Annotated in this window: 51 protein-coding genes (1 of these 51 cut by a window edge); 24 read left to right on the top strand and 27 right to left on the bottom strand. The window is 67.9% G+C overall.

The annotated features are described in order from the left end of the window. The first annotated feature begins 123 nt into the window (after nucleotides 1-123). From gcvA to PWS46_RS21380, 3 genes are all read left to right on the top strand, one after another. Entirely contained in the window at nucleotides 124-1020 is an 897-nt protein-coding gene (gene gcvA, locus PWS46_RS21390; protein ID WP_434623366.1) for a transcriptional regulator GcvA, read from the top strand. Nucleotides 1021-1083: 63 nt separating this feature from the next. Next, a complete protein-coding gene (locus PWS46_RS21385; RefSeq protein ID WP_434623365.1) occupies nucleotides 1084-1380 on the top strand; it encodes a toxin-antitoxin system TumE family protein in 297 nt (98 codons plus the stop codon). Continuing rightward, nucleotides 1367-1729 (top strand): hypothetical protein, encoded by a 363-nt coding sequence (locus PWS46_RS21380; RefSeq protein ID WP_434623364.1) that lies wholly within the window; start codon nucleotides 1367-1369, stop codon nucleotides 1727-1729. Before PWS46_RS21385 ends, PWS46_RS21380 begins: the two co-directional genes overlap by 14 nt. 6 nt (nucleotides 1730-1735) lie before the next feature. Here the strand turns inward: PWS46_RS21380 and PWS46_RS21375 are convergent, their stop codons facing one another. The 8 genes from PWS46_RS21375 to PWS46_RS21340 all read right to left on the bottom strand — a co-directional run bounded on the left by PWS46_RS21375 (nucleotide 1736) and on the right by PWS46_RS21340 (nucleotide 11425). Beyond that, nucleotides 1736-3475 carry an ABC transporter ATP-binding protein/permease gene (locus PWS46_RS21375; RefSeq protein WP_434623363.1) on the bottom strand — a complete coding sequence of 580 codons (1740 nt, stop codon included), beginning with the start codon at nucleotides 3473-3475 and terminating at the stop codon, nucleotides 1736-1738. 159 nt (nucleotides 3476-3634) lie between these two features. Continuing rightward, the gene (locus tag PWS46_RS21370; RefSeq protein WP_434623362.1) at nucleotides 3635-5023 is read right to left on the bottom strand and encodes an amidase; all 1389 of its coding nucleotides are present in this window, start codon (nucleotides 5021-5023) and stop codon (nucleotides 3635-3637) included. 94 nt (nucleotides 5024-5117) lie between these two features. Next, on the bottom strand, nucleotides 5118-5891 hold the full coding sequence (locus tag PWS46_RS21365) for an HNH endonuclease family protein (RefSeq protein WP_434623361.1): 774 nt from the start codon (nucleotides 5889-5891) through the stop codon (nucleotides 5118-5120). A 57-nt stretch (nucleotides 5892-5948) separates the two neighbouring features. Beyond that, nucleotides 5949-6893, bottom strand: coding sequence for an SDR family NAD(P)-dependent oxidoreductase (locus PWS46_RS21360; RefSeq protein ID WP_434623360.1), 945 nt, complete (start codon nucleotides 6891-6893; stop codon nucleotides 5949-5951). A gap of 483 nt (nucleotides 6894-7376) precedes the next feature. After that, a complete protein-coding gene (locus PWS46_RS21355) occupies nucleotides 7377-8564 on the bottom strand; it encodes a phosphoserine transaminase (RefSeq protein WP_434623359.1) in 1188 nt (395 codons plus the stop codon). A gap of 132 nt (nucleotides 8565-8696) precedes the next feature. After that, nucleotides 8697-9170 (bottom strand): hypothetical protein, encoded by a 474-nt coding sequence (locus PWS46_RS21350; protein WP_434623358.1) that lies wholly within the window; start codon nucleotides 9168-9170, stop codon nucleotides 8697-8699. 146 nt (nucleotides 9171-9316) lie between these two features. Further along, nucleotides 9317-9646: a hypothetical protein gene (locus tag PWS46_RS21345; RefSeq protein WP_434623357.1), complete on the bottom strand. Its 330-nt coding sequence runs from the start codon at nucleotides 9644-9646 to the stop codon at nucleotides 9317-9319. Nucleotides 9647-9802: 156 nt separating this feature from the next. After that, the gene (locus PWS46_RS21340) at nucleotides 9803-11425 is read right to left on the bottom strand and encodes an EAL domain-containing protein (RefSeq protein ID WP_136703525.1); all 1623 of its coding nucleotides are present in this window, start codon (nucleotides 11423-11425) and stop codon (nucleotides 9803-9805) included. A gap of 264 nt (nucleotides 11426-11689) precedes the next feature. On the opposite strand from PWS46_RS21340, the gene PWS46_RS21335 reads away from it, so the two are divergent. Continuing rightward, on the top strand, nucleotides 11690-11917 hold the full coding sequence (locus PWS46_RS21335; RefSeq protein ID WP_136703524.1) for a hypothetical protein: 228 nt from the start codon (nucleotides 11690-11692) through the stop codon (nucleotides 11915-11917). On the opposite strand, the gene PWS46_RS21330 is transcribed toward PWS46_RS21335, so the two are convergent. Further along, on the bottom strand, nucleotides 11908-12666 hold the full coding sequence (locus PWS46_RS21330; protein ID WP_434623356.1) for a glycosyltransferase family 2 protein: 759 nt from the start codon (nucleotides 12664-12666) through the stop codon (nucleotides 11908-11910). The genes PWS46_RS21335 and PWS46_RS21330 overlap by 10 nt on opposite strands. Before the next feature lie 116 nt (nucleotides 12667-12782). Here PWS46_RS21330 and PWS46_RS21325 point away from each other — a divergent pair, with 116 nt between their 5' ends. Continuing rightward, the gene (locus PWS46_RS21325; RefSeq protein ID WP_434623355.1) at nucleotides 12783-13154 is read left to right on the top strand and encodes a DUF423 domain-containing protein; all 372 of its coding nucleotides are present in this window, start codon (nucleotides 12783-12785) and stop codon (nucleotides 13152-13154) included. Between the two features lie 39 nt (nucleotides 13155-13193). On the opposite strand, the gene PWS46_RS21320 is transcribed toward PWS46_RS21325, so the two are convergent. Further along, nucleotides 13194-13571: an ArsR/SmtB family transcription factor gene (locus tag PWS46_RS21320; protein WP_434623354.1), complete on the bottom strand. Its 378-nt coding sequence runs from the start codon at nucleotides 13569-13571 to the stop codon at nucleotides 13194-13196. 145 nt (nucleotides 13572-13716) lie between these two features. Here PWS46_RS21320 and PWS46_RS21315 point away from each other — a divergent pair, with 145 nt between their 5' ends. From PWS46_RS21315 to PWS46_RS21270, 10 genes are all read left to right on the top strand, one after another. Further along, nucleotides 13717-13857 (top strand): hypothetical protein, encoded by a 141-nt coding sequence (locus PWS46_RS21315; protein ID WP_169054943.1) that lies wholly within the window; start codon nucleotides 13717-13719, stop codon nucleotides 13855-13857. A 63-nt stretch (nucleotides 13858-13920) separates the two neighbouring features. Then, the gene (locus PWS46_RS21310; RefSeq protein ID WP_136703520.1) at nucleotides 13921-14148 is read left to right on the top strand and encodes a sulfurtransferase TusA family protein; all 228 of its coding nucleotides are present in this window, start codon (nucleotides 13921-13923) and stop codon (nucleotides 14146-14148) included. 185 nt (nucleotides 14149-14333) lie between these two features. Next, the gene (locus tag PWS46_RS21305) at nucleotides 14334-15263 is read left to right on the top strand and encodes a histone deacetylase family protein (RefSeq protein WP_109048709.1); all 930 of its coding nucleotides are present in this window, start codon (nucleotides 14334-14336) and stop codon (nucleotides 15261-15263) included. Nucleotides 15264-15438: 175 nt separating this feature from the next. Beyond that, on the top strand, nucleotides 15439-15732 hold the full coding sequence (locus PWS46_RS21300) for an exodeoxyribonuclease VII small subunit (protein WP_136703519.1): 294 nt from the start codon (nucleotides 15439-15441) through the stop codon (nucleotides 15730-15732). Between the two features lies 1 nt (nucleotide 15733). Then, a complete protein-coding gene (locus tag PWS46_RS21295) occupies nucleotides 15734-16636 on the top strand; it encodes a polyprenyl synthetase family protein (RefSeq protein ID WP_211103547.1) in 903 nt (300 codons plus the stop codon). Nucleotides 16637-16660: 24 nt separating this feature from the next. Beyond that, nucleotides 16661-18574, top strand: coding sequence for a 1-deoxy-D-xylulose-5-phosphate synthase (gene dxs, locus PWS46_RS21290; protein WP_434623353.1), 1914 nt, complete (start codon nucleotides 16661-16663; stop codon nucleotides 18572-18574). 199 nt (nucleotides 18575-18773) lie between these two features. Continuing rightward, a complete protein-coding gene (locus PWS46_RS21285; RefSeq protein WP_434623352.1) occupies nucleotides 18774-19805 on the top strand; it encodes a sensor histidine kinase in 1032 nt (343 codons plus the stop codon). Between the two features lie 106 nt (nucleotides 19806-19911). Continuing rightward, entirely contained in the window at nucleotides 19912-20694 is a 783-nt protein-coding gene (locus PWS46_RS21280) for a TlyA family RNA methyltransferase (RefSeq protein WP_434623351.1), read from the top strand. A 275-nt stretch (nucleotides 20695-20969) separates the two neighbouring features. Beyond that, a complete protein-coding gene (locus PWS46_RS21275; RefSeq protein ID WP_434623350.1) occupies nucleotides 20970-22568 on the top strand; it encodes an ATPase domain-containing protein in 1599 nt (532 codons plus the stop codon). Beyond that, a complete protein-coding gene (locus PWS46_RS21270) occupies nucleotides 22565-24682 on the top strand; it encodes an ATP-binding protein (protein ID WP_434623349.1) in 2118 nt (705 codons plus the stop codon). Before PWS46_RS21275 ends, PWS46_RS21270 begins: the two co-directional genes overlap by 4 nt. Before the next feature lie 71 nt (nucleotides 24683-24753). Here the strand turns inward: PWS46_RS21270 and PWS46_RS21265 are convergent, their stop codons facing one another. Continuing rightward, nucleotides 24754-26253, bottom strand: a complete 1500-nt coding sequence (locus tag PWS46_RS21265; RefSeq protein ID WP_434623348.1) for a CoA-acylating methylmalonate-semialdehyde dehydrogenase — start codon at nucleotides 26251-26253, stop codon at nucleotides 24754-24756. 96 nt (nucleotides 26254-26349) lie between these two features. Beyond that, complete coding sequence (locus PWS46_RS21260) at nucleotides 26350-27711, bottom strand: aspartate aminotransferase family protein (RefSeq protein WP_434623347.1); 1362 nt, start codon at nucleotides 27709-27711, stop codon at nucleotides 26350-26352. Between the two features lie 137 nt (nucleotides 27712-27848). Between PWS46_RS21260 and PWS46_RS21255 the strand changes: the two genes are divergently transcribed. Beyond that, a complete protein-coding gene (locus PWS46_RS21255) occupies nucleotides 27849-28778 on the top strand; it encodes a LysR family transcriptional regulator (RefSeq protein WP_434623345.1) in 930 nt (309 codons plus the stop codon). A 73-nt stretch (nucleotides 28779-28851) separates the two neighbouring features. Continuing rightward, nucleotides 28852-29748, top strand: coding sequence for a LysR family transcriptional regulator (locus PWS46_RS21250; RefSeq protein WP_434623344.1), 897 nt, complete (start codon nucleotides 28852-28854; stop codon nucleotides 29746-29748). 15 nt (nucleotides 29749-29763) lie between these two features. Here PWS46_RS21250 and PWS46_RS21245 read toward each other — a convergent pair whose 3' ends face one another. Further along, entirely contained in the window at nucleotides 29764-31089 is a 1326-nt protein-coding gene (locus tag PWS46_RS21245; protein WP_434623343.1) for an NAD(P)/FAD-dependent oxidoreductase, read from the bottom strand. A gap of 245 nt (nucleotides 31090-31334) precedes the next feature. Between PWS46_RS21245 and PWS46_RS21240 the strand changes: the two genes are divergently transcribed. Next, nucleotides 31335-31811, top strand: a complete 477-nt coding sequence (locus tag PWS46_RS21240) for an Lrp/AsnC family transcriptional regulator (RefSeq protein ID WP_085086154.1) — start codon at nucleotides 31335-31337, stop codon at nucleotides 31809-31811. A 64-nt stretch (nucleotides 31812-31875) separates the two neighbouring features. Here the strand turns inward: PWS46_RS21240 and PWS46_RS21235 are convergent, their stop codons facing one another. From PWS46_RS21235 to PWS46_RS21205, 7 genes are all read right to left on the bottom strand, one after another. Beyond that, entirely contained in the window at nucleotides 31876-33531 is a 1656-nt protein-coding gene (locus tag PWS46_RS21235) for an ABC transporter ATP-binding protein (protein ID WP_434623342.1), read from the bottom strand. After that, entirely contained in the window at nucleotides 33531-34385 is an 855-nt protein-coding gene (locus PWS46_RS21230) for an ABC transporter permease (protein WP_434623341.1), read from the bottom strand. Before PWS46_RS21230 ends, PWS46_RS21235 begins: the two co-directional genes overlap by 1 nt. Next, nucleotides 34382-35332 carry an ABC transporter permease gene (locus tag PWS46_RS21225; RefSeq protein WP_434623340.1) on the bottom strand — a complete coding sequence of 317 codons (951 nt, stop codon included), beginning with the start codon at nucleotides 35330-35332 and terminating at the stop codon, nucleotides 34382-34384. The genes PWS46_RS21230 and PWS46_RS21225 overlap by 4 nt, the downstream gene beginning before the upstream one ends. Before the next feature lie 121 nt (nucleotides 35333-35453). Further along, entirely contained in the window at nucleotides 35454-37061 is a 1608-nt protein-coding gene (locus PWS46_RS21220) for an ABC transporter substrate-binding protein (protein ID WP_434623339.1), read from the bottom strand. A gap of 65 nt (nucleotides 37062-37126) precedes the next feature. Beyond that, a complete protein-coding gene (locus PWS46_RS21215) occupies nucleotides 37127-37861 on the bottom strand; it encodes an HAD-IA family hydrolase (RefSeq protein ID WP_434623338.1) in 735 nt (244 codons plus the stop codon). Between the two features lie 266 nt (nucleotides 37862-38127). Further along, nucleotides 38128-39504, bottom strand: a complete 1377-nt coding sequence (locus tag PWS46_RS21210; protein ID WP_434623337.1) for an aspartate aminotransferase family protein — start codon at nucleotides 39502-39504, stop codon at nucleotides 38128-38130. Nucleotides 39505-39517: 13 nt separating this feature from the next. Then, nucleotides 39518-40390, bottom strand: coding sequence for a GNAT family N-acetyltransferase (locus PWS46_RS21205; RefSeq protein ID WP_434623336.1), 873 nt, complete (start codon nucleotides 40388-40390; stop codon nucleotides 39518-39520). A 354-nt stretch (nucleotides 40391-40744) separates the two neighbouring features. Between PWS46_RS21205 and PWS46_RS21200 the strand changes: the two genes are divergently transcribed. Together PWS46_RS21200 and PWS46_RS21195 are read left to right on the top strand one after the other, a co-directional pair. Further along, entirely contained in the window at nucleotides 40745-41413 is a 669-nt protein-coding gene (locus PWS46_RS21200; protein ID WP_434623335.1) for a haloacid dehalogenase type II, read from the top strand. Between the two features lie 45 nt (nucleotides 41414-41458). Next, nucleotides 41459-42733: an NAD(P)/FAD-dependent oxidoreductase gene (locus PWS46_RS21195; RefSeq protein ID WP_434623334.1), complete on the top strand. Its 1275-nt coding sequence runs from the start codon at nucleotides 41459-41461 to the stop codon at nucleotides 42731-42733. Between the two features lie 139 nt (nucleotides 42734-42872). On the opposite strand, the gene PWS46_RS21190 is transcribed toward PWS46_RS21195, so the two are convergent. Genes PWS46_RS21190 through argE form a run of 6 tightly spaced genes read right to left on the bottom strand, consistent with a single transcriptional unit; the run spans nucleotide 42873 to nucleotide 49429 of the window. Further along, nucleotides 42873-44333 carry an NAD-dependent succinate-semialdehyde dehydrogenase gene (locus tag PWS46_RS21190; protein WP_434623333.1) on the bottom strand — a complete coding sequence of 487 codons (1461 nt, stop codon included), beginning with the start codon at nucleotides 44331-44333 and terminating at the stop codon, nucleotides 42873-42875. A 43-nt stretch (nucleotides 44334-44376) separates the two neighbouring features. Continuing rightward, nucleotides 44377-45420 carry a tartrate dehydrogenase gene (locus PWS46_RS21185; protein ID WP_434623332.1) on the bottom strand — a complete coding sequence of 348 codons (1044 nt, stop codon included), beginning with the start codon at nucleotides 45418-45420 and terminating at the stop codon, nucleotides 44377-44379. A 28-nt stretch (nucleotides 45421-45448) separates the two neighbouring features. Further along, nucleotides 45449-46921 (bottom strand): aldehyde dehydrogenase family protein, encoded by a 1473-nt coding sequence (locus PWS46_RS21180; RefSeq protein WP_434623331.1) that lies wholly within the window; start codon nucleotides 46919-46921, stop codon nucleotides 45449-45451. 9 nt (nucleotides 46922-46930) lie between these two features. Next, a complete protein-coding gene (locus PWS46_RS21175; protein WP_434623330.1) occupies nucleotides 46931-47284 on the bottom strand; it encodes a cupin domain-containing protein in 354 nt (117 codons plus the stop codon). Nucleotides 47285-47340: 56 nt separating this feature from the next. Further along, nucleotides 47341-48264: a 2-hydroxyacid dehydrogenase gene (locus PWS46_RS21170; RefSeq protein WP_434623329.1), complete on the bottom strand. Its 924-nt coding sequence runs from the start codon at nucleotides 48262-48264 to the stop codon at nucleotides 47341-47343. Between the two features lie 40 nt (nucleotides 48265-48304). After that, entirely contained in the window at nucleotides 48305-49429 is a 1125-nt protein-coding gene (argE, locus tag PWS46_RS21165; RefSeq protein ID WP_434623328.1) for an acetylornithine deacetylase, read from the bottom strand. 304 nt (nucleotides 49430-49733) lie between these two features. Here argE and PWS46_RS21160 point away from each other — a divergent pair, with 304 nt between their 5' ends. Both PWS46_RS21160 and PWS46_RS21155 read left to right on the top strand, forming a co-directional pair. Next, entirely contained in the window at nucleotides 49734-50657 is a 924-nt protein-coding gene (locus PWS46_RS21160) for a GNAT family N-acetyltransferase (protein ID WP_434623327.1), read from the top strand. Nucleotides 50658-50692: 35 nt separating this feature from the next. Further along, complete coding sequence (locus PWS46_RS21155; protein WP_434623326.1) at nucleotides 50693-51682, top strand: DMT family transporter; 990 nt, start codon at nucleotides 50693-50695, stop codon at nucleotides 51680-51682. 22 nt (nucleotides 51683-51704) lie between these two features. Here PWS46_RS21155 and PWS46_RS21150 read toward each other — a convergent pair whose 3' ends face one another. Continuing rightward, the gene (locus PWS46_RS21150; RefSeq protein ID WP_434623325.1) at nucleotides 51705-52850 is read right to left on the bottom strand and encodes an NAD(P)/FAD-dependent oxidoreductase; all 1146 of its coding nucleotides are present in this window, start codon (nucleotides 52848-52850) and stop codon (nucleotides 51705-51707) included. 241 nt (nucleotides 52851-53091) lie between these two features. Here PWS46_RS21150 and PWS46_RS21145 point away from each other — a divergent pair, with 241 nt between their 5' ends. Continuing rightward, entirely contained in the window at nucleotides 53092-55140 is a 2049-nt protein-coding gene (locus PWS46_RS21145) for a hydantoinase/oxoprolinase family protein (protein ID WP_434623324.1), read from the top strand. After that, nucleotides 55140-56331 carry the 5' portion of a hydantoinase B/oxoprolinase family protein gene (locus PWS46_RS21140; protein ID WP_434623323.1) on the top strand. Its footprint extends 803 nt past the window's final position, so 1192 of the gene's 1995 nt are visible here — the first part of the coding sequence; it begins with the start codon at nucleotides 55140-55142; its stop codon lies beyond the right edge, outside the window. The genes PWS46_RS21145 and PWS46_RS21140 overlap by 1 nt, the downstream gene beginning before the upstream one ends.

Below are 56331 nucleotides of genomic sequence, written 5' to 3'. Positions count from 1 at the left end.
ATGCCGCCCCGCCCTGCCTATGGGAATTTTCCGGATCTCCAGGATAGCGAGCGTGCCGTGCCGCGCGCCAGGGCGCAAACGACTTTCTTTCCACAGATCATGAGCTTTGGTAATGAAGAGGTCATGGATCTGCAGCGCCGCCTCCTCCCCTCCATGAGCATGCTGACCGCCTTCGAGGCGGCGGCCCGCACCGGCAGCTTCACGGCGGCGGCGGCGGAGCTTTCGCTGACGCAAGGGGCGGTCAGCCGGCAGATCAAGGCGCTGGAGGACCAGATCGGCACGCCGCTGTTCACCCGCAAGGGCCAGCGGGTGACTCTGACCCCGACCGGGGCGCTCTATGCCGATCCGATCCGCGACGCCCTGCGCCAGATCGCGGCGGCCACCGTGCGGACCATCGCTGCGCCCAAGGGCGGCGTGCTGAACCTCGCCATCCTGCCGACCTTTGGCACGCGCTGGCTGGTGCCGCGGCTGCCGGCCTTCCAGGCGGCGCACCCGCAGGTGACGATCCACTTCACCACCAAGCTGGCGCCCTTCGATTTCCGCCTGCACGACCTTGACGCCGCCATCCATTACGGCTTCGGCGATTGGCCCGACGCCGTCTGCGACCATCTGCTGGACGAGGAGGTGCTGCCGGTCTGCTCCCCTGCCTTCCTCAAGGCGCATCCGGTGGCGGAGCCTGTCGATCTGCTGTCCCTGCCGCTGCTGCACACCAGCACGCGCGCCGACGCCTGGAACGAGTGGCTGTCGGCCCAGGGGCTGCCGCCGCGCCCCGGTGCCGGCATGGTGTTCGAGCAATTCGCCACAACCGCCCAGGCGGCGGAGGCAGGGCTGGGCGTCGCCCTGCTGCCGACCCTGCTGGTCCGCGCCGAACTGGACGACGGCACCCTGGTCCCGGTCATCGACCGGCCTCACCGCAGCGCGCGCGCCTATTACCTCGTCCACCCCCGTGGCAAGGCCAACCACCCGCCCTTTGCCGCTTTCCGGCAGTGGCTGCTGGCGGAGGCGCGGGGGGAGGTATGACGAAGATGCGGCTTGTGCCGTTGGCGCTTTGCGCCAACGCCTATGATGGTGTAGGATGCCAACATGAAGGCAATGCTTCTGATCCGCCGCCGGGTCGCTTTCGGCAGCCGCGATTTTGCGGAGCTGGTGGTTTGGCGCGTGCCGGAACCGGTTCCGCCGACGACGCATGGTTTCAAATATCGGCTCGTCTATATCGTTGATGGTCAGCGGGTCGTCGGCTTCGACAACGAACGCGGCAAGGGCGACCACCGCCACGATGGCGATGTTGAAGAGCCCTATCGTTTCAGCGGCGTTGAACAGTTGGTGGCGGATTTCCTGGACGCCGTCTCGGCATGGAGGAGGGATCATGGCAAAGCATGACATCCGCATCATGGATGATGCCTTAGCGCAGGCGGGCGCCGATGTGGTCGCCGCGTGGAAGGCCGCTGAGGCCGGGGAGGCCGTCGAACCCACCGACCGCCTGTATTTCGACAGTTGGGAGGCGCTTTGTGCCGTGCTGACACCCAAACGCTACGCGTTGCTGCGCCATCTGCGGCAGAGCCCGGCAGAGGGTATCCGGGCGCTTGCGCGTGATTTAAAGCGGGACGTCAAGCGCGTGCACGAGGATGTATCCGCGCTCGCCGAACTGGGGCTGATCGAGCGGCATCCGGACGGCAGCCTGTCGATGCCCCATGATGAGATCGCCTCCACCATCCGGTTCGCCGCCTGAGCGTCCTCACCCCGCCGCCGCCAGCTCCCCGGTCCCGTCGCGGTCGCGCCGCACCGTCAGCCGGCGGTCGTGGAAGGCGGCGAGGCTGGGGCGGTGGCCGACGCTGACCAGGGTGGTGCCGGGAAGGCGGGTGCGCAGCAGGCCGTAAAGCCGCTCCTCCGTCTCCGGATCGCAGGCCGAGGTCGCCTCGTCCAGATAGAGCCAGTCGGGCTTGTGCAGCAGGGCGCGGGCGATGGCGATGCGCTGCTGTTCGCCGCCGGACAGGCGTTGCGACCAGTGGTCCTCTTCGTCCAGCCGGTCGGCGAAACCGGCCATGCCGACGGCGTCCAGCACCTCGCGCACCGCTTCCGCCTCGAAGGCATGGGGAGCGGCGGGATAGGTGACCGTGGCCCGCAGGGTGCCGATCGGCAGGTAGGGCTTCTGCGGCAGGACCATGCTGCCGTTGGCGGTTGTGGTGCCACCGGCAGGCAGGGCGATGCGGCCATGGCCGAAGGGCCAGATGCCGGCGATGGCGCGCAGGATGGTGCTCTTGCCTGACCCGGACGGGCCGGTGATCAGCAGCGTGTCGCCCGGCTGCACCGTCAGGTCGGCGCGGACCAGCGGCGTGCCGCCATGGGGCAGGGTCAGCGCCAGCCCGTCCAGCGTCAGGGCGCCGTCGGAGGCCGCCGCGCGCTCCACCCCCGCATGGTCGCGGGCATCGGCGCGCACCGACTGCACCGCGTGGTGGAAGCCGGTCAGACGGCTGGTGGTGGCGTGCCAGTCGGCGAGGTTCACGTAGGCATCGATGAACCAGGACAGCGACCCCTGCACCTGCCCGAAGGCCTGGGAGGTCTGCATCAGCGATCCCAGTGGCAGGGCGCCGCTGAAATAGCGCGGGGCGGCGACCAGCAGCGGGAAGATCACGGCGATCTGGCCGTAGGCGGAGGTGAACCAGACCAGCCGCTTCTGCGTGCGCATCAGCGACCACCAGTTGGCGACGACGCGGCCGAAACGGTCGCCGAAGCCCCGCGCCTCCTGCGCCTCGCCCTGCTGCAGGGCAACGCTCTCGGCATTCTCGCGCAGGCGGACCAGGGCGAAGCGGAAGTCGGCCTCGTAGCGCTGCTGGTCGAAGCTGAGCCGGGCCAGCGGCCTGCCGATCCAGTGGGTGATCCAAGTGCCGGCGACGGCATAGACCAGTGCCACCCACACCATGTAGCCGGGCAGGTCGATGCCCAGCCAGGGAATCGTGACCGACCCGGACAGGCTCCAAAGGATGGCGAGGAAGGAGACCAGCGAGACGAGATTGGTCAGGAATCCCAGCGACAGGCTCAGCGTCAGCTGGACGAAGCTGCGCAGATCCTCGGCGATGCGCTGGTCCGGGTTGTCGGTGCCGGTGTTGGCGAATTGCAGCCGGTAAAAGGTCTGGTTCTCCAGCCAGTCGCCGAGATAGCGTTCGGTCAGCCAGCGGCGCCAGCGGATCTGCAGCATCTGGTTCAGATAGAGGCGGTAGACCGCCACTGCGATGAAGACCAGCGCCAGCCCGCCGAAGACCAGAAGGGCGTGGACGAAACCGCTCTGGTTCTTTTCCTGCAGTGCGTCGAAGATGTCGGCGTTGATCTGGGTGAACCAGACTTCCATGAACACCGCCGCCAGATTGAGGACGACGATCGCCGCCAGCAGGCCGCGCGCCGCCCATTTCTCCTCCGAGGACCAATAGGGCTTGGTCAGACGCCAGACGTCGGACAGGAATTGGCGGGCGGCGGACAATCGTCCGGTGGGAGCAGGCGAAGTATATGCACGCGCGGGCATCGGTCGGGCACTCGCAAGCGGTCAGCACATGATCTGCCGATTACCACCCTTTGCCGCCCCGAAGGCATGAATTCGCTGTCACCTGCCGCGGGCCATGCCCCAGCGGAGGGCGCCCGGTCAGGGAGCCCAGGCATCGGCCCAGCGGTGGACGAACCCGGCCTCCCGCTCCAGCATGCGGCCCAGGCGGATCAGGCGCCGTTCCTCGCCCGGCCGGGCGATCAACTGGATGCCGAAGGGCAAACCGTTTCCGCCGACCGGCAAGGTCAGCACCGGAAATCCAATCAGCGTGACGACGGCGGTGACGCCGATATAGTCGAGGATGGTCTCTACCGGCCGGCCGTCGATCACGCTGACCTCGCCGTCCTCGTTCGGCCAGGGCAGCACGCCGCAGGCCGGGGCGGCCAGCACGTCGATTTCCTCGAACAATGCGACGAAGCGGCGGTAGAGCGCGGTGCGGGCGGCCTGCGCCTCCAGATAGGCGTCGGCGGTGATGCCGGCCCCGGCCTCGATGTTCCAGCGGATGGTGTCGGTCAGCGCCTCGCCATGCTTTGCCAACATCGGGCCGAAGGCGTGGCGGGTCTGGGCGGCGCGCAGGGTGCGGAAAGTCGCCATGGCGTCGCCGCAGTCGGGATGCCGGCGTGCCACCGGCCCGGCAACCCGCTCCAACCGCTCCACCGCCTCGGCGAAGCGCTCCCGCACCGCCTGGGAGACGGTGGCGACGCCGAAATCGGCGGTGGCGCCCAGCCGCGTCTCCGACCCGTTGTCGCGGTCGCCGAGCAGGGAGGTCGGGTCGCGCAGGTCGCTGCCCGCCATCGCAGACAGCAGCAGGCCGCAGTCCGCCGTATCGCGCGCCAGCACGCCGTGTGTCGCCAGCGTGTCCCAGCCGAGCGCACGGCCGGGCGCCGGGATCAGCCCCGGCGTCGGCCGGATGGAGGCGATGCCGCAGAAGCTGGCGGGGATGCGCACCGACCCGCCATAGTCGGTGCCGTGCGCCAGCGGCGCCATGCCGACCGCGACCGCCGCCGCCGACCCGCCGCTCGACCCGCCGGAGGTCAGGACCGGATCGGCCGGGTTGCGGGTCGGCCCGTACAGGCGGTTGCGGCAGATGGCGCCGAATCCGAATTCCGGCGTGTTGGTCTTGCCGATGACGATGCCGCCCGCCGCCTCGATCCGCGCCACCGCGATGTCGCTGGTTGCCGGCACATGGTCGGCATAGAGCGCCGAGCCGTAGGTGGTGCGGATGCCGGCGGTATCGGTCAGGTCCTTCACCGCCACCGGCAGCCCGTGCAGCGGCCCCACGGGCGCCGGTTGGGCGTCCAGCGCGTCGGCGCGGGCCAGCGCCTTGTCGGCGGCGACGGTGATGAAGGCGGACAGCGCCGGTTCGGCTGCGGCGATCCGCGCCAGATGTGCCTCCACCGCCTCGCGTGCCGACAGCTCCCGCTTCGCCAGCCGTGCCGCCAGGGTGGCGGCGCTTTCCCGCCACAGGGCGTTGGACTCTCCGTTCATGAATTCCTCCCGTTCCGGCCATCCGATTTTGGGGCGGACGGTAGCGCGAAACCGGTGGTGCGCCCAACAAAGCACCAGGCAGGGCTGGGCTGCGTCAGCGCTGCTGCCCGGCCGAGGCGCGGCAGTCGTTCAGGATGTTGCCGACCGTCACCCGCTCCCGCTCGTCCATGCTGAGGCTCCAGCGCGCCTTCACCAGGATCCAGTCGGCGACATAGAGGCAGATGCCGTCGCGCTTGGGCGGCAGCCACTCCTCCGGCCCCTTGGAGCCCTTGGCGCGGTTGGCCTCGCGGCTGGAGACCAGCAGGGTCAGCGGGTCGCTGGTGTCGTTGGCGTAGGCGGCACGCTTTTCGCGGCTCCAGTCGTAGCCACCGCTGGCATAGGCCTCCTCCAGCGGCACGCGGTGGTCGATATCGACCATCTGCGGATCGGTGTAGCGTTCGCCGGTGTAGGGATCGAGCCAGTCGCCGGATTTCACGCCGCAGCCCTTGGCGTCGAGCGTCGCCGGACGGCGGGAATCGCGGATCAGCACCTTCTCGCGCGCATTCAGGCAGCCGCCGTCGAGCGCCAGCCAGTGCGGCCACGCATCGCGGTCGTAGCCTCGGCGCTTCTCGGGCTCCACCCGGATGCCGTCGAGCTGCCGGGCGGCCTCGGCATAGTCGATCCTGTCGGTGGCGCGGGCGACGACCGGGGGAGGCGGTTCGGCCTGCTCCTGCTTGCGCGGTTGGCGGGGGCGGTGGGTCTCCTGCCCCAGCAGGCGGTCGAGCGTGCCGGGCGGGATGATGTGGACACGCTCCGCCACCGCAATGGCGGCGAGGATCGCCAGGACGACGAACAGGCCCCGCAGGGACAGGGAGCGGCGGCGGGCCATGATTCGTTCACCTCGATGACTGTGCCGTCTCCGTCATACCCGCCTATGGCACCGCCCTCAAGGCATACGGCCGGTCAGGGTGGCGCTCAGGCCCTGGAGCAGGCCGACCTGACACATGGTGTCGAAGGTGGAACGCATCAGCGACGGGTCGCCGATCGATACGCGGATGTCGCCGGCCCGCGGGTCGGTGTGGCGGCGGCGGACCTTGCTGTTGCACAGCTCCTGCAGCACCTCCAGCAGCATCACCAGCGAGGTCGCGCGGCCGGTGCAGAGATTGTAGACCTGCGACCCGGCGAAACGCCGCTCCATCGTCAGCGCCAGAATGCGCACCACGTCGCCGACGAAGACGAAGTCGCGGACCTGCTGGCCGTCGCCGTGGATCTCCACATCTTCGCCGCGGGCGACCCGGCGGGCGAAGATGGAGATCACGCCGGAATAGGGCGACATCGGATCCTGGCGCGGGCCATAGACGTTGAAGAAGCGGAAGCCGACCGTCGGTACCCCCTGGATGGCCCAGGCGACGCGGGCGTGCATCTCGCAGCCCAGCTTGTCGACGCCATAGGCGGACAGCGGGCGCGGCAACTCGTCCTCCTTCAGCGGGGTGTTGGTGTTGTCGCCATAGACGGCGGCGGAGGAGGCGTAGACCACCGGGACCGGGCTGCCGCGTTTGGCGTCGCGTGCCGCCTCGAACACGGTGACGGTGCCCAGCAGGTTGGTGCGGTGGGTCTCCGCCCACAACTCGCGCGATTTCTGCACCGATGCGACGGCGGCGAGGTGGAAGACGCCGTCCACCCCTTCGCCATTGTCGCCGGCCATCGCCTCGCGCACAGCGTCCGGATCGGCGACATCGCCCACCACCAGAGCCGCGGCGCTCGGCTTGTTCTCCAGCCGGCCGCTCGACATGTTGTCGAGGATCGTCACCCGGTGCCCGTCGGCGAGCAGTCGGTCGGCCAGATGCGAGCCGATGAAACCGCAACCGCCGGTGATGAGGTAGTGCGCCATGGTCGTTCCCGAGCCCTTCCGTCGTTGCACCGGCGTTGCCGCACCGCAGCGGGAGCGCCGGAAATCCCTTCCAAGAGTCGGGACACAACCGACAGGCTGCCAGACCATCTTCGGGATAGGGCGGCGCCTCAACCGGGGAGCCGCACCCGTCCGTCCGGCGACCGCAGGGGCGAATCGGTCCCGTTTCCTTCATGACGGTTTCGGGACAGGCGCCACCGATGGTTCAACAGGCTTATCCACCACCTTGTCCACGGTTCTGTGGATAACCATGGTCAAGCTTGCGAGGTCGGAACACGCGTCGGGCCGGTCACACTGGTGCAGAAATGCTGCGGTGTACGAACGGTTTCCCGGATCGATCCTTTGCTGCAAAGCACAAGAGCAGCGCATGCAAAAAGCCCCACAGTGGCGGTCGTGCCACGGTGGGGCTTTTAAAGCGGATGGAACAGGGCTGTGGATTACGGCCCTGCTCGCGCTTGGCCGACCTCAGCCCCGCTTGGGGCCGAGGACCTCAGCCTTGACGGTGGCGAAGGCCCAGTCGAGCCAGGGCAGCACCGCCTCCATATCCTCGTTCTCCACCGTGGCGCCGCCCCACAGTCGCAGGCCGGGAGGCGCGTCGCGGTAGGAGCCGGCGTCGAAGGCGGCTTCCTCCTTCTCCAGCAGGGCCGACAGTTTCTTGGCGAAGGCGGCCTGGGCCTCCTCCGAGAGGGCGGTCACGTCGGGATCGGTGAAGCGCAGGCAGATCGAGGTGCAGGAGCGGTTGGCCGGGTCCTTGGCCAGGAAGCCGGCCCAGGGGCTGCTCTCCACCCATTCGGCGACGATGCGCAGGTTCTGTTCCGACCGGCGGATCAGCTGGGTCAGACCGCCCAGCGACAGGGCCCAGCGCAGGCCGTCGATGGCGTCTTCGACGCACAGCATCGAGGGCGTGTTGATGGTGTCGCCCTCGAAGATGCCTTCGATCAGCTTGCCGTTCTTGGTCAGGCGGAAGATCTTCGGCAGCGGCCGGTCTGGCTGGAAGCTCTCCAGCCGTTCGACCGCGCGCGGGCTCAGCACCAGCATGCCGTGCGCCGCCTCGCCGCCCAGCACCTTCTGCCAGGACCAGGTGGCGACGTCGATCTTGTGCCAGGGCAGCGCCATGGCGAAGGCGGCGGAGGTGGCGTCGCAGATGGTCAGCCCTTCGCGGTCGTCGGCGATCCAGTCGCCGTCGGCCACCCGCACGCCGGCGGTGGTGCCGTTCCATGTGAAGACGACGTCGCGGCTGAAATCGACCGCCGACAGGTCCGGCAGCTCGCCATAGGGGGCGATCAGGTTGCGGACGTCCGGCAGCTTCAGCTGCTTGGCGACATCCGTAACCCATTCCTTGCCGAAGCTTTCCCAGGCCAGCATGTCGACGCCCCGGGCACCCAGCATCGACCACAGCGCCATCTCCACCGCACCGGTGTCGGAGGCGGGGACGATGCCGATGCGGTAGTCGCCGGGGATGCCCAGCACCGCGCGGGTGAGGTCGATGACCTCCTTCAGCTTGGCCTTGCCCGGCTTGGAGCGGTGGGAGCGGCCGAGCAGCGCGCCGTCCAGCGCGTCGAGCGACCAGCCCGGACGCTTCGCGCAGGGACCCGAGGAGAAGAGCGGAGTGTTGGGCCGGCGGCTGGGCCGGCTGGCGCTGCTGGCAGTCATGGGGCGAACTTTCTGGGGCGAACTTCCTGTCCCGGAACGGGAATGCGCGGAGGTCCGGACCTTAAAAGCTGCGCCTGCCGCCGTCAATCGAGGGACACGGCGCGGGACGCGGAACCCTGCCGTGCCGATTGCTCACTTGCTGCGGCCGATCCTGCCGTTGCGATAGGTCCAGGCGGCCTCGCCCCCGCCGCCGGGCTGCGGCATCGAGATGGTCAGGACATCGTTGTCGATGGTGACCTGGGCGGCGTCGCTGCAGGACCCGAAGGGATAGGAGACCAGCGGCTGCGGCCCGCCGACCTCCAGGATGCGGAAGCGGGTGGGGCAGTCCTTGGCGCCGGTGTCGGCCTGGAACAGGGCGATCCAGCGGTCCTTCAGGGAATAGGCGCCGACGAAGGACAGCATGTCGCTCTCCTTGTCCTCGAACACGGGCTTGTCGTTCACCGACACCTGGGTGTGCTTCGGTCCGATGTCGGTCATCGTCAGCACGGTGTTGCCCAGCGCCGCCATCAGGCGGGGCTCGGCCGCAACGGCGGAACCGGCGCCGGCGATTCCGAAGGCGATGGAAAGGCTGCCCACCACCGCGGCGCACACACTATGAACCCGCAAAGCCCGTCTCCCTGGCTGCTGTGCGCCCCGGCGGGGCGGCTTTACCGAACGGGGCGCACCATAATGCGGGGAGCGCTCTGCCGGAAGCCGTCCTTTTCGCCGGGTGGGCCGTTGCGTCAGCGCCGGAAGCATCAGCGCCGGAGGCGTCAGCGGATATTGACGCTGAGGCCGAAGCCGGGGACCACCGGCGGCGCGTAGACGACGGGCGGCGGTGCATAGATCACCCGCGGCGGCGGCGCGTAAACCACCGGGGGCGGGGCGTAGACGACGGGCGGCGGGGCGTAATAGGCGCCGCGCTCGCGCCAATGACGGTGATGGGGGCGCTCCCAGCGCCAGTCCGGGCCGCCGCGGCCGGGGCCGTACCATTCGCGGCCATGGTCGCCTCGTCCGCGCCAGCCGTCATGGGCGGCGGCGGGGCTGACGGTGGCGCCCAGCATCGATCCGGCGACCAGAGCGCCCAGAACCACGGCTTTCATTCCAAAACCAAAACGGCCAGTCATTCCGGCGTCCTCCTGGTGTCGGGGGTATCTTGTCCCCTCATGAGCCGATGAACGTCGCCGCTCCGGCTTTCATTCCACTCGGAAGGAAAAGATTTGGTCGTATGGCGTCGGTTATAGATGGTGGGAGCGGCCTCAGGCCCAGCCGTCCGACAAGCCGGAGCGGGCGGGGGCCGGCGAGGCGAAGAGGCTGGCCGGCTTGTAGGCCGGGCGGTCGGCCGGTCTGCCGAAATGATATCCCTGGGCGAGTTCGAAACCCCAGGCGTTGAGTTGCGCCGCCTGATCCTGCGTCTCCACCATTTCGGCGATCACCTGCACGCGGATTTCCCGGCACAGCCCGACCATGGCGCGCAGGATGGCGTCGTCGCGCGGGCTGCCGCCCAGCCGGCGGACATAGCTGCCGTCGATCTTCACGAAATCGACAGGCAGGGCCTGGATGTAGGGAAAGGACGCCGCGCCGGCCCCGAAATCATCCAGGCAGATGCGGTGGCCGGCGCGGCGCAACTCCTCCAGCACGCGGGCGGCGCGCGGCAGGTCGGTCAGGCCGGTCGATTCGGTCACCTCCACCAGCAGGCGGGAGCGTAGCGCCGGATCGCGGGCGACCAGCCGCTGGAAAGCGACCACGAAGATGTCGCTGCCCAGCGAGGCCGCCGACATGTTCACGGCGATCTGCAGCGTCGGGTCAGAGCCCAGCGTCTCCAAAGCCTTTTCGCAGACCAGCAGGTCGACGTCGTGGACCATGCCGATCTGCTCGGCGAAGGCGATGGTCGGGCCGGGGGCGCCGTTGGGGAAACGGGCCAGCGCCTCGTAATGGTGCAGGCCGCGGGTGGCGAGCGAGACGATGGGCTGGAACTGCAGCTTCAGCCGGTCGTCGGTCAGGGTGGTGCGCAGGCTGGTCACCCGCGTCACCGTCTGGTCGACCAGCAGCTTCACCGCGTCATGCATGGTGGAGATGTCGAACTTGGCCGTCTCCTCGGCGAAGCTCTTCACCGTGAACATCAGCACGCGCCCGGCATCCTCGCGGCTGAGGCCGGGGGCCGACATGTCGAGCGTCAGGTTCTCCGACGCCAGCGGCTGGCCGTCCGGCGACAGGCTGGCGCCGGTCACCGCGATTTCGTCGGCAAGCGCGCCGGCCGACAGGTCGCTGCCGTGGACGAGGCCGAAGCGATCCTCTCCCAGCCGGGTCGCCAGCGTGTCGTCGGCGGCATGGACGCGCAGCAGCGCCCCGACCTCCCCCAGCAGGCGCAGCGTCAGTTCCGGACCCAGCCGCGATTTGACCTCGCCGAAATCGGCGATCTTGATGAGCGTCAGCTTCGGCGGCGACTGGCCGACATCGACGCCGAAGCGCTCGCCAAGCTGCGCCTGGAAGGCCTCCGGATCGAGCAGCCCGGTCTCCGCATCGCGGGCCGGTGCCTCGACTCCCTTGCTTTCCGACCGGGTCAGCGTCAGTTGCACGTTTGGAGACCGTCCGAGTCGATAGCCGGACAGCGTGGCCTGTGTCCCGCCCGCCAGCGCGACGGTCCGCGGCTCCAGCCGCCGGTTGGAGCCGGCGGTGCGCAGCAGGCGCCGCACCAGCCCGCGGTCGCCGGCCGCCAGCATCCGGTCGATCGGCTGTCCGATCAACTCGGCATCGGTGATGCCCAGGACATGCTGCAGCGCACCGGCGGCGAAGCCGATGAGTCCGCGGGCGTCCACCTCGATCAGCACATCCGCATTGGCAAATGCGAAGCCAAGGAAGCGTGCGACGTCCGATGTCATGGTGCCTCGGCAAGGATCGCGGTTGGATGGAGCGACCGGATGCGTCGCACCCGGCGAAATAATATGTCTACAAAATGTTCGCACTTAAAACGTAAAGGAAACCCTACCACTATCGAAATTACCTTGTGGCGAATGTCCGCAGACTTGGGGCTGCCTGCCCAGGCGGCAGCGATACGGGATCTGTGCTATCGGCTTGGATCCGAACGACAATTGTCACCGCCTGCGCCCCTTCCTCCTGTGCGGCATTTATGGTAAACAGAGCGGATGGTAGAGACCAGACGCACCGGCGACCGTTCGAACGAGTTGATCCGCCCCGACTCCGGTGGCGGCCGGGTTGCCGCGGGCAGTGCACGCGCCCGCGCCGAGGGTGTCGCCCAGCAAGGCAGGCAGCGGGTTCCGAGCTTGCGCGAACTGGCCGCCCTGGTGGTCAACGGCGTGCTGACCCTGCCGCGCAACTATCGACGCGGCATGTTCCTCGACGTTCAGGTGTAAGCGGCCGAGTCCGGGCCGAACAACCGATCCATCAGCAGCGGTGGCAACTCGTACTGCGGCAGGCACAGGCTGGTGCTGCGGGCGTGCAGCGTGTGCAGGCACAGGCCCTCCGTGTCCGGGAAGGCGCCGACGCGGAAGCGGTCGCGCGCGGCCTTGACGAAGGGCGCGTCCTCGCAGGCATTCACTGCCGGAAAGCGCACCGCCTCCCACACCTTGCGGCGGTAGGCATAGGAAAAGCCGTAGCCGTCGAGATTGTCGGGGGAGGGCGGGGAGTCCGGTGCCTCGACATAGCTGCAGGTCTGCCGGCCCCAGCGGTGGTGCGAGCCGCCGCGGGCCGTGTCCCAATAGCCGAAGCGCCGGTGCGGCACGCTATAGAGGAACCAGCTGGACAGCTTCACGAAGTCATGCCCCTGGTCGAGCCACTCAAGCATCCGCTCCACATAGGTCGGCGCATAGAAATCGTCGTCGTCCATGTGGACGATCACCGATCCCTTGGCATGCTCGGCCAGGATGTTGCGCTTCTCGCCGATGGCGTAGCGGCTGGGCGAGTAGAAATATTTCAGCCGAGGACTCGCCAGCGCCTTCAGGTAGGCCGACGGGCGCGGGCTGTCGTCGAACACCAGCCACTCGATCTCGCCATGGCTCTGTGCCCGGATGCAGGCATGCAGGCGCGGCAGGAACTCCTCGCGCTGCCAGGTGGGCGTGACGATGCTGACCAGCGGTGTCGGGGCGGGGGTGGCGGACGTCATGGTCGATTCTTGCTCGCACGGCCGGGCTGCGTGTAGACAGGCGTCAGCATAGCACTGCCCCAAGCTCTAAACACGAGCCGGCGGTGGCGCGAAGGAAGGGAAGGACGCCCGTGGGAGTGATCGACCGGATCTGGATCGTCTTCGCCGCGCTGAACGGCGCCATGGCGGTCGGCACCGGCGCCTATGCCAGCCACGCGCTGGCCGCCCAGCCGCAGGCGCAGGAGTGGTTCCGCATCGCCGGCCAGTATCAGATGGCGCATGCGCTGGCGCTGGTGCTGCTGGTGGCGCTGAACGGCAGGATCGGCGGCGCGGCCCTCCGGGTCGCCGGATGGCTGTTCGTCGTCGGGATCCTGCTGTTCTGCGGCACGCTCTATGCGCTTGCCACCATCGGACCGCTGCCGGTGCCGATGACGGCGCCGGCCGGCGGATGGAGCTTCATGCTGGGTTGGCTGGCGCTGGCGGTCGCGGCTTTGCGGGCGCGCGGCTGAGGCTTGCGCCTGTCGATGCGGGACGGCGGCGTCGGGCGATCAGCCGGCCGCGGCGGTGCGCAGGTCGGTCTGGTCGGCACCTGAGTCGCTGCTGCGGCCGTCGCTGTCGGCATCCTCAGGCGCGGGCGTGCAATAGAGGCCGTGCAGCGTCGTCATGATCGTCTGCGCCTCGTGCCCGTTCAGCGAGTAGTAGATGTTCTGGGCGCTGCGCCGCGTGCGGACCAGATTGTCGTTGCGCAGCCGGGCCAGATGCTGGGACAGCGCCGACTGGCTGAGTCCGACCAGATCCTCCAACTCGCCCACCGATCGCTCGCCCTGGCTCAAATGGCACAGGATGAGCAGCCTCCGCTCGTTGCACATCGCCTTCAACAGCGCACTTGCCCGGCGGGCGTTGGCCTGCAAATCCTCGATCTTCATCGCTCTACCGTCGCCCTGTCCGTTCCGATTCGTTTTTACGTGTCGTATTGTGCGCGGGCCGTCGTTGCAGAGCCCGGCAAAGAAAAATGCTCGTATCCTAGTATATTCGTATCCGGCGGCTATTGTCCACCTGTGGGAATCCGGCATGGCGACAGCGCCGCTGCTTGGCGCAAGCGACGGCTTGAGCGTCGCCATCATCGTCGGAGCCCGGTTTTTCTCGCACCGCGAAACAGAGCCGCTACAGATATATCAGCTTCCGGTTGTGAGCGATAATCATCCGCAATGACCTGCCCGGCTGCCCCATACCATCCGTCGTGACACCGGCCGGCCGGTCGGGTAGCATTCCGTCATGACCGACCATCCTTTGAATACCAAGGGCTTGCAGTGCCCGCTCCCCGTCCTGCGCGCGCGCAAGGCGATCAAGACCATCGCCGTCGGCGACACCCTGACGGTGGAGGCGACCGATCCCGGCGCCCGCAAGGACTTTCCCGCATTCTGCGAGGCGACCGGCAACCGGCTGCTCTCCGTTGCCGAAGAGGACGGCGTCCTGCGCTTCGTCATCGAACGGGTGGCCTGAACCGGGATTTTTCCGTAACGGCTATACCCCGAACGCAGGGGGCACGGATTGCCCCGGTTCCCGAAAGTGGGCTGTGACGAATCGTCCTGGATTCAGCCTGTACTTTCATTAGCGATGCGGGAAGAATGGTTTTCGGAAACGCTGCAATCGCCGCCCGAAAACCAACGATAACGACCGAAAAATCGATGTTCACCACCCTGTTCACCCACCCGGCGTGCCTGGAGCACGACACGGGTCTCGGTCATCCCGAATGCTCCGACCGCCTGCGCGCCGTGCTCGCCGCGCTGGAGACGGAGGAGTTCCACATGCTGGAACGGCAGGAGGCGCCGCGCGCCACGGTTGAACAGCTTCTGCGGGCGCATCCGCAGTCGCACATCGACCGCGTGCTGTCGCTGATTCCCGACGTGGAGCATGCGGGCGTCGATGCCGATACGGTCGTCTCGCCCGGATCGGGGGAGGCGGCGCTGCGTGCGGCCGGCGCGGTCTGCGCCGCTGTCGACGCGGTGGCGACCGGCCAGTCGCGCAACGCCTTCTGCGCGGTCCGTCCGCCCGGCCACCATGCGGAGCGGGAGAAGGCGATGGGCTTCTGCCTGTTCAACAACGCCGCCGTCGGCGCCTTCCATGCCAGGGCCGCCCATGGGCTGCAGCGGGTGGCGGTGATGGATTTCGACGTCCATCACGGCAACGGCACCCAGGACATCCTGCAGTTCGACCCCGACATGCTCTATTGCTCCACCCACCAGTCGCCGCTCTATCCCGGCACCGGCGACGCGGGGGAGAAGGGCGAGTACGGCAACTGCGTCAACGCGCCGCTGCCGGCCATGGCCGGATCGCCGGAATTCCGCCACGCGATGACGCACGTGATCCTGCCGGCCATCGACCATTTCAAGCCGGACCTGCTGATCATCTCCGCCGGGTTCGACGCCCATTCGCGCGATCCGCTCGCCGGCCTGCACCTGATCGACGACGATTTCGTCTGGGCCACCCGCAAGCTGGGCGAACTGGCCCGCACCCATTGCGGCGCAAGGATCGTCTCGGTGCTGGAAGGTGGCTACAACCTTCGGGCATTGGCGTCGGCAAGCGCGGCCCATGTGCGTGAACTGATGTACTGCTGACCAGGACTTTCCCCGTGCGGCCGCGGCCCCCTTCTCCCGAAAGGGGGAGGGGCTGCCCGAACGCATAGGCCGCACAGTCGCGGCACATAGTCCGCAAGGGCCGGGGTACGGGAGTGCCTCGGGTCTTGCGCCGGACGAGGGCGGGGCATACCTTCGCGGGCTTGAGGTTCCATCGATGGTTCTGCCCGACATGCCCCCTTCCGCCGCTTCCCTTCCGAATCCTGGCGTTCCCATTCCGCCCGACATCGCCGCCCTCAGTTTCGAGGATGCGCTCGCCGAACTGGAGCGGATCGTCCGCCAACTCGAGGAAGGGCGCGGCAAGCTCGACGAAGCCATTTCCTCCTACGAACGCGGCACGGCGCTAAAGCGCCATTGCGAGATGAAGCTGCGCGAGGCGCAGGCCAAGATCGACCGCATCACCGTAAGCGCCGACGGCTCCCTCGGCACAGAACCCGCCCGGATCGACTGACGTGCAGACCATTTCCCAGACCGAATTGAAATCCGCCATGGCGGAGATCGCGCAGGCCGTCGAGATGAAGATCGGCGCCCTGCTGCCGACCACCGACCTGGCGGAGGCTCGGGTGTTCGACGCCATGCGCTATGGCTGCCTGAACGGCGGCAAGCGGCTGCGGCCCTTCCTGGTGATGCAGTCGGCGGCGCTGTTCGGCGTCAGCGCGGACTGCGCCATCCGTGCCGCCGCGGCGGTTGAGATGGTCCACAGCTATTCTCTGGTCCACGACGACCTGCCGGCGATGGACGACGGCGAGCTTCGGCGCGGCCGGCCGACCTGCCACCGCCAGTTCGACGAGGCGACCGCCATCCTGGCCGGCGACGGATTGCTGACGCTGGCCTTCGAGGTGCTGGCCGACCCGGCGACTCACGAGGATCCCAACATCCGCTGCCAGCTGGTGTCGGCGCTGGCCAAGGCGGCCGGCGGCCACGGCATGGTCGGCGGCCAGATGCTGGACCTGATCGCCGAGCATGAGAGCTTCGATCTCGGCACCACCACCCGGCTGCAGCGGATGAAGACCGGCGAGATGATTGCCTTCTCCTGCGAGGCCGGCGGCATCCTTGGCAAGGCCAACCCGCCGCAGCGCACGGCGCTGCGCGCCTATGCCCACGATCTGGGGCTGGCTTTCCAGATCGTCGACGATCTGCTGGACGTGGAAGGCACGGCGGAAGAGACCGGAAAGACCGTCGGCCGCGACGCCCAGGCCGGGAAGGCGACCTTCGTGTCGATCCTCGGCCGCGACCGTGCCCGTGCCCAGGCGGAAATGCTGTCGCACCAGGCATCACAGCACTTGGACATTTTCGATGGGCGTGCCGATATGTTGAAGGCCGTCGCCGACTTTGTCGTCGCGCGCCGCGCCTGACCAGAGCTTGAGGACCATCACGACGTGACCGCCACCAAGACCCCGCTGCTCGACCTTTGTCCGACGCCAGCCAAGCTGCGGGCCCTCAAGCCCGAACAGCTCCGCCAGTTCGCAGACGAGTTGCGCACCGAGACGGTGGACGCCGTCTCGGTGACCGGCGGCCATCTCGGTGCCGGGTTGGGGGTGGTGGAGTTGACGACGGCGCTGCATTACGTCTTCGACACGCCTTATGACCGGCTGATCTGGGACGTCGGGCACCAGTGCTATCCGCACAAGATCCTGACCGGGCGCCGCGACCGCATCCGCACGCTGCGCATGGGCGGGGGCTTGAGCGGTTTCACCAAGCGGTCGGAGAGCGAATACGACCCCTTCGGCGCCGGCCACAGCTCCACCTCCATCTCCGCCGGTCTCGGCATGGCGGTCGCCAGCAAGATGAAGGGGGAACGGCGCAACGTCATCGCCGTGATCGGCGACGGCGCCATGAGCGCCGGCATGGCGTATGAGGCGATGAACAACGCGGCCTCCACCAAGTCGCGGCTGATCGTCATCCTCAACGACAACGACATGTCTATCGCCCCGCCGGTCGGCGCGATGAGCGCCTATCTGTCGCGGCTGATCTCGTCCAAGCCGTACCTGTCGCTGCGCCATCTGGCCAAGGAGATTGCCGACCAGTTGCCGCGCCCGCTGCGCAACGCCGCCCGCCGGGCGGAGGAATATGCCCGCGGCATGGTCACCGGCGGCACCCTGTTCGAGGAGATGGGCTTCTACTACATCGGCCCGATCGATGGTCACAACCTGGACCATTTGCTGCCGGTGCTGCAGAATGTCCGCGACGCCGACGACGACAAGCCGGTGCTGATCCATGTCGTCACCAAGAAGGGCAAGGGCTATGGCCCGGCGGAGGAGTCGGCCGACAAGCTGCACGCCGTCGCCAAGTTCGACGTGGTGACCGGCACCCAGTCCAAGCCGAAATCCAACGCCCCGACCTACACCCGCGTCTTCGCCCAGAGCCTGATCGCCGAGGCGGCGGCCGACCCGACCATCGTCGGCATCACCGCCGCCATGCCGTCCGGTACCGGTCTGGACCTGTTCGGCGAACGCTTCCCCGACCGCTGCTTCGACGTCGGCATCGCCGAGCAGCATGCGGTGACCTTCGCCGCCGGCATGGCGACGGAGGGGTTCAAGCCCTTCTGCGCGATCTATTCGACTTTCCTGCAGCGCGCCTACGATCAGGTCATCCATGACGTGGTGCTGCAGCATCTGCCGGTGCGCTTCGCGCTGGACCGTGCCGGACTGGTTGGCGCGGACGGGGCGACCCATGCAGGGTCCTTCGACACCGCCTATCTCGGCTGCCTGCCCGACATCGTCCTGATGGCGGCGGCCGACGAGCTTGAACTGATGCACATGGTGGCGACCCAGGCCGCCATCGACGACCGTGCTTCGGCCCTGCGCTACCCGCGCGGCGAAGGCGTGGGGCTGGAACTGCCGGAACGCGGCAGTCTGCTGCCGATCGGCAAGGGCCGCATTCTGCAGGAAGGCACCAAGATCGCCATCCTCAGCTACGGTACGCGCCTGGGCGAGGCCCGGCGCGCGGCGGCGGAGCTGGCGGCGCGCGGCCTGTCGACCACCCTGGCCGACGCCCGCTTCGCCAAGCCGCTGGACGAGGATCTGGTCCGCCGCCTCGCGCTGGAACATGAGGTGCTGATCACCATCGAGGAGGGATCGGTCGGCGGGTTCGGCAGCTTCGTGCTGCAATTCCTGGCAACGGCCGGGCTGCTCGACGGTGGACTGAAGATCCGGCCGATGGTCCTGCCGGATCTCTATCTCGATCATGACTCGCCGGCCAAGCAGTATGAAACCGCCGGCCTGACTGCCCAGCAGATCGTCCGCACCGCGCTGCAGGCGCTGGGAATCGAGAGCGCTGCGGCGCGGGCCTGACCGCTCTTTCCTTCACCCATTCGCCGAGGCCATCCAAACGGCGTAATGCCATTTGTCTAGCGGCTTTTCGGGTTGTTGGACTGGTGTGGAGCGCGAGCGACGCCTTACACTTGCCAAGCTGGAATGGTAGCCCCCCGGCAACGGGGGGAAGAGCCGACGGCAACGGACGGCTACGAGGTCAGGGGCGATGGCGCACATCATGGCGGTCACGGCATACCGCAACGCGGAGTTCGGCACCGATCCGGGAGCGGATCGGGCTGCCGGTGCCGACGTTGCGGCCGGCAGCGTCGGTATCGACGATCCGGCGATGTTGCGCAGCCTGCTGGATCAGACGCCGACACCCACCGCCCTGGTGGAGGGGGAGGGCGACCGCTGCGCCTTCGCCAACGCCGCCTTCCGGGCGCTGGGCGCGGTCGCGGGCACCAACCTGACGGAGCGTTTTCCGGCCCTGTCGCTGTCCATGCTGATCGAGGCGCGGCGGACCGGCCAGCCGCAGCGCAACCGGGCCGCCGGCGACCGCAACACAGATGGCGAGCGGTTCTGGGATTTGCGGGTCACTCCGCTGCTGGGGGTCAACGGCGTCGTCCGCGCCCTGATCGTCACCGCCGAGGAAACCCCGGAATCGGTGGCCGAACATGACCGGCGGCTGCGCGACGTCAGCCACCGATTGAAGAACACGCTGCAGCTGGTCTCCAGCCTGCTGACCCTGCAGACCCTGTCGAGCAAGGATCCCGAGGTCCGCCGCGCCCTGCAGAGCGCCGGCGGCCGGGTCGGCATCGTTACCCAGGCCCACCAGCGCACCCATGGCGCCCTACGCGCCGGCACCGTCGACATGGCGCTCCATCTGCGCGAATTGTGCCAGGAGCTTGAGGCGACTCTGCCCGGCGCCCACCGTGTCAAGGTCACGGCCGAGACGACCGAGATGCCGATGGAGTCGGTCATTCCCTTCAGCCTGATCGTAAGCGAACTGGTCGGCAACGCGGCGCGGCACGCCTTTCCCGCCGGAGTGCCCGGCGATATCGACGTGCGGCTCGGCCGCGGCGACGGCGGTCGCATCCATCTGGAGGTCGTCGACCGCGGCATCGGCCTGCCGCAGGGCCTGGACGTCGCCCGTGCGTCGACGCTGGGGCTGAAGGTGGTACGCGCCTTCGTCGGCCAGCTGCGCGGCCGGCTGACGGCGGACAGCAGCCCCTACGGCACCCGCGTGTCGGTGGATTTCCCGCCGGCCTGACTCTTTTGCCCTGACGTCTGGCCTGCTGCCGCCTGGATCCGGGGCTTGCCCTTCCGGCGGTTCCGCGTCAGGAATGCGCCGTCACGAGCGAGCGAAGGGCGACGGCATGGCACGGGTGAGGGTTGACGTGGCGCTGGTGGAGCGCGGGCTGGCGGAAAGCCGTGCCAAAGCGCAGGCGCTGATCCTGGCCGGGCTGGTCTATTCCGAGACGAAGCGCATCGACAAGGCCGGCGATCTGATCGCGGCGGAGGCTCCGCTGGCGGTCAAGGGGCAGGATCACCCCTGGGTGTCGCGCGGCGGGCTGAAGCTGGTGAAGGGGCTGGACGTCTTCGCCATCGACCCGACCGGGCTGACCGCAGTCGATGTCGGCGCCTCCACCGGCGGATTCACCGACGTGCTGCTGACCCGCGGGGCCGCCAAGGTCTATGCCGTCGATGTCGGCCATGGCCAGCTGGCGTGGAAACTGCGCACCGACCCGCGCGTGGTGGTTCTGGAGAAGACCAACGCCCGCCATCTGACCACGGCCGAGATCCCGGATCCGGTCGACCTCGTGGTGTGCGACGCCAGCTTCATCGGGCTGGAGATCGTGCTGCCGGCGGCGCTGGCCCTCGTGGTGCCGGGCGGGCGGCTGGTCGCCCTCATCAAGCCGCAATTCGAGGTCGGCAAGGGCCGCGTCGGCAAGGGCGGGGTGGTGCGCGAACCCGAACTGCACGGGGAAGTCTGCGACCGCATCCGCGCGTGGCTGGATGCCCTGCCGGGCTGGCGCGTGCTGGACATCACCGAAAGCCCGATCACCGGACCGGAAGGGAACAAGGAATTCCTGATCGGCGCGGTGAAGGATCGCTCTTTGGATTGCAAGGCCGACGGCGATCTCACTCGACCGGACTGAACGGAACCGCGTGCGAAGAGCGCAATCGATAGTTCTACGCCGGAAGGTCGATGAGGATAGCCCGGGCTGCGTCCCGATGGGCAATGCGTTAGACTTGAAGGACCGAATTAACGGTCGGGATCGATGAGTACAGATTTATCTTCGTCCATTGATCCTCCACCTCAGCCCGGGGGCCATGCTTGCAGGCACGGTCGCCGTCAAGGCAGAGATGGTTGCCCGGCTGGCCCCACTCTGTGGCATTCCCGCCCGCTTGCAGCCCGACTTTCAATCGACGCATGACCTATGGCATGCGTGGCGTGCCGTTGCCGACACTCTGGACAGCGCTTTCACGCAAGCGCTGTCCGACACCCTCACGACGGAAATCCAAGCCCGCCATGGCCGCATCCTCAGAAAAGTCGTACAAGGCGCGAACCGGCGTTACCGGGCTCGACGACATTCTCGCCGGCGGCCTTGCCCGCGACCGTGTCTTCCTTCTCGAGGGCAGCCCCGGCACCGGCAAGACCACCATTGCCCTGCAGTTCCTGCTCGACGGCGCGGCGGCCGGTGAAGCCGGGCTCTACATCACCCTGTCGGAAACCGAGGGCGAACTGCGCAATGCTGCAGCCGAACATGGCTGGACTCTCGGTGATGAGATCACGGTGTTCGAGCTGGTTCCGCCGGAGAGCCTGCTCGACGAAGCGCACCAGCAGAGTCTGCTTTACTCCTCCGATCTCGAACTCGGCGAGACGACCAAGCTGATGTTCGAGGCGATCGGACGCTGCAAGCCGATGCGGATCGTCCTCGACAGCCTGTCGGAAATCCGGTTGTTGGCCCAGAGTTCATTGCGATACCGGCGCCAGATCCTTTCCCTCAAGCATTATTTCGCCCGGCACGGCGCCACCGTGCTGTTGCTCGACGACCTGACCACCGACACCATGGACAAGACGGTCCACAGCATCGCTCATGGCGTTATCCGTCTGGAGATGCTGACACCGGCCTACGGCGCGGAGAGGCGGCGCTTGCGGGTGCTCAAGTACCGTGGGCAAGCCTATCGCGGCGGCTATCACGACTGCACGATCACCACCGGCGGTTTCCAGGTGTTCCCCCGGCTGATCGCCGCCGAGCATCGAACCGGGTTCGTCGGAGAGCGGCTGGCCAGCGGCATCGCCGAACTCGACACTCTGCTGGGCGGCGGCATGGAGCGCGGATCGAGCGCCCTGATCATCGGTCCGGCGGGTACCGGAAAGTCGCTGCTGGCGCTTCAGTTCATGGTGGCCGCCGTCGCGCGGGGGGAGCGGGCCGCGCTGTTCGTGTTCGACGAGGAGCTTGGCCTGCTGTTCGCCCGGACCAGGGCGATGGGCTTCGACCTTGAAGCCATGCGGGATCGCGGCAGCCTGATCATCGAGCAGGTGGATGCGGCGGAATTGGCGCCCGGCGAGTTCACCTATCGGGTCCGCGCCTGCGTCGACAACCACCAGATCCGCACCGTGGTGATCGACAGCCTCAACGGCTATCAGGCGGCGATGCCGGAAGAGCAGCTTCTGGTCCTGCATCTTCACGAATTGCTGCTGTACCTGAACCGGCAGGGCGTGACGACCTTCCTCACCATTGCGCAGCATGGTCTGATCGGCGACATGCAGTCCCCGGTCGATGTCACCTATCTCGCCGACACCGTCGTACTGCTGCGCTATTTCGAGGCGCTGGGCCGTGTCCGGCGGGCGATTTCGGTGATCAAGAAGCGCGCCGGTCCGCACGAGGACACCATCCGCGAATACCGGATCACCGGCAGCGGCATCAGCATGGGGCCACCTCTGGACGAGTTTCAGGGAGTTCTGCGTGGCGTGCCGGTCTATATCGGCCAGGGAGGACCCTTGCTGCAGGATGATCCGGCTTGAACGAGGCGGCCACCACGGAACGCGCGCTGATCCTGGCGCCGCACGGACGGGATGCCACCGTCGCCTCCGCTCTGCTGGGCGAGGTCGGGATCGCTGCGCACGCCTGTCCCGACCTGCCGTCGCTTTGCATGGCGCTGGAGGACGGGGCCGGACTGCTGATCCTGGCGGAGGAGGCGGTGCGCACCGCCGATCTCCAGGGGCTTGTCGCCTGGATCGGCGCGCAGCCGCCATGGTCGGACCTTCCCGTCATCCTGCTTACCCTGCGGGGAGATGGTGCCGAGCGCACGCCGGAGGCGGCGCGCCTGACCGAACTGCTGGGCAACGTCACCTTCGTCGAACGGCCCTTCCACCCGACCACCCTGGTCAGCGTCGTCCGGACCTGTCTGCGCGGCCGGCGCCGGCAATATGAGGCGAGGGCGAGGCTGGTGGAGCGCGAGCGTCTGCTGGCGGACCTCGCCGACGAACGGGCACGCTTCGAAACGCTGGTGGAACATCTGCCGGTGGGGGTCAACTTGATGGACCGGAACGGCCGGACCATTCTGTCCAATCCGGCATTCCGGCGCTTTCTTCCGGACCGCGTCATCCCGTCCCAGCGGCCTGACGGCGAGGAGAGCTGGATCAGTTATGATGCGCAGGGCCGTCGTCTGTCACGAGACCGCTTTCCCGGCGCCTGCGCCCTGCGCGGCGAAACCGTCAGCGGCATGGAATTCATTTATCGTTCCCCCGGCGAACAGCCGGTCTGGACCCGTGTCAGCGGCCTGCCTGTGCGGGACTCCACCGGGAAGGCGGCCGGAGCGCTCTCCGTCATCGTCGACATCAGCGATCAGAAGGCGGCACAGGAGGCGTTGCAGCGCCTGACCGGGACGCTGGAATCCAAGGTGCAGGAACGCACCCGCGAACTGGCGGCCACGCTCGACCAGCTGCGCGACGAGATCCGCGACCGCGAACGCGCCGAGGAGCAGCTGCGCCAGACTCAGAAGCTGGAGACCCTGGGTCAGCTTACCGGCGGCGTCGCGCATGATTTCAACAATCTGCTGATGGCGGTTCTCGGCAATCTGGAGCTGCTGCGCAAACGCCTTCCTGCCGACCCGACGACGGAGCGCCTTTTCGATGGCGCTATGCAGGGAGCCCGACGCGGAGCCACGCTGACCCAAAGGCTTCTGGCTTTCGCCCGTCGACAGGATTTGCAGCCGCAGGCGGTGGACCTCGCCGGGCTGCTCGACGGCATGAAAACGCTTCTGGAGCGCTCGGTCGGCCCGCGCGTCGTCATCCGCATTGACGCACGCCCTGCGACGGCGCCGGCGCTGATCGATCCCAACCAGCTTGAGCTGGCTATTCTAAATCTCGCCGTGAATGCCCGCGACGCCATGCCCGACGGCGGCACCTTCACCGTGACGGTTGCCGAAGCGCCGGTACCCGTCGCTTCCGGGCTGCCGCCCGGTTCCTACCCGTATGTAAGCGTGCGGGACAGCGGCACAGGCATGGACGAGGGAACGCTTGCGCGGGCGATCGAGCCGTTCTTCTCGACCAAGGGCATTGGCAAAGGCACCGGGCTGGGGTTGTCGATGGTCCATGGCCTTGCGGTACAGTCCGGCGGCGCGTTCCGGCTGTCGAGCGTTCCGGGTCAGGGAACGCTCGTGGAGCTGTGGCTGCCGAAGGCGACAACGCCGGCACAGGCGGCCGAGTTGCCGCCGGCCCCGGCGGCGGAGGTGTCTCCTGCCGTGGTGCTGGTGGTCGACGATGACGCGCTGATCGCCATGAGCACCGTCGATATGCTGGCCGACCTCGGGCACACGGTCATCGAGGCAGGTTCAGGAGGCGAAGCGCTGGAACTTCTGCGCAGCGGGCAGGCGGTCGACCTGCTGCTGACCGACTATGCGATGCCCGGCATGACCGGCGTCGAGCTTGCCAAGGCTGCGCGTGCGATGGCTCCGGACCTGCCGGTGCTGCTGGCGACGGGATACGCCGATCTGCCGGAGGGTGTCGTCGCCGACCTGCCGCGGCTTGCCAAGCCGTACACGCAGAACCAGCTCGCCGTCGCGACGGGCAAGCTGCTGGCCGAGATCGCAAGGACGCCGGCGGATGCCAAGCGGAACGATGGTCTCCACCGTTAGGAAAGCCACGCGCAAGAGTATGCCGACGCCGGTGCCTTCCTCGGCACCGGCGTCATGACCGAGCGTGCTCTTTACTTCATGGACGGGAAGGCGAACTGGGCGCCTTCGCGGATCCCGCCGGTCGGCCAGCGCTGGGTGATGGTCTTGCGCCGGGTGTAGAAGCGCACACCGTCCGGGCCATAGGCCGACAGATCGCCGAACAGCGACCGCTTCCAGCCGCCGAAGCTGTGATAGGCGACCGGCACCGGCAGCGGCACATTGATGCCGACCATGCCGACCTTGATCATGTCGCTGAAATAGCGGGCCGCCTCGCCGTCGCGGGTGAACAGGCAGGTGCCGTTGCCGTATTCGTGCGCGTCGATCAGGTCCATGCCCTCCTGCATCGTCTTGACCCGGACGAGGCAGAGGACCGGGCCGAAGATCTCCTCCCGGTAGATGGTCATCTCCGGGGTGACGCGGTCGAACAGGCAACCGCCCAGGAAGTTGCCGTTCTCATGCCCCGGCACCACCAGTCCGCGGCCGTCGACCACCAGATCGGCGCCCTCGGCGACGCCCTGGTCGACATAAGCCTTCACCTTCTCGTAATGCGCGCGGGTGACCAGCGGTCCCATCTCGCAGCCGGCCGAGGTGCCGGCGCCGACCTTCAGGTCGCGCAGCGCCACCGACAGCTTGTCCTTCAGCCGGTCGGCCACCTCGTCGCCCACCGCCACCACGACGGAGATCGCCATGCAGCGCTCGCCGCAGGAGCCGTAAGCCGCCCCCATCAGCGCATTGACGGCATTATCCAGATCGGCATCCGGCATGACGATGGCGTGGTTCTTGGCGCCGCCCAGCGCCTGCACCCGCTTTCCATGGGCGCTGGCGGTCGAATAGACATATTCGGCAATCGGGGTCGATCCGACGAAGCTGACGCCCTGCACCCGCGGGTCGGTCAGCAGCGTGTCCACCGCCTCCTTGTCGCCGTTGACGACGTTCAGCACGCCCGGCGGCAGGCCGGCTTCCAACGCCAGCTGGGCGATGTAGAGGGCGGAGCTTGGGTCGCGCTCCGACGGCTTCAGGACGAAGGTGTTCCCGCAGGCGATGGCGATCGGGTACATCCACAGCGGGACCATCGCCGGAAAATTGAACGGCGTGATGCCGGCGACGACACCCAGCGGCTGGAACTCCGACCAGCTGTCGATTGCCGGCCCGACATTCTTGGAGAACTCGCCCTTCAGCAGTTCGGGCACGCCGCAGGCATATTCGACATTCTCGATGCCGCGGGTCAGCTCGCCGAAGGCGTCGTCCAGAACCTTGCCGTGTTCCGCCGTGATGAGGGCGCAGATGCGCTCGGCATTCTCCTCCAGCAACTGCTTGAAGCGGAACATGACGCGGGCGCGCTTGGCCGGCGGCGTGGCGCGCCAGGCCGGGAAAGCGGCCTCGGCGGCGGCGATGGCCTCTTCCACCGTGTCACGCGACGCCAGGGCGACCTGTCCGGCCACGTCGCCGGTGGCGGGATTGACGATGTCGGCGGTGCGGGTGCCGGCGGGCGCGTCGGTCTTGCCGCCGATCAGGTGGGCAACGATGGTCATGGGGCGTGTCCTGGGGGGTGTTCGTTGTGCAAGGTCTTTGCTCCACCCTTCTCCCGGCGCGGGAGGGAAGGGTGGAGCAATGCGCTGCCGGCGCCCTTACGCCGTCGCCTGGATGGCGTCGGCGACGACGTCGAATAGGCGGTCAAGGTCGGCCGGCTCGCTGTAGAAATGCGGGCCGAACTGCAGCGTGTCGCCGCCGAAGCGCACGTAATAGCCGGCCTTCCAGCACTTCTCGCCGATCTCGTAGGGCCGTCGGGCTGGCTCGCCCGGCAGCGGCGCGATGGTGACGGCACCGGTCAGGCCGTAGTTGCGGATGTCGGCGACGTTCTTCAGCCCCTTCAGCCCATGGATCAGGGTTTCGAAGTGCGGCGCCAGCGCCGCGGCCTTTTCCCACAGCTTCTCCCGCTCGAAGATGTCGAGCGCGGCCAGACCGGCAGCGCAGGCGACCGGATGGGCGGAATAGGTGTAGCCGTGCGGGAACTCCACCATGTACTCCGGCCCGCCATTGTCCATGAAGGCCCGGTAGATGTCGTGCTTCGCCACCACGGCGCCCATCGGGACGGCGCCGTTGGTCAGGCCCTTGGCGACGTTCATGATGTCCGGGACCACGCCGAAGGCGTCGGCGCCGAAGGGCGCGCCCATGCGGCCGAAGCCGGTGATGACCTCGTCGAAGATCAGCAGGATGGAGTGCTTGTCGCAGATCTCGCGCAGCCGCTGCAGGTAACCCTTGGGCGGCGGCAGCACGCCGGCCGAGCCGGCCAGCGGCTCGACGATCACGGCGGCGATGTTGGAGGCGTCGTGCAGCGCCACCAGTTCCTCCAGCGCGTCGGCCAGGAAGGCGCCTTCCTCCGGCATGCCCTTCACGAACAGGTTCTGCGGCAGCAGGGTGTGGGGCAGATGGTCGGCGTCGACGCCGGTGCCGAACAGCTTGCGGTTGCCGCCGATGCCGCCCAGGCTGGTGCCGCCGAAATTGACGCCGTGATAGCCCTTGGACCGGCCGATCAGCTTGGTCTTGGTTGGCTGCCCCTTCATCCGCCAATAGGCCCGCGCCATCTTCAGCGAGGTGTCGGCCGCTTCGGACCCCGAACCGACGAAGAAGACATGGTCGAGGCCGGCCGGGGTCATCGACGCCAGCTTGTGCGCCAGCTTGAACGCGGCCGGATGGCCGTGCTGGAAGGCGGGGCTGTAATCCAGCTCCGCGATCTGGCGGGCGACCGCTTCCGAGATTTCGCGGCGGCAGTGGCCGGCGCCGCTGCACCACAGACCGGACAGGCTGTCGTAGATCTTGCGCCCCTCGGCATCCCAGTACCAGGTCCCCTCCGCCTTCACGATCATGCGGGGGTTGTTCTTGAACTGACGGTTGCCGCTGAACGGCATCCAATGGGCGTCAAGCTCCTCGCGCGTCAGTCCAGCAGCCTTGCTGAGCGACTGCGCATGATCGTTGTCCAGGGGGGCCATCCGCTGTTCTCCCGCTTTCGTTGGGGCACTGTGGTGGAAGAGTGTGCGCGGTTGGCGGTTGCGATTAAATCCAAACTATAAGAACTTCACATAACCGTACGCTTAACTATTGTCCCCCAGCCGTTCATGGTGCCAGCATGAGCAAACCCACCAGGGCCATGGCCCCGATCGGCGATGCCGACATCCGGCTGCTGCGCGTGTTCCGGACGGTGGTGGAATGCGGCGGCTTTTCCGCCGCGGAGGTGGAACTGAACATCAGCCGGGCGGCGATCAGCCAGCACATGGCGGACCTTGAGCGGCGGCTGGGCCTCACGCTCTGCCGGCGCGGGCGGGCCGGCTTCAGGCTGACGGATGAAGGGCATCTGGCCTATGAGGCAACCCTGCGCCTGCTGGCCAGCACGGAGAGCTTCCGCAGCGAGATCAACACCCTGCATGGACGCCTGCGCGGCGAGTTGAACATCGGGATCACCGACAACCTCGTCACCATGCCGCAGATGCGGGTGACGCACGCCCTGCGCGGCCTGAAGCGGCTGGCGCCGGAGGTCCGCGTCAACATCCGCATGATTCCCCCCAACGAGATCGAGCGGGGCGTGCTGGACGGGCAGTTGCACGTCGGCGTCGTCCCGGTCCGTCGCGGCCTTCCGGGGCTGGCAGGGCTTCCGCTCTATCAGGAAGAATCTCTGCTCTATTGCGGCGACGGCCATCCGCTGTTCGACCGTCCCGAGGGAGCGGTGACGCGCGGGGCGGTGGAGGCGGCCGACGCCGTGGCGCCGACCCAGGCGCAGCTTCCGCACGAACTGAACAACACCGCGACGGCCACCGACCGCGAAGGGGTGGCGTTCCTGATCCTCACCGGCTGCTATGTCGGCTTTCTGCCCACCCATTATGCCCGGCAATGGGTGGAGCGCGGCATGATGCGGGCGCTGCTGCCCGACACCTTCCATCATGCCCTGGAGTTCCAGGTGGTGACGAAGAAGGGCGCCCAGCCGAATCTGGTGCTGGAGCGATTCCTGGACGTCTTGCGTGGGAGCGGCGCGGGCGTGGATGCCGAATTGCCGCTCCCCTGAGAGGTTCGGGTCGCTATAGTCGTGGCCGGGCTTTGCCGCCTCCCTCCCATTCCGCCAGCGCCCAGGACCGTGAATGCAAGCCCGCCAACTGGAAGTCTTCTGCATGCTGATGCGCTGTGGAACCGTGACCGGGGCGGCGGCGATGCTGAACATCTCGCAGCCGGCCTTGAGCCAGATCCTGCTGCATGCCGAGGATCAACTCGGCTTCAAGCTGTTCGACCGGGTGCGCGGGCGTCTGGTGCCGACGCAGGAGGCCAACGAGCTGTATCCGGAGGCCGAGCGCATCTTTGCCGAACTCGGCGCCCTGCGCCGGCGCACGGTCGACATGCGCCATGGCCGCACCGGACTGGTCCGTCTCGCCGCTTCCGCCCCGCCTTCCATGTCCATCGTTCCCAAGGCGTTGACGGCCTTCCGTGAGGCGCATCCCGACATCGTCGTGCGGTCGCTGGTCGCGCCGGTCGCCAGCATTCTGGACATGCTGCGCAGCGGTGATGTCCTGCTGGGGGTGGCGATGAACGACATGCCCCACCACGATCTTGATGTCGAAACGGTGGGCCATGCGGAACTGGTCTGCCTTCTGCCGGAGGGGCATCGGTTGGCCCGGAATGCCGAAGTCGGCTTTGCCGACCTGGTGGAGGAAACGCTGATTTCCTACCGCGTGGACACGCTGCCCGGCCGGTTGTTGGCGGGTGCGGTCGAGGCGGAGGGCGGCGTTTATGCCCCGGCGGTGGAAATCGACCTCTCGATCACAGCGCTGCCCTACGTGCGGGAGGGGATCGGCGTGGCGGTCGTCGACGGGCTTCTGCCGTGGAATCAGTTCTCCGGCATCGTTCAGCGGCCCTTCCGCCCGAGCATCCGCGTGCCCATCACCATCCTGACCAGCAAGGAACGGCCGCTGTCGGGCAGCCATGATCTGATGCGCGACTGCCTGCGCCGGGCCGCCCGCTCTCTGGTGCCGGGCGGCGCCTGACGGCTCAGGCAAAGTTCAGAAATCGGCGACCTTGCCGGCGGAGAAGCCGGCGAAGCGGTCGGGGTGATAGGGCTTGGGATCGACGATCGGCGCCTGATCGGTGACGAGGTCGGCGATCAGGTGGCCGGCGCCTGGGCCGATGCCGAAGCCGTGGCCGCTGAAACCGGCGGCGAGGATCAGGCCGGGCAGGCTGCCGACTTCGCCGATGGCTGGCACGCCGTCGGGCGTGCTGTCGATGTAGCCGGCCCAGGCGGCGGTGACCGGCGCGCCCTTCAGGCCGGGCAGCAGGGCCATGGCCCGCTCGTGGGTCAGGCGGATGGTGCTGCGGTCCGGCGTGGGGTCGAGCACCCGCACCCGCTCCATCGGCGTCGGGCGGTCGAGCCGCCAGCGCCGCAGTGTCTCATGGCCTGAGCGCATCCCCTCCAGCCCGCCGGGCATCAGGCTGCGCCAGCGCCGGCTGAACATCGGCATGAATTGCGGCGAGAAGCGGATCTGCTGCATGGTCGGATCGAGGCGCCCGCGTCCGCTGATCGCCAGCGTGTGGCCGCCGTCGCCGCGCCGGGTGACCGACACCGCGGCGGTGTGCAGAGCGTCGGGAAGCCCCGTGGGGCTGGGACCGACCGACAGGATCGACGAGCGGATGGAGGCGAGCGGGAAGCGCACGCCGATCTGGTGACAGAAGGAGGAGGCCCAGGCCCCGCCTGCCAGGACCACCAGCTTGGTGCGGATCGTGCCCATTTCGGTGACGACGCCGCTGACCCGCCCGCCGCTGGTTTCCAGCCCGCGCGCGGCGCAGCCCTGATGCACCGTGCCGCCCAGCGTCATGATCGCCCGCGCCACGGCGGGAGCCGCGCGGGCCGGATCGGCGATGCCGTCCGACGGCGAGAAGACGCCGCCCTTCCAGGGCTTTCCGGTTGCCCGGCCGCGCTCGGCGGCCTCGGCGCCGTTCAGCATGTGGGTGGTGACGCCGACCGTCCGGGCGAAGTCGCGCCAGCGCGCCCAGCCGGCCAACTCCTGATCGTCATTGCTGAGATAGAGCAGACCGCAGCGGCTGAAGCCGGTGTCCTCCCCGGTTTCGGCGGCAAAGCGCTCCCACAAATCGAGGCTCTTGGTCGCCATCGGCAGTTCCCGCGCATCGCGGTTCTGCTGCCGGCACCAGCCCCAGTTGCGGCTGGACTGCTCCGCCCCGACCCGCCCCTTCTCCACCAAGGCCACCGACAGTCCGCGCCGGGCCAGAAAGTAGGCCGCCCAGACGCCGACGATGCCGCCGCCGATCACGACGACGTCGGCCTGTTCGGGCAGCTTCGGGGAGGACGCGATGGTTTGCAATGGGGCTGGCATTGGACGGGTCTCCGATTTCGGCATTGCGCCATCTAGCCACGCCACACGGGCCGGCAGGCGCTGCTTTGGCCGATTCAACGGCATTATCTTCTGTCGTTGGCGTAAGTCATGATGCTTTGTTCTGCCGGGGACCTGCGTCTTGGTCATCGACAGGCAGGCGGCGCGTGCTAAGCTGATCGGGTCAGGTCGGCAGAATTTTCTGCTGTCGTTTTCCGTTTCCCGCCCTCGAACCGGATGGGTTCCCCATGAAGCTGGACCGCATCGACATCAAGATTCTGCATCAGCTCCAGAAGAACGGCCGGATCACCAACGTGGAGTTGGCCGAGCTGGTGAACCTGTCGCCCAGCCCCTGCCTGATGCGGGTCAAGAAGCTGCAAGCCGAGGGCTACATCGAAGGCTACACGGCGCAGATCAACGTCAGCAAACTCGGCCAGACCCTGACAGTCTTCACCGAGGTGACGCTGAAGAACCACCGGCAGGTCGATTTCGCCCGCTTCCTGGCCGCCGTCAAGAAGATCGAACAGATGCTGGAATGCCATCTGGTGTCCGGCGGCTACGACTACATGCTGAAGTTCGTCACGTCCGGCATCGGCGAGTATCAGGAGATCATGGAGAAGCTGACCGACATGGACATCGGCATCGACAAGTATTTCAGCTATGTCGTGCTGAAGTCGCCGATCGTGCGGGCCCATATGCCGCTGACCACGCTGTTTCCGATGTGAGGGCTTGTCCGGTGGAACCGCCGCATCCCGCGCGGCGGCGAACCGCGCGGAATGGAGGGGGCGGTCAGGCGACCCGCATCCGTTCGGGGTCGATGTCCAGCGTGTCGAGCCAGGTCGGGTCCAGCTTCGGAACCGACGAGAACAGCAGCTGCGAATAGGGATGCTGCGGCTGCTGCCGGGCGGAGGGGACGATGGTCTCCACCGCCTGACCGCGATACATCACGATGATCTCGTCACAGATCGCCTCGATCACCGACAGGTCGTGGCTGATGAAGACATAGGACAGGCCAAGCTCGCGCTGCAGCTCCTTCAGCAGATCGATGATCGTCGATGCGACGACGGTGTCGAGGGCAGAGGTGATCTCGTCGCACAGGATCAGCTTCGGTTCGGCGGCGAGCGCTCGGGCGAAATTCACCCGCTGCTTCTGGCCGCCCGACAGTTCAGCCGGAAGGCGGTGGCGTAGGGCGCGGGGCAGGCGGACCATGTCCATCAGCGCATCGATCCGCGCATCGCGGGCCTTGCCGCGCAGGCCGTGATAGAAGGTCAGCGGGCGGCCGAGGATATCCTCGATCGACTTGGCCGGGTTCAGCGCCGTGTCGGCATGCTGGAAGACGATCTGAAGATCGCGCAGCTGCTCGCGGCTGCGCTGGCGGGCGCTGTGCCACAGTTCGCGCCCGTCGAACTGGATATCGCCGTTGCAGGCCGGCAGGATGCCGGCGATGGCGCGTGCCAGGGTCGATTTTCCGCAGCCGGACTCCCCGATGATGCCCAGGTTGGTGCCCCGCTTCACCTGCAGGCTCACCCCCTTGACCGCGAGGGCCAGCGGCATCCCGTTCGCCTGCGGCGGGCCGTAGCCGGCGCTCAGCGTCTTGATCTCCAGCAGCGGGGAGGCATCGGTGGCAAAGGCCTCCGCCGCGGCGACCCGTCCGCCGGTGTCGGGATGGAAGGCGTGAAGCAATTCCCTGGTATAGGGGTGGCTTGGGTGCGTCAGGATGTCGTGGACGCTGCCGGTTTCCTGCACCTCTCCGTGGCGCAGCACCATGATGCGGTCGGCGATCTGGGCGACGACGGCAAGATCGTGAGAGACATAGACGCAGGCGATCCGGCGCTTGGTGGTCACCGCCTTGAAGGCGCGCAGCACCTCGACCTGGGTGGTGACGTCGAGCGCCGTCGTCGGCTCGTCGAAGATCACCACCTTGGGATCGCCGATGAGGGCCATCGCCGCCGCCAGACGTTGCAACTGCCCGCCGGACACCTGATGCGGGTAACGGTCGCCGATGCTGTCGGGATTGGGCAGCGACAGGGCGCGGAACAGGTCGACCGCCCGTCGGCGGGCCTCGTCCGGCGGCATCAACTGGTGGATCCGCGTCACCTCGATGACCTGATCCATGATCGTCGCCGCCGGGTTGAAGGCCGCCGCCGCACTCTGCGGCACATAGGCCACGACCGTGCCGCGCAGGGCCGCCCGCTGTTTTTCCGAAAGGGTCACCATGTCATGGCCGTCGACCAGCACCGTGCCGCCGGAGATCCGGCAGCCGGGACGCGCGTAGCCCAGCAGGGTCATCGCGGCGGTGGTCTTGCCCGACCCGCTTTCGCCGATGAAGGCGACGGTCTCGCCGGCGGCGATGTCGAGGTCGATGCCCTTCAGGATCTGGAGCCAGCGGCCGGAATCGGTGGTGGCCTCGACCGTCAGGCCGCGGATTTTGACGAGGTTCGTCATCAGGAGGCACTCCGGTCCCGAATCTTCCGCGGAAGATTGTCGATCAGCAGATTGACGCTGATGGTCAGGGTGGCGATGGCCAGCGATGGCACGATCACGGCGGGCGCCGCGAAGGGCAGGCCGCCGATGTTCTCGCGCACCAGCGCGCCCCAGTCGGCGTAGGGCGGCTGGACCCCCAGACCCAGGAAGGACAAGCCCGACAGCAGCAGCACGATGAAGACGAAGCGCAGGCCAAGATCGGCCAGAACCGGACCGACGATGTTGGGCAGGATCTCCGACCCGATCAGGTAGGGCAGGCTTTCCCCGCGGATGCGGGCGACCATGATGAAGTCCATGGTGTCGATGTTGACCGCCAGCGAGCGGCTGAAACGGTAGGCTCCGGGGATGTAGATGACCGACAGCGTCAGGATCAGCACCGGGATCGACGACCCCACCGCAGCCACCACCATCAGGCCGAACAGCTTGCTCGGGATGGAATTCATAGCATCGAGCACCCGGCTCACCACCATGTCCACCGGCCCGCGCAGCACGGCGGAGGTCATGCCCAGCACGACGCCGGAGAAGCAGGCGATGAAGACGGCGGCCAGCGAGATGCCGACGGTGTAGCGGGTGCCGTAGATGATGCGGGACAGCATGTCACGGCCGAGATAATCCGACCCCAGCCACAGTCCGGGCCTCATCGGGCCGAAGTAATCGAGGTCGACCATGTCGCCCACGGAGTGAGGGGCGAGGTAGGGGGCGAACAGGGCGACCAGCGCCCAGAACAGAACCACGCAGAAACTGACCAGGCCTACCGGATTGATCCTGTAGCCGGACCATGTTGCGAGGGAGCCGGTGGAGGTGTGTGTCTTCATCGGAGCCTCGGGTTCGACAGGATGGCGACGATGTCGGCGGCGGTGATCAGGATCAGATAGCCCACGCAGAAGATCATCGCGCAGGACTGGATCAGCGGCAGGTCGCGGGTGGACACCGCGTCCACCATCAGCTTGGCGATGCCGGGATAGTTGAAGATCGTCTCGACGATGATGACGCCACCCACCAGATAGGACAGTGACAGCGCCACCGCGTTGGAGATCGGGCCGAGCGCGTTGGGCAAGGCATGGCGCAGGACCAGCCGCGGGCGCGACGCGCCTTTCAGCAGCGCCATCTCGACATAGGGCGTGTTCAGCGTTTCGATCACGGCGGCGCGGCTCATGCGGATCATCTGCGCCGAAACCCCGAAGGTCAGCGTGATGACCGGCATGGCATAGGCCCGCATGAGCCCGGCGAAACTGTCGACATTGTAGGTGAAGGACAGGGCCGGCAACCATTTCAGGTAAACGGCGAACACCAGGACGGCCAAGGTCGCCAGCACGAATTCCGGAACCGAGATGACGCCGATGGTGGCGATGGTGACGATACGGTCATACAGCGTGCCCCGCCACATGGCGGCGGTGATGCCGAGCGTCAGCGCAAGCGGAACCGTGATCAGGGTGGTCAGGCCGGCAAGCTTCAGCGTGTTGAGCAGCCGCCCGCCGATCAGCGTCGCCACCGGCATATGGTTGGCGTAGGAGATGCCGAGATCGCCCTGGAACAGCCCGCCGATCCAGTAGAAGAAGCGCAGCAGGGCCGGTTCGTCGAGGTGCATGGCCGTGCGCAGGCCGGCGATCGCTTCCGGCGTCGCCGCCTGACCCAGCAGGATGGTCGCCGTATCGCCGGGCAGCAGTGTTGTGGCGAAGAAGACCGCGAAGGACACGATGGTCAGGGTGACCAGCGCGATGAACAGCCGGCCGAGGATAAGGGAGGGAACGCGTGATGTCATGGCTGGCCTCCGCATGGTGAGGCGCCCCCGGAGGGCTTGCCCGGATGGGCGGCGACGAGAGGGGCCACGGCGGGACGGGACGGTCGGGCCATCGCCCGCCCCGTCCCGCCGATCCATCATATCAGGCTGCCAGCCAGACATATTCGGCGAACGCGTAGCCCATCATGCCGCCCAGCGGGTTGGCTTCCAAGCCCTTCAGCTTGCTGGTGATGGCGTCCACGTTGGAGATGTAGGCGGGGATGATGGTGCCGGCCTCTTCGGAGATCATCACCTGCATCTGGTCGTACAGTTCCTTGCGCTTGGCCCAGGCGAGCGTGCCGCGCGCTTCGAGCATCAGCTTGTCGAATTTCTCGGACTTGTACTTGCTCTCGTTCCACGGCGCTTCGGAGGCGTAGAGCAGGGAGAAGAGGATGTCCGGCGTCGGGCGCGGGTTGATGTTGCCGAAATGGATCGGCGCCTTCAGCCAGTAGTTGCTCCAATAACCGTCGGACGGCACGCGCTGGACGTCGAGCTTCATGCCGATGTCGGCGCCGGCGGCCTGGATCACCATGGCCATGTCGACGGCGGACGAGGCGGCATCGGACGTGATCACCGGGATAGACTGCCCCAGCACACCCGCCTTCTTGAACAGCGACTTGGCCCGTTCCGGATCGAAGGCCTTGGGCTTCAGCGCAGCGTTGTGGTAGGGGCTGGCCGGGGACACCGGCTGATCGTTGCCGACCTCGCCGAAGCCGCGCAGGGCCGATTTCACGATCTGCTCGCGGTTGACGAGATATTTCATCCCGTCCACGAAATCCTTGCGGCTGCCCGGCTCCATGTCCAGGCGGATGTTCAGGTCGGTGTAGTTGCCGGACGTCGTCTTGGACAGGGTGAAGCCCTGCTGGCCGTCGACCAGGCGCGTGGAGCGCGGGTTGATCGCCGCGGCCAGATGGATGTCGCCGGACAGCAGCGCGTTGACACGGGCGTTGTCGTCGCTGATGGCGAAGAACTCGAAGGAATCGACGTACGGGCCACCCTTCCAGTAATTGGGGTTGCGCACGCCGACGGAGCGCACGCCCGGCTCGAAGCTCTTGCAGATGAAGGCGCCGGTGCCGTTGCCCTTGGAGAAGTCGGTGGTGCCGTCGGCCACGATCATGAAGTGATGCATGGCCAGGATGGTCGGCAGGTCGGCGTTCGGGGTGGCCAGCGTGATGGCGACGGTGTTCTTGTCGACCGCCTTGATGTCGGTCATCTGGGCGGCGATCTTCGCGACCTTGGACCCGACGGCCGGATCGAGATGGCGCTTCAGCGAGAACACCACGTCGTCGGCGGTCAGCGACTTGCCGTCGTGGAAGGTCACGCCCTTGCGCAGCTTGATCGTCCAGGTCTTGGCGTCTTCGGTATCGACCGACTGGGCCAGCTCCATCTTGGGGATGCCGGCCTTGTCGAGGAAGGTCAGGCGGTTGTAGAAGGCACAGCAGCGGACATAGTCGGTCGACAGCGACGCCTTCGCCGGGTCGAGCGTGTCGGCGGTGGATGACGACCAGCCGGCGGCCTTCAGCGTGCCGCCCTTCACCGGTTCCTCGGATACCGCGGCGCTGGCGCGGCCCACGAGGAAATTGGCGGCGGTGAGCGATACGCCCCCCGCCAGCAGCATCTTGAGCAGATCGCGGCGGTTGGCCCCGCGCCGGATGGCGCTTTCGACCATGCTGTCGTCGATCCGGGTCCAGCTGTCAGGCGTCTTTGTCATGCTAGCCTCGCTCTGTTCGTGTGTTGTCTGTTTCTTATTTTTTGGCGCGCTCCGGTTTGGTCCGGTTACGCGGAGACCGTCTTCGGCTCTGCCGCCGCCGCGTCGACGGCATCGGCCAGTTCCGCCATCGAGCGGAAATGGAAATCGGGTTCGGTGAACTCTGCGGGCTCGATGGTGCCGCCATAGCCCTTCTGCGCATGACGCCGCTGGATCCAGCAGTTGGTCATGCCGAGGCGACGCGAGACTCCGATGTCGTGATACTGGCTCTGGGCGACGTGCAGGATGTCGTCCTTGCTTCCGCCGTCGTGCTCGACGAAATCGAACACCTGCTGGAAGAAGGCGGGGTCGGGCTTCTCGACGCCGGTGTCGTCGGCGGTGAAGCCGGCATAGAAGGGATCGCCCAACTCACGGGAGAAATGGGTGAAGGCCCAGCGCCGCGCATTGGTCATCGCGATCAGCTTGTAGCGCTTGGCCAGCCGGGCCATGGCGTCCCTGCTGTCGGGGAAAGCGGCCCAGGAGGCCGCGGAATCGCGCAGGCGCTCACCGTACTGTGTGCCGGCGGGAAGGCCCAACTGCGGCGCGATGACCGAATAGACCCGAACCAGATCGTCGGGGAACAGGCCGGTGGCGTCGGAGTAGCGCGCCTCGCGGTAGAGGGTCAGCGCCGCTTCGCCGTCCACCGTGGTCCCGGCCTCTGCCGCGATTGCGGCGAGGCAGTCCTTCAGGCCGGCTTCGAAGTCGATCAGGGTGCCGACGACGTCGAAGGTCAGATATTTGAAATTCAGCAGACTCTTGGGCAACGCACCAACTCCTCATCAAGGACCGCGTGGGAACCGTTCCGGTTCGGCGGGGCGTTTCAGGTCCGGCGGAATCGGCCGCCGGGGTGTCTTCTGGAGGTGGCCCTTCTGGAAATGGCCCCGCTGGAGAGGGGCCAAAGTTCCGGTCGTCTGTACCATCCAGTGTGGTCTATCGGCTTGACGCCTGTCTCTGAATATCGGCGCCGTACAGCAGAAAATGCTGGATACGGGGGTGTTCACGGATTCTTGCGCGGACGCGCCCTTTTCCCCTATCGCATCGCCCGGCGGACGTCGGGGTCCTCCAGCGTCTGGTCGAGTGTTTGGGCCGTGCGCTCCAGGATCGCGTCGATGTCGTCGTCGGTGCAGCAGAGCGGCGGGGCATAGCCCAGTACGCCGTTCGCGAAGGCGCGGATGACCAGCCCGTTGGTCCAGGCGCGGTCGAAAATCCGCCGGGACGGCTCGGCGGCGGCCGGCAGCGGGGTCTTGCGCTCCTTGTCCACCACCAGTTCGATGGCGGCCAGCATGCCGCGTCCGCGCACGTCGCCGACCAGCGGATGATCGCGCAGGGCCTGCAGTCCCGCCATCAGCCGGGCGCCGGCCTTGACGCCGTTGGCCAGCAGGCCGTCCTCGTACAGCCGCAACGCCTCAAGCCCCACCGCGGCACTGACGGGGTGGGCGGAGTAGGTGTAGCCATGGCCGACCGCGGCGGCGCCTGCGGCATCGGCGATGGTGGCATAAACCGCGTCCGACAGGAAGACCGCCCCCATCGGCACATAGCCGGAGGTCAGGCCCTTCGCCGTGGTCATCAGGTCGGGGACCACGCCGTCGTCGGTGCAGGCGAACAGCGGGCCGGTGCGGCCGAAGCCGGTAATCACCTCGTCCGCGACGAACAGGATGCCCAGGCTGCGGCAACGGTCGCACATCGCCTTCATCCAGCCGTCGGGCGGAACCAGGACGCCGCCCGAGCCCTGGATCGGTTCGGCATAGAATGCGGCGACCCGCTCCGGCCCGCCGATCTCGGCGATCTTGGCGTCGAGAGCCGCCAGCGAGGAGGCGATGATCGCGTCCGCATCGTCGCCGACCGGATTGCGGTAGGCGTAGTGCGACGGAATCTTATGCTGCCAGTCGAACGGCACGCCGAAGCCGGCATGGAAGGCGGGCAGGGCGGTCAGCCCGGCGCCGACCGTGGAGGAGCCGTGATAGCCCTGCTCGATCGAGATGAACTGGTCGCGCTGCGGCTGGCCCTTGGCCTGCCAGTAGTAGCGGATGAAGCGGATGGTGCTGTCCACCGCGTCCGAGCCGCCGAGCGTGAAGAAAACGTGGTTCAGGTCGCCGGGGGCGCGTTCGGCCAGCGCCGCCGCCAGCCGGATCGCCGGTTCGCTGCCGAGCCCGAAATAGCCGGTGGCGTAGGGCAGTTCCTGCATCTGGCGGGTGGCGGCCTCGACGAGGCTCTTCTGCCCATAGCCAGCATTGACGCACCACAGGCCGGCGAAGCCGTCCACCAGCCGATGGCCGGACGTGTCGGTGAGGGTCGCCCCGGAGCCGGAGGCGATCACCCGGACGCCGGCCTTCTCATGGCCGCGGTATGAGGCGACGGGATGCACCAGATGGGCACGGTCGAGTTCGATCAGGGAATTGCTGAGCATGGTCCTCTCCGGATCAGCCGAGTGCCTGGCTGGCGAGCGCGAAAGTCGAAACGGCGGCCGGCGATGCAGGCGCCGATGGGGTGGGAGCGGCGCGGCGCATGGCGATGCCGCCGCCGACATGACGCAGACCGCAGTCGGTCAGCCAAGGGCCGAGGCCGGTGTCCGCGGTGGTGTCCACCCGCAGGAATTTGCCGGCATTTGCGGCGATGATCGGGCAGATCAGGGCCTTGGCGCCGTCCGCATCGGGCGCCACCACCGGGCCGATGACCTGACCGCGGCCGAAGTCGCGCAGGGCGGCGAAGCCGACGGGAACACCGTGCCGGCGCAGAAGCGTGAAGGATCCGATCTCGGCGAAACGCTTCAGCAGCAGGTTGCGGTCGGCGCCGAAGGCCTGCCGGTCGAGGGCGGCGATGGCGGCGCGGTCGTCGGTGTTGGCCGGGGCGACGTCTTCCATTGCAACCACTGACATCGGACTGGCCTCCCCCTGGTGCTGAAGGACGGTGCCGATTTCGTGGAAGCCCAGCTTTTCGTAAAGCGGCAGCCCGTCGGTCGTGGCGACGAGGCGCAGAGGGCGGTCTCCGGCGAGGGCCATCGCCTCGTCCATCAGGCGGCGGCCAAGGCCCAGCCCGCGCCAGCCTTCATCGACGATGACCATGTTGATGGTGGCGGCATCCTCGCCATAGGGGGTCAACAGCACCGTGCCGACCACCTGCGACGTCTCCGCGTCCACGGCGACCAGTCCCCGGCTCAGCGAAAGGGTCAGCGACCAGTCTTCCAGGCGGTGCGGCCATTGCGCCTGCCGCGACAGGACCAGCGCATCCTCGAGATGCTTGGGCTGGAAAGCCAGACAGTGAACCGCTTTTTTGGGAACCGTATTCTTGCTCATGGGCAGTCCTTTCACCCTCTGCCCCAAGAGTGAGCTTAGCGCCCCCGGACGTTCGTCTGAAGGCGACGCCCGCCGCGATATCTTCCACCTTTGCTTCGGCGGCCGGCCGCATCTTATGCCGTGACTGGAGCGGCCGATGCCGCGGATGGGGTGCCTGGCGCCGGTTTTGGGCGCCGGATCGCCGCCCCGCTCCCAACCAAATGCTGAGCGTCGAGACGGAAACGGAACTTTGTGCTTTCGCGCCGGGCAATTCGGTCAGGCCCGGCATTGCGGCGACGCTAGGATCATGGGGCAGGGCCGAACGCGCCCTCCGCCATTCCCTTCCCACCGCCCCCCAATTCCGAGGAAGCAGCCATGAGCCAGTTCCGGCCGAAATACGTCACCTTCGATTGCCACGGCACGCTGATCAACTTCCAGATGGCCGAAGCCGCCCGCGATCTGTACGGACCGATCCTCGACGAGGCGCGGATGACGGAGTTCATCAAGAACTTCGCCGCCTACCGTCTCGACGAGATCATGGGCGACTGGAAGCCCTACGCCGAGGTCGTGCACAATTCGCTGGAGCGCACCTGCAAGCGCAACAATGTCGTCTTCCGCGACGAGGACGCGCGCATGGTCTATGAGCGGGTTCCGACCTGGGGGCCGCACCCGGACGTGCCGGCCGGGCTGGCCAAGGTCGCCAAGGAAATCCCGCTGGTTATCCTGTCCAACGCCATGAACGACCAGATTCCGTCGAACGTGGCGAAGCTGGGCGCGCCCTTCCATGCCGTCTACACCGCCGAACAGGCCCAGGCCTACAAGCCGCGCTTCCAGGCGTTCGAATACATGTTCGACATGCTCGGCTGCGGGCCGGAGGACATCCTGCATTGCTCCTCCTCCTTCCGCTACGACCTGATGTCGGCGCATGATCTGGGGATCCGCAACAAGGTCTGGGTCAACCGCGGCCACGAACCGGCCAACCCCTATTACGGCTATACCGAGATCCGCGACATCTCCGGCCTGCCCGGCGTGGTCGGGCTGTAAGGGACGCTTTTCACGGTTCAGGCTGCAATGGGAAGGACCCGGGTCATGAAATTCGTCTCCTACTGGCACGACACCGCTCCAGCCTTCTCGGGCGGGGCCGAGGGAACTGTCGAGGGCCAGTACGACGTCGCCATCGTCGGAGGGGGGTTCACCGGCCTGGGTGCCGCCCGCCAGTTGGCGAAGGCCGGTGCACGGGTGATCGTGCTGGAGGCCGGTCGCATCGGCGGCGGCGCGTCGGGGCGCAACGGCGGGCACCTCAACAACGGTTTGGCGCACAGCTTCATCGCCGCCAAGACCGCCCTGGGAACGGAGCGCGCCATCGCGCTCTATCGCGCCTTCGACCAGTCGATCGAAACGCTGGAGGCGCTGATCGCCGAAGAGGGGATCGACTGCAATTTCCGCCATGCCGGCAAGCTGAAGCTGGCCTCGAAGCCGGCGCATTTCGAGGCGATCGCCCGCAACTTCGAAGTCGTGCACCGCGAGGTCGATCCCGACACCGCGCTGCTGAGCGCCGAGGATCTGAAGGGGGAGGTCGGCTCGCCCTTCTACGGCGCGATGCTGTCGCGCAAGAGCGCGATGATGCATATGGGCCGCTTCGTCGTCGGGCTGGCTGATGCGGCCAAGCGGCATGGCGCGGTGCTGGTCGAGAACGCGCCGGTCGGCGCCATCACCCGGACGGGCGACCGCCACACGCTGTCCACGCCGCGCGGAACGGTGACCGCCAAGGAGGTGCTGGTCGCCACCGGCGCCTACACCACGCCGAATTTCAGCCATTTCCGCCGCCGGATCATATCGGTCGGCAGCTTCATCATCGCCACCCGGCCGCTGAGCGACGGTGAGATCGCCTCGGTGGTGCCGGGCAACCGCACCTACGTCACGTCGATGAACATCGGCAACTACTTCCGCCTGTCGCCGGATCGGCGCCTGATCTTCGGCGGCCGGGCGCGCTTCTCGGCAACGTCCGACCAGCAATCCGACGCCAAGAGCGGCGCGATCCTGCGGGCGGGTCTGGCGCGGATCTTCCCGCAGATCGCCAGTATCGACATCGATTATTGCTGGGGCGGTCTGGTGGACATGACCAGCGACCGCTACCCGCGCGCCGGCTATCACGACGGCCTGTGGTACGCCATGGGCTATTCCGGTCACGGTGCGCAGCTGTCCACCCATCTCGGCATGACCATGGCCGACGCGATTCTGGGACGCGAGGACCGGAACCCGCTGAAGGGGCTGTCCTGGCCCGCGGTACCGGGGCATTTCGGCAAGCCCTGGTTCCTGCCGCTGGTGGGGCTGTACTACAAGGCGCTCGACCGGATTCAGTGACGTTGGGGTTTAAGTGGCACTCTCCCTCTCCCCCGGGGAGAGGGGCGGGGTGAGGGGGATGCACTGCAGGACCTTTGTGGAAATCCTGCCGCGCGTCCCCCTCACCCTAACCCTCTCCCCGGGGGGAGAGGGGACTTTGTCAGCCCAGCCCGCCGATGTGGAAGGTCTTCATCTCCAGATACTCTTCGATCCCCACCTGCGCGCCTTCGCGGCCCAGGCCGGACTGCTTGACGCCGCCGAAGGGGGCGACCTCGGTGGAGATCAGGCCGGTGTTCAGCCCGACCATGCCGGCCTCCAGCGCTTCGCCCACCCGCCAGGACCGTGCGAGGTTCTGGGTGTAGAAATAGGCGGCCAGTCCGAACGGCGTGGCGTTGGCGAGCGCGACGGCCTCCTCCTCCGTCTCGAAGCGGAACAGCGGCGCCACCGGGCCGAAGGTCTCCTCGTGGGCAAGCAGCATGTCGGTGGTGGCATCGGTCAGCACCAGCGGGGCGACATATTGCGGCCCTTCCGCAGCGACATCGGCGGCGGACGCGACGCGCGCCCCCTTGGACAGCGCGTCGGCGACGTGGCGCTCGATCTTCTCGACGGCGGCGGCGTTGATCATCGGGCCGATGGCGACCCCCGGCTCCAGCCCCGATCCTACCCGCATGGCGTTGACGCGGGCGACCAGACGGTCGCGGAAAGCGTCGTAGACGCCAGCCTGCACCAGGATGCGGTTGGCGCAGACGCAGGTTTGGCCGCCGTTGCGGAACTTGGAGAGGATGACTCCCTCCACCGCCTGATCGAGGTCGGCGTCGTCGAAGACGATGAAGGGGGCGTTGCCGCCCAGCTCCAGGCTCAGCCGCTTGATGCCGTCGGCGGCCCCGCGCATCAGCAGCGAGCCGACGCGGGTGGAGCCGGTGAAGGAGATCTTGCGGACGGTCTCGTTCGCCAGCAGTTCCTCGCCGATGGCTTCCGGCCGGCCGGTCAGGATGTTGATGACGCCGGCCGGGATGCCGGCCCGCTCGGCCAGCACGCCGAGCGCCAGCGCCGAGTAGGGCGTGAAGTCCGACGGCTTGATGACCACGGTGCAGCCGGCGGCCAGCGCAGGGGCCACCTTGCGGGTGATCATGGCGTTGGGGAAGTTCCACGGCGTGATGATGCCGCAGACGCCGACCGGCTCCTTCAACACGACGATGCGGCGGTCGGGCGTGGGGGAGGGGATGGTGGTCCCGCCGATCCTCCGCGCCTCCTCGGCGAACCATTTGACGAAGGAGGCGCCATAGCGGATCTCGCCCCGCGCCTCGTCCAGCGGCTTGCCCTGCTCCAGCGTCAGGAGGCGGGCCAGATCCTCCAGATTCTCGATCATCAGGGCGTGCCAGCGCTCCAGCAGCGCAGCGCGGTCGGCATGGGTGCGCCGCTTCCAGGCAGGGTAGGCCTCGGCAGCCGCGGCGATGGCGTCGCGGGCGTCGGTACCGTCCATGTCGGGAACGCTGCCGAGCGGGCGGCCGGTCGCCGGGTTCCGGACGTCGATGGTCCGTCCGGCAGCCCCGTCGCACCAGCGCCCGCCGATCAGCCCCTGTTCGCGGAACAGGGAGGGGTCCGTCAGGTGATGGGTCATGATCTTGTGTTTTCCGCTTCGGGTGAATTAAAGGCGACGGGGATCACGACAGCGCCGAAAGCACGGCGGCGGTGATCGCATCCGTCTTGTCCTTGCCGGGAACCGTGCCGATGCCGCGGCCGGTGGTGTCGCCCAGCGCTGCCATGACGCGGTCGGCGGCGGCCTTTTCCCCCAGATGCTCCAGCATCATCGCACCCGACCAGATGGCGGCGATCGGGTTGGCGATGCCGAGATGGGCGATGTCGGGGGCCGAGCCGTGCACCGGTTCGAACATCGACGGCGCCTTGCGGTCGGGGTTCAGGTTGGCCGAGGCGGCGAAGCCCAACCCGCCCTGGATCGCCGCACCCAGGTCGGTGAGGATGTCGCCGAACAGGTTGGAGGCGACGACGACGTCCAGGCTTTCCGGGGCGGTCACCATGCGCGCCGCCATGGCGTCGACGTGATAGCTGGTGACCTCGACGTCCGGGTGTTCGGCGGCCAGCTGGCGGGTGATCTCATCCCAGAAGACCATCGAATATTTCTGCGCGTTCGACTTGGTGACGGAGGCCAGCTTGCCGCGCCGGGCGCGGGCCTGGGCGAAAGCGAAGCGCAGGATGCGCTCCACCCCCATGCGGGTGAAGACGCCGGTCTCCACCGCCACCTCATGCGGCGTTCCCTGATGGATGCGCCCGCCGGCGCCGGCATATTCGCCTTCCGTGTTCTCACGGATGCACAGGATGTCGAAGCCGCCGCGTCGCAGCGGCCCCTCCACCCCCGGCAGCAGCCGGTGCGGGCGGACGTTGGCGTACTGGTCGAACGCCTTGCGGATGGGCAGCAGCAGCCCGTGCAGCGACACCGCATCCGGCACCTCCGCCGGCCAGCCGACCGCACCCAGCAGGATGGCGTCGTACTTGCGCAGCGTGTCGATGCCGTCGGCCGGCATCATCACGCCGGTTTCCTTGTAATGGGCGCAGGACCAGGGCATCTCGGTGCCGCTCAGTGCAAAGCCGGACTGCTTCGCCGCGGCCTGCAGGACTTCCCAGGCGGCATCGACCACGGGATGCCCGATGCCGTCGCCCTTGATGATCGCAATGTTGTGGGTTTTCATCGAACGTCCCTCACCTGCTTTGATTGGATTACAGGCCGATCAGCACGCTTTTGCTGCGGCGGTTGGCGAGATAGGCCTCGCGCCCCAGATCCTTGCCGATGCCGGAGCGCTTGTAGCCGCCGGTCGGCAGGATGTGGTCGCGCGAGCGGCCATAGCGATTGACCCACACCGTCCCGGCCTGCAGCCGCCGGGTCAGGCGGATGGCGCGCGACAGGTCGCGGGTGTAGAGCCCGGCGGCCAGCCCATAGATCGGATGGTCGGCCAGCGCCATCGCCTCTTCCTCGCTATCGAAGCTCTGCACGGTCAGGACCGGGCCGAAGATTTCCTCCATAACCGCTGTGGAGCTTTGATCGACACCGGCCAGCAGGGTCGGCGCGTAAAAATATCCGTCACCCTCCATCGGCGCACCGCCGGTCAGGCACTCCGCCGATCCGGTCAGCGAGGCCGACACGATGGAATGGATGCGGGCACGCTGCCGTTCGGAGATGATGGGGGAATAGCGGGTCTCCGCATCCCAGGTCGGGCCGGGGCGGACGGCGCGCATGTGGCCCAGGATCATGTCGATCAGCGGTTCGGCCACGCTGGCTTCGACCAGCAGCCGCGAGCCGGCGACGCAGGCCTGGCCGGCATTGGACAGCACGCTGGTGGCGATGGATGCTGCGGCCTTCTCCAGCTCGGCGTCGGCGAAGACGATTTGCGGGCTCTTGCCGCCCAGCTCCAGCGTCATCGGCTTGACGCCGCTGCGGGCGATGTCGGCCATGATCGCCGATCCCGCCGCCGTCGATCCGGTGAAGCTGACCTTGGCGATGCCGGGATGGCGGGTGATGGCCGCACCGGTGGTCGGGCCGTCGCCCTGGACGATGTTGATCAGACCGGCGGGAACGCCCGCCTTCACCGCCAGCTGCGCCAGCAGGACGGTGGAGAAAGGCGTCATCTCCGACGGCTTCAGCACCACCGCATTGCCGGCGGCCAGCGCCGGGCCGAGCTTCCAACCCGCCATCGACAGCGGAAAGTTCCACGGTGTGATGGCGCCGACGACGCCGTACGGCTCGGTCATCACCATGCCGAAGCTGCCGTCGTCGGTGGGGGCAAGGTCGCCGCCCTCCTTGTCGGCGAATTCGGCGAAGAAGCGGATCTGCTCCGCCGTCACCGCCACGTCGCCTGCAACGAGCTGCCCGACCGGGCGGGTGGAAGACAGCGCTTCCACCTTCGCCAGCGTCTCCGCCTCCTCCTCGATCAGGGCGGCCCAGCGCTGCAGCACGGCGGTGCGTTCCCGCGGGCGCACGCCGCCCCAGTTGCTGGATTTCAGCGCCGCTTGCGCTGTGGCGACCGCTTCGTCGACGAGGTCGTTTGAGGCCACCGGGCAGTCGGCATAGGCCCGACCGTCCGACGGGCGGTGCATGGGCAATTGGGGCAGCCCGTCCTCCGCCGGAATCAGGCGGTCGCCGATGAAATGGCCGATGGGCAGCGGCAGGCGGTCGGGGTCGAAGGACAGGCTCATGACGCGCCCTCAGGTGACGGTGATGTAGATCTTGCGGACCGTTTCGATGGTCTTCCACACCCCGGTGAAGCCCGGCTTCATCACGAAGCTGTCGCCCGCGCGGTAGACCACCGGCTCGCCGGCGTCCGGGGTGATTTCGACGACGCCGGACAGGATGTGGCAGAACTCGAAGGTTTCACCCTTGATCGAGCGGGTTTCGCCCGGCGTCGCTTCCCACACGCCGGTCTTGACGGTGTCGTCCTTGGCGGCGTCCTGCGCCCAGGTCTTGAAGGCGGGCGATCCGGCGATCAGCCGCTCCGGCATCGGGGTCGATTCACGCGGGGCGAAGGTCGGGGCGGTATCGATGGTCTTCAGCAGCGACATGGGAGAATCCTTGTTGGTGAGCGGCTGTGCCGCGGGAAGAAGAACGGGTGCCGGCGTCAATAGCCGCGCCGGGGGTCGACCAGACCCACCGGATCCTGTCCGGCGAAATGCCGGCGAAGGTTGCCGATGACCGCGCGCGCGGCGCCGTCCGGCTGGGTGATGCTGGCGATGTGCGGGGTCAGCACGATGTTCGGATGGGTCCAGAAGGGATGGTTGGCCGGCAGCGGCTCCGGATCCGTCACATCGACCACCGCCCCGGACAGTTGGCCGTTGTCGAGCGCGTCCAGCAGCGCCTCATGGTTCAGCTGCGGCCCACGCCCGGTGTGGACCAGCGCGGCACCCTTGGGCAGCTTGGCCAGCAGAGCCGCATCGAGGAACCCGCGCGTGTCGGACGTCAGCGGCAGCAGGACGATCAGGATGTCGGTCTCGGCCAACATCGCGTCGAGGCCGTCCGCGCCGTGATGGCAGGTCACGCCGTCGAGGTCGCGCGGCGAACGGCTCCAGCCCGCCAGCGGGAAACCGAAGGGCTTCAGCCGCTCCAGCACCGCCTGTCCCAGCACGCCCAGCCCCAGCACGCCGATCCTGCGTTGTGCCGCCTGCGGCTGGGGAAGGGGGCGCCAGACGCAGGCCGCCTGCTGGGCGCGGTAGGCCGGCATCTGGCGATGCAGGGTCAGAACCGCCAGCGTGGCGTATTCCTGCATCATCCGGACGATGCCGTCCTCCACCATGCGCACCACCTTCACGGACGGCGGCAGGGCGGTCATGGCGAACTGGTCGACCCCGGCCCCGATCGAGAAGACGATCTCCAGGTTGCGGTAGCGGGCGAGGTTGTCCGGGATGGTCCAGGTGATCAGGTAGCGCACCGCGTCGGGATCGACGGCGGCCGGATCCATCGAAAAGGGCAGGTCCGGCAGTTCGCGGGCGAAGGCCTCGGCGAAAATGGCGCCCCGCACGGCATCGGAATTGAACAGGAAGGTCATTTGAGTCCCTTTGGCGGCGCGCGGCTGGGTCGAGCGACTGTCAGAGGCGGCAGCGCCGGCCCAGCGCCTCGATCATCGACTGGCAGGCGGTCAGTTCCTCGACGAGGATATGTTCGTTGGGGCGGTGCGCCCGCGCGATGTCGCCGGGGCCGCAGATGATCGCGTCGATCCCGGCGGTCTGGTACAGCCCGGCCTCCGTGCCATAGCTGACGGCGGCCAGCGGTTCCTGTCCGGTCAATTCCTCCAGCAGGCGGGCCAGCGGCGAGCGGGCGGCCAGGAACAGGGCGGGATAGGCGCCGGTCTGCGTCCAGTCGACGGCGAAGCCGCGCTCCTCCAACCGCTCCGCCGCCTCGCGCACCGGCTCCAGCAGGGTGACGGGGTCGATGCCGGCGATGGCGCGGGCCTCGAACTCGGCGGTGCAGGCATCGGGGATGATGTTCACCGCAAGCCCGCCCTGGATGGTGCCGACCTGCAGCGAGGAATAGGGCGGCTCGAACACCGAATCCAGCGGCCCTTGGGTCAGCCGGTCGGCCTGGGCGACGGCGGCGGTCAGCGCGTCGGTCATGGCGTGGATGGCGTTCAGCCCCTGATCGGGGCGGGAGGAATGGCCGGAGCGCCCGCGCACCGTCAGCCGCGCCGCCGCCTTGCCCTTGTGGGCGCGGACGGCGCGCAGGCCGCTCGGCTCTCCGACGATGACGCCAAGCGGCGGCGCGCACAGGTCGGGCAGATGCGGCAGAAGATGCGGCACGCCCCGGCAGCCGGCCTCCTCGTCATAGGTGAAGGCCAGATGGATCGGCCGCGCCAGCGGCGCGGCGGTCAGGGCCGGCAATGCCGCCAGCGCCGCCGCGATGAAGCCCTTCATGTCGGACGTGCCGCGCCCATGGAGCCGGTCGCCGTCTGCGCGCAGGCGGAACGGATCGCTGGTCCATTCGGGTTCGGTGGCGGGAACCACGTCCATGTGGCCGGACAGGACATAGCCTGGAACCATCGCCGGACCGATGGTGGCGAACAGGTTGTACCGGTCGCCCTCCGGCCCCGGCAGAACCCGGACGCGCACCCCGGCCCCTTCCAGAATGCCGCGAATCCCGTCGACGATGGCGCCGTTGGGGGTTCCGACCACGGAGGGAACGGCGATCAGGTCCTTGAGGATGTCGATCACGGTCATGGCGGCCTCACCTTGTCCCATGCTGCGCGCCATCGGCGCGGGGAGTCTTTTTGGCGTCGCTGTGGTGTGCGGAAAGGGGTGGCGGCCTTGGCGGCTGCGACAGTCACGATCTTAGCGGGTGGGCGCTCCATTCCATGCTGAATGCATGGGCGATTTGGAGGATTGTTGTGCCGGGCCGGTGGTTTGCGGTGAATTGTGCGGCGGGTGCGCCGGTAGTCTCAGGCGGCGGTGGGTGGCTCAGGCATATCGGTTGACCCAAAGGCGCACCGCCTGACGCGATGGAAACTCCGGGAAGGAGGCAGCTTTGAGCGAACGTGGGCTTTCGGAAGGATCCGCTGACGGTGCGTTACCGCCCTCCCTGACTGTCGACGCCTTCGACCTGCGGATGGCCGACGTTGCCGACATCGACCTGGAGCGCCTGCAGGCGCTGTCGATCTCGGTCGGCTGGCCGCACCGGGCGGAGGATTGGCAGTTCGCGCGCGAGGTCGGCCACGGCTTCGTCGCTCTCGATGAGATCGACCGCGTCCTGGCGTCGGCAATGTGGTTTCCCCATGGCGACGACTTCGCGACCATCGGCATGGTCATGACCTCGCCCCGGCTGCAATCGCAAGGAGTCGGCGAGTGGCTGATGAGGCGGGTGCTGTCGGCGTCGGCGGGACGGACCTACCGGCTCAGCGCCACCCGTGCCGCGCTGGCGCTGTACCGCTCGCTCGGCTTCATCGGGCATCGCACCGTGTTCCAGTGCCAGGGCGAGGCGCGGCGCGGCGACCGGTCCGCCCCCGCGGAACCGGTGCGGCGGCTGGGGGTGGCGGATCTTGCGGCGGTGACGGCGCTGGACGAACGCGCCTTCGGAACCTCGCGCGCCGGGCTGATCGCGCGGCTGTTCGAGCAATCCGTCGGCTATGGGCTGGAGCGCGACGGCGCGCTGGTCGCCTTCGCCCTTTGCCGCCCCTTCGGCCGAGGCCATGTCGTCGGCCCTGTGGTCGCCGGGTTGGACCAGGATGCCGTCGCCGTCGTCCAGCCGCATGTCGACGAGCATGACGGCCGCTTCCTGCGGCTGGACACCCATCTGGACGAAGGAATCTTCCCGCTGTTCGTCGCGCGGTCGGGTTTGAAGATTCACGACACGGTGCTGACCATGTCGCTGGGGGCGCCGCTGACCGATCCGTCGACAAGGGCGCCCGACCGTCCCGTTACCTACGCGCTCGCCACCCAGGCCCTGGGCTGAGCCGCCACCGGCTTCACAAAAAGGATGCGCCGATCATGCCGGGACAGACGCCGGAACCCTCCGCCGGCCCTCAGCCCCTGTCTTCGTCCGAACCATTGTCCGAACCATCCCCTGAACCATCCCCGTCCGCTATCCGCGGCGGCGTGCTGCTGCGGCTGGTGTCGGCCGGGCTGTTCGTTGTGATGTCGCTGTTCGTCAGGCTGGCCACCGTCGAGGCGCCGATCGGACAGATCGTCTTTTACCGCAGCGCCTTCGCCCTGCCGCCGATCATCGCCTATCTGATGTGGCGCCGGCAATTCCCCTCCGCTCTGAAGACGCGGCAGCCGGTGGGGCACCTGAAGCGCAACCTGTATGGCGGCGCGGCGATGGTGCTCTCCTTCATCTCGCTGGCCTATCTGCCGCTGGCGCTGGCGACTGCGCTGGGCTTCCTGGCGCCGCTGTTCGCGGTTCCGGCCGCCATGCTGTTCCTGCGGGAGCGACCGGGTCCCGTCGCCATCGGTGCGGCGCTGACCGGCTTTGCCGGGGTGGTCCTGATGCTCGCCCCCGCCTTCGAAGGGCCGGCGCTGGATCACAACACCATCATCGGGGTGACGGCCGGGCTGGCCATGGCCGTCGCGACCGCCGCCGGCCGGGTGGAGATCAAGACGCTGACCGCGACCGAGGCGCCGGGGACCATCGCCTTCTACTTCGCCCTGCTCTGCGCGCTTGGCGGTCTGGCGAGCCTGCCGTTCGGCTGGAGCACCCCGACGGCCCATTCGCTGGCCTATCTGGTCGGCGCGGGTATCACCGGCGGTCTGGCGCACATCACGATGACCGAAGCGATGGCCCGCGCGCCGGTCTCGACCCAGGCGCCGTTCGACTACACCGCCATGTTGTGGGCGCTGATCCTCGACGCTGCCATCTTCGGCTTGCTGCCGTCCCCGGCCAGTCTGGCCGGCGCCTTCGTCATCGCCGCCTCGGCGCTGGTGATCCCCTTGGCCGGCCGCTTCACCACCCGCTCCGCAGCCCTGCGGCCCGCGCGCTGAAGCGCGGGCCGGGGCGTCCCGGTCAGGACCGCCCCGCTTCCAGGCCGGGCGGCTGGCCGGCGGTCTGGAAGCGGTCTATGCGGAAATCCTGCAGCGGCGTGTCGGTGCGCCCGGTGGCGATGATCTCCGCCATCACGTCGCCGACGCCGGGGCCGAGCTGGAAGCCGTGGCCGCTGAAGCCGAAGGCGTGGAACAATCCCGGCGTCGTCGCCGACGGCCCCATCACCGGCAGCTTGTCGGCGACATAGCCCTCGCAGCCCGACCATGTGCGGATCACCGTGACGTCGGCGATGGCCGGCAGCAGCCGGATCAGGCCCCGCAACTGTCCGGGCAGACGCGCCGGATCGGCCTTGGCATGGCCTGGGTCGAGCGGCACAGGCACACGTTCGGCCGCGCCGCCGAAGACGATGTTGCCGCGCTCCACCTGACGGAGATAGCCGTCCCCGCCCGCCCGCGACCACATGCCGACCACCGGCAGAATCCTGTGCGGCAAGGGTTCGGTGACGCCCATCTGCGGCCCATAGGCCGACATCGGCACAGGCTCCCTGAAGCCGGCGGCGACGCGGGCCCCCCATGCGCCGGCCGCGTTCAGCAGGCAGTCGGCGGTGAAGCGGCCCCGCTGCGTCACCGCTTCGAATCCCGAACCCGTCGCCGATACCACCACCGGTCCACACTCTTCCACGATCTCCGCCCCCAGTCGGCGGGCGGCGTCGGCGAAAGCGGGGGCGATCAGGCGCGGATTGCCGCTGCCGTCCTGCGGCGAGAAGGAGGCGGCGATGGCACCCGGCCCGAGCCCCGGAAAACGCCGGCGGATCTCCGGCGGCGTCAGTTCCTCAAGCTCCAATCCCCAGGGCCGTGCGTCGGCGATGTATCGGCGCATGTCGGCGAGACCATCCTCGTCGAACACCAGCCGCAGATGGCCGGTGGCGCGGAACTCCACGTCGCGGCCAAGCAGCCGCTCCGCCTCGCCCCACAGCGCCCGTGAGCGGTGGGCGAGCGGCAGTTGCGGCAGATAGCGCCCGCTGCGGCGGATGTTGCCGAAGGATGCGACGGTGGCGCCCGTGCCGACGCGGTTGCGTTCCAGCAGCGTGACGCGCAGGCCGCGCCGGGCCAGGAAAAAGGCGGCGGCCGATCCCATCAACCCGCCGCCCAGCACGATAACCCTCATCGACCTCTCCCCCCATGCGGGCGGACGCGGCTCCGCCCCATCGCTCAGGCTGCCCATGACCGTTGGGCGGGTCAAAGACGGGTTGAGCATGATCCCATAAGGCCGGGCTATGGGAGGAGCGGTGCATAAGCCCAACTTATGCGTTGGCGTTCAATGGGTCTTAGACCGCCCTCGCCCCGCCATGTCAGCTTTCTGCCCAGCACAGGCTGATTTGCGGAATGGAGCGAAGATGGACGGGGGCATGGGTGAGGCCGATTGGAAGGTCGGCGTCGATATCGGCGGCACCTTCATCGATTTCTGCGCGCTGGATACCCGGTCGGGCCGGGTGGCATCGCTGAAGGTGCTGACGACGCCGGACGACCCCGGTGCGGAGTTGATGACCGGCCTGACCCTGCTGGCCGAGCGCGAGGGGATGGACCCCGGCGCCGTCACCCGCTTCGTGCACGGCACGACGGTGGGCATGAACACGGTCATCCAGCGCAAGGGCGCGCCGCTGGCCCTGCTGACCAATGCGGGGTTCGAGGATGTGATCGAACTCGCCCGGCTGCGCATGCCCGACACCTACTCCCTGTTCTGCTCGCGTCCCGACCAGCTGGTGGCGCGCGACATGATCTTCGGTATTCCCGCCCGCCTGCGGTCGGATGGTACGGAGCGGCAGGCTCCCGACAGGACGGCGGTCGCCGACGCGGTGGCGGCGCTCAAGGCCAAAGGCGCGATGGGCGTCGTCATCGCCTTCCTCCATTCCTGGCGCGACGGCGGCCACGAGAATGCGGTGAAGGAGGAGATCGCCCGGCTGGCCCCCGACCTGTTCGTCTTCACCTCCGCCGAGGTCTGGCCGGTGATCCGCGAGTATGAGCGGACGACGACCGCGATCCTGAACGCCTATGTCCATCCCCGGATTTCCGGCTACCTGTCGGCGCTGGAGGAACGTCTGGCCGGACGCGGGGTGCCCGCCCGCCCGCTGCTGACCAAGTCCAACGGCGGGGTGATGAACGCGGCGGAGGGCAAGCGCGCCTGCGTCCACATGCTGCTGTCCGGCGCCGCGTCAGGCGTCAACGGCGCGGCGTGGCTGGCCCGGCAGGCGGGGGAGCCGCGCATCCTGACGCTCGACATCGGCGGGACCTCGGCCGATTTCGCGCTCATCATCGACGGTCAGGCCCAGTTCGGCACCGGCGAGATGATCGGCGAGTTTCCGCTGCACATCCCGTCGGTGTCGGTCAGTTCCATCGGCATCGGCGGCGGGTCGATCGCCAGCGTCGACGGACAGGGCGTGCTGCGCGTCGGCCCTGAATCCGCCGGTTCGACTCCGGGTCCGGCCTGCTACGGCCGCGGCGGCGAATGGGCGACGGTGACCGACGCCATGGTGGTGTGCGGATGGCTCGGCCACAGCCAGATGGCCTATGGGCAGCTGCGGATGGACGTCGATCTTGCCCGCGCTGCCGTCCTTCGGTTGGCCGACCAGTTGGGCCGTTCGGTGGAGGCCACTGCGCAGGCCATCCTCGATGTCGCCGTGTCGGAAATGTTCGCGGAGGTCGAGAAGATGGCCGCCCGCGCCGGTGTCGATGTGCGGGACTTCGCGCTGATGCCCTTCGGCGGCGGCGGGCCGATGCTGGGGGTGTTCCTGGCGCGCGAGCTGGGGATGCCGCGCGTCGTCGCTCCGCGCTGGCCGGGCGTGGTGTCGGCGCTAGGCGGGCTGGTCGCCGACCTGCGCGGCGATTTCGTTCGCACCCTGTTCGCCGAATTGAATGCTGGGCTGATGCCGACGCTGCGCGACGCCTTCGCCGCGATGGGGGCGGAAGGGCGCGACTGGCTCGCGGCCCAGGGCCATTCCGGCGCGACCGAGCTGATGATCGTCGCCGACATGCGCTATGCCGGCCAGAGCTACGAGATCGAGACGCCGCTGGACCCCTCCTGGCTGGACGGTGACGATCCCGGCGCCATCGCCGCCGCTTTCCACGCGGCGCACGCGCGTCTTTACGACTTCGACGATCCCGACGGGTGCATCGAGATCGTCAACCTGCGCCTGTCGGCCATCGGCAACGGCCCGGCGCTGCATTTTCCCACGGCGCAGGACGAGCCGTGCGCCGCATCGGCGGAGCGGACGGTTCCGGTCTTCACCGGTGGCGCCGTGACCCCGGTCGGGCTGTATCGCCGCGCAGATTTGCCGGCCGGCGCGCGCTTCCAGGGGCCGGCCATCGTCGCCCAGGAGGACACCACCTTTGCCATCCCGGCCGGGACCGACGCCCGCGTCGACGCGCACCTCAACCTTCACCTGACCTTTGCGGAGTGATGCCTGTGTTCGATCGGATGAAGCTTCAGGTTCTGGCGAACCACGCGCGCTCGGCCGCCGAGAACATGGCCCACACGCTGCAGCGCACCGCCCATTCCGCCTTCGTCAAGGAGACGGAGGATTTCACCGTCATGCTGCTGAACCGCCGGGGCGAGACCTTCGGCGTGCCAATGGAGTTGGGGGCGACCTGGTATCCGGGCCTGACCTACGGCCGCGCCATCGACATGATCGAGGATTACCGGCCCGGCGACGTCGCGTTCACCAACGATCCCTATTCCGGCTTCGTCGCGACCCACGCCCCCGACACCCATCTGTGGAAGCCGGTCTTCCACGAGGGCGAGATCATCGCCTGGACCGGCGGGCACATCCACAACACCGACATGGGCGGCGCGGTGCCGGCCTCGCTGTCGCGGGCGCTGACCGAAATCCATCAGGAAGGCATCCGCTTCCCACCGATGAAGCTGGTCCGCGAGGGAGTGTTCGACGAGCAGATCCTGCGGATCATGACCACCAACGTCCGCAAGCCCGACCTGAACATCGGCGACATCAAGGCCCTGGTCGGCGCACTCAACACCGGCGAGCGCAAAATCCTCGCCATGGTGGAGAAGTTCGGCAAGGCCGCCTTCCTCGACGGCGTCGACGCGCTGTTGGACCATGCCGAGGCGCAGGCACGCGACATCCTGCGCGCCATGCCCGATGGGGAATGGGTATTCGCCGACTATGCCGACGAGGATTCGGTCGAGGCCAACCCCTGCCGCCTGAAGCTGACCCTGAGGATACGGGGCGACGAAGCGATCCTGGACTTCACCGGGTCGGACCCGCAGCTCGCTTCGTCCCTCAACGTGCCGTCGGGCGGCGATCCCCGCCACACCATCCTGCTGGTCGGCGTCTATTACGTCCTCTACACCCTCAACCCGAAGATCCTGCTCAACACCGGCCTGACCCGGCCTTTCACCTGCATCGCTCCGGAAGGGACGGTCCTCAATCCGACCTTCCCGGCGGCGGTGGGGATGCGGTCGTTGACCTGCGCGCGGCTGCGCTCCGTGATCTTCGGCGCCTTCTCACAGGCGGTGCCGGAGCGGCTTCCGGCGGCACCGGCCGGCAACAACTGCATCGTCAACGTGATGACCACCGACGAGCGGACGGGCAACCGCATCATCGCGGCGGTGAACCCGGTGGTCGGCGGCGGCG

This window comes from Azospirillum sp. B2RO_4, from assembly GCF_051124815.1.
In the GTDB taxonomy this organism is placed as follows: domain Bacteria; phylum Pseudomonadota; class Alphaproteobacteria; order Azospirillales; family Azospirillaceae; genus Azospirillum.
Note: the sequence above shows the minus strand (reverse complement) of the source record. Positions and strands in the feature narration are given on the sequence as shown.

What these genes read in the sequence shown, in the direction of transcription:
- PWS46_RS21370 (WP_434623362.1), bottom strand. Translation starts at nt 5,023, where the DNA reads ATGAACGGAGAGTCCAACGCCCTGTGGCGGGAAAGCGCCGCCACCCTG.
- PWS46_RS21365 (WP_434623361.1), bottom strand. Translation starts at nt 5,891, where the DNA reads ATGGCCCGCCGCCGCTCCCTGTCCCTGCGGGGCCTGTTCGTCGTCCTG.
- PWS46_RS21275 (WP_434623350.1), top strand. Translation starts at nt 20,970, where the DNA reads ATGACCTATGGCATGCGTGGCGTGCCGTTGCCGACACTCTGGACAGCG.
- PWS46_RS21230 (WP_434623341.1), bottom strand. Translation starts at nt 34,385, where the DNA reads ATGAAGACACACACCTCCACCGGCTCCCTCGCAACATGGTCCGGCTAC.
- PWS46_RS21280 (WP_434623351.1), top strand. Translation starts at nt 19,912, where the DNA reads ATGGCACGGGTGAGGGTTGACGTGGCGCTGGTGGAGCGCGGGCTGGCG.
- PWS46_RS21345 (WP_434623357.1), bottom strand. Translation starts at nt 9,646, where the DNA reads ATGAAAGCCGTGGTTCTGGGCGCTCTGGTCGCCGGATCGATGCTGGGC.
- PWS46_RS21175 (WP_434623330.1), bottom strand. Translation starts at nt 47,284, where the DNA reads ATGTCGCTGCTGAAGACCATCGATACCGCCCCGACCTTCGCCCCGCGT.
- PWS46_RS21220 (WP_434623339.1), bottom strand. Translation starts at nt 37,061, where the DNA reads ATGACAAAGACGCCTGACAGCTGGACCCGGATCGACGACAGCATGGTC.
- PWS46_RS21300 (WP_136703519.1), top strand. Translation starts at nt 15,439, where the DNA reads ATGGTTCTGCCCGACATGCCCCCTTCCGCCGCTTCCCTTCCGAATCCT.
- PWS46_RS21245 (WP_434623343.1), bottom strand. Translation starts at nt 31,089, where the DNA reads ATGCCAGCCCCATTGCAAACCATCGCGTCCTCCCCGAAGCTGCCCGAA.
- gcvA (WP_434623366.1), top strand. Translation starts at nt 124, where the DNA reads ATGGATCTGCAGCGCCGCCTCCTCCCCTCCATGAGCATGCTGACCGCC.
- PWS46_RS21260 (WP_434623347.1), bottom strand. Translation starts at nt 27,711, where the DNA reads ATGGCCCCCCTGGACAACGATCATGCGCAGTCGCTCAGCAAGGCTGCT.
- PWS46_RS21150 (WP_434623325.1), bottom strand. Translation starts at nt 52,850, where the DNA reads ATGAGGGTTATCGTGCTGGGCGGCGGGTTGATGGGATCGGCCGCCGCC.
- PWS46_RS21205 (WP_434623336.1), bottom strand. Translation starts at nt 40,390, where the DNA reads ATGAGCAAGAATACGGTTCCCAAAAAAGCGGTTCACTGTCTGGCTTTC.
- PWS46_RS21225 (WP_434623340.1), bottom strand. Translation starts at nt 35,332, where the DNA reads ATGACATCACGCGTTCCCTCCCTTATCCTCGGCCGGCTGTTCATCGCG.
- PWS46_RS21235 (WP_434623342.1), bottom strand. Translation starts at nt 33,531, where the DNA reads ATGACGAACCTCGTCAAAATCCGCGGCCTGACGGTCGAGGCCACCACC.
- argE (WP_434623328.1), bottom strand. Translation starts at nt 49,429, where the DNA reads ATGACCGTGATCGACATCCTCAAGGACCTGATCGCCGTTCCCTCCGTG.
- PWS46_RS21240 (WP_085086154.1), top strand. Translation starts at nt 31,335, where the DNA reads ATGAAGCTGGACCGCATCGACATCAAGATTCTGCATCAGCTCCAGAAG.
- PWS46_RS21355 (WP_434623359.1), bottom strand. Translation starts at nt 8,564, where the DNA reads ATGACTGCCAGCAGCGCCAGCCGGCCCAGCCGCCGGCCCAACACTCCG.
- PWS46_RS21385 (WP_434623365.1), top strand. Translation starts at nt 1,084, where the DNA reads ATGAAGGCAATGCTTCTGATCCGCCGCCGGGTCGCTTTCGGCAGCCGC.
- PWS46_RS21255 (WP_434623345.1), top strand. Translation starts at nt 27,849, where the DNA reads ATGAGCAAACCCACCAGGGCCATGGCCCCGATCGGCGATGCCGACATC.
- PWS46_RS21330 (WP_434623356.1), bottom strand. Translation starts at nt 12,666, where the DNA reads ATGACGTCCGCCACCCCCGCCCCGACACCGCTGGTCAGCATCGTCACG.
- PWS46_RS21315 (WP_169054943.1), top strand. Translation starts at nt 13,717, where the DNA reads ATGGCGACAGCGCCGCTGCTTGGCGCAAGCGACGGCTTGAGCGTCGCC.
- PWS46_RS21320 (WP_434623354.1), bottom strand. Translation starts at nt 13,571, where the DNA reads ATGAAGATCGAGGATTTGCAGGCCAACGCCCGCCGGGCAAGTGCGCTG.
- PWS46_RS21305 (WP_109048709.1), top strand. Translation starts at nt 14,334, where the DNA reads ATGTTCACCACCCTGTTCACCCACCCGGCGTGCCTGGAGCACGACACG.
- PWS46_RS21265 (WP_434623348.1), bottom strand. Translation starts at nt 26,253, where the DNA reads ATGACCATCGTTGCCCACCTGATCGGCGGCAAGACCGACGCGCCCGCC.
- PWS46_RS21340 (WP_136703525.1), bottom strand. Translation starts at nt 11,425, where the DNA reads ATGACATCGGACGTCGCACGCTTCCTTGGCTTCGCATTTGCCAATGCG.
- PWS46_RS21380 (WP_434623364.1), top strand. Translation starts at nt 1,367, where the DNA reads ATGGCAAAGCATGACATCCGCATCATGGATGATGCCTTAGCGCAGGCG.
- PWS46_RS21195 (WP_434623334.1), top strand. Translation starts at nt 41,459, where the DNA reads ATGAAATTCGTCTCCTACTGGCACGACACCGCTCCAGCCTTCTCGGGC.
- PWS46_RS21250 (WP_434623344.1), top strand. Translation starts at nt 28,852, where the DNA reads ATGCAAGCCCGCCAACTGGAAGTCTTCTGCATGCTGATGCGCTGTGGA.
- PWS46_RS21155 (WP_434623326.1), top strand. Translation starts at nt 50,693, where the DNA reads ATGCCGGGACAGACGCCGGAACCCTCCGCCGGCCCTCAGCCCCTGTCT.
- PWS46_RS21335 (WP_136703524.1), top strand. Translation starts at nt 11,690, where the DNA reads ATGGTAGAGACCAGACGCACCGGCGACCGTTCGAACGAGTTGATCCGC.
- PWS46_RS21285 (WP_434623352.1), top strand. Translation starts at nt 18,774, where the DNA reads ATGGCGGTCACGGCATACCGCAACGCGGAGTTCGGCACCGATCCGGGA.
- PWS46_RS21360 (WP_434623360.1), bottom strand. Translation starts at nt 6,893, where the DNA reads ATGGCGCACTACCTCATCACCGGCGGTTGCGGTTTCATCGGCTCGCAT.
- PWS46_RS21185 (WP_434623332.1), bottom strand. Translation starts at nt 45,420, where the DNA reads ATGAAAACCCACAACATTGCGATCATCAAGGGCGACGGCATCGGGCAT.
- PWS46_RS21200 (WP_434623335.1), top strand. Translation starts at nt 40,745, where the DNA reads ATGAGCCAGTTCCGGCCGAAATACGTCACCTTCGATTGCCACGGCACG.
- PWS46_RS21145 (WP_434623324.1), top strand. Translation starts at nt 53,092, where the DNA reads ATGGGTGAGGCCGATTGGAAGGTCGGCGTCGATATCGGCGGCACCTTC.
- PWS46_RS21170 (WP_434623329.1), bottom strand. Translation starts at nt 48,264, where the DNA reads ATGACCTTCCTGTTCAATTCCGATGCCGTGCGGGGCGCCATTTTCGCC.
- PWS46_RS21310 (WP_136703520.1), top strand. Translation starts at nt 13,921, where the DNA reads ATGACCGACCATCCTTTGAATACCAAGGGCTTGCAGTGCCCGCTCCCC.
- PWS46_RS21190 (WP_434623333.1), bottom strand. Translation starts at nt 44,333, where the DNA reads ATGACCCATCACCTGACGGACCCCTCCCTGTTCCGCGAACAGGGGCTG.
- PWS46_RS21180 (WP_434623331.1), bottom strand. Translation starts at nt 46,921, where the DNA reads ATGAGCCTGTCCTTCGACCCCGACCGCCTGCCGCTGCCCATCGGCCAT.
- PWS46_RS21210 (WP_434623337.1), bottom strand. Translation starts at nt 39,504, where the DNA reads ATGCTCAGCAATTCCCTGATCGAACTCGACCGTGCCCATCTGGTGCAT.